This window comes from Falsirhodobacter sp. alg1 (genome assembly GCF_000739715.2).
Lineage (GTDB): Bacteria > Pseudomonadota > Alphaproteobacteria > Rhodobacterales > Rhodobacteraceae > Falsirhodobacter.
Genome location: NZ_BBJC02000006.1, coordinates 57,672 through 115,342, shown reverse-complemented (window position 1 = coordinate 115,342; position 57,671 = coordinate 57,672). Strand labels below are relative to the sequence as shown.

General features: G+C 61.1%; 48 protein-coding genes and 1 pseudogene (2 of these 49 cut by a window edge). 30 read left to right on the top strand and 19 right to left on the bottom strand.

Going from position 1 to position 57,671, the window contains the following annotated elements:
• A protein-coding gene (locus TR36_RS12325) for a helix-turn-helix domain-containing protein (RefSeq protein ID WP_045392973.1) crosses the window boundary here: on the top strand, nt 1-29 show its end. It extends 325 nt beyond the left edge of the window; only the last 29 of its 354 coding nucleotides appear in the window; its start codon lies off the left edge, out of view; it ends in the stop codon at nt 27-29.
• Between the two features lie 639 nt (nt 30-668).
• Here TR36_RS12325 and TR36_RS12320 read toward each other — a convergent pair.
• The 6 genes from TR36_RS12320 to TR36_RS12295 form a co-directional block, all read right to left on the bottom strand.
• Complete coding sequence (locus TR36_RS12320; RefSeq protein WP_045392975.1) at nt 669-1,694, bottom strand: extracellular solute-binding protein; 1,026 nt, start codon at nt 1,692-1,694, stop codon at nt 669-671.
• 33 nt (nt 1,695-1,727) lie between these two features.
• Nucleotides 1,728-2,537 carry an ABC transporter permease gene (locus TR36_RS12315; RefSeq protein ID WP_370553404.1) on the bottom strand — a complete coding sequence of 270 codons (810 nt, stop codon included), beginning with the start codon at nt 2,535-2,537 and terminating at the stop codon, nt 1,728-1,730.
• The gene (locus TR36_RS12310) at nt 2,534-3,430 is read right to left on the bottom strand and encodes an ABC transporter permease (protein ID WP_045392979.1); all 897 of its coding nucleotides are present in this window, start codon (nt 3,428-3,430) and stop codon (nt 2,534-2,536) included. Before TR36_RS12310 ends, TR36_RS12315 begins: the two co-directional genes overlap by 4 nt.
• On the bottom strand, nt 3,427-4,488 hold the full coding sequence (locus TR36_RS12305) for an ABC transporter ATP-binding protein (protein WP_370553403.1): 1,062 nt from the start codon (nt 4,486-4,488) through the stop codon (nt 3,427-3,429). The genes TR36_RS12310 and TR36_RS12305 overlap by 4 nt, the downstream gene beginning before the upstream one ends.
• Nucleotides 4,489-4,528: 40 nt before the next feature.
• Nucleotides 4,529-5,959 (bottom strand): amidase, encoded by a 1,431-nt coding sequence (locus TR36_RS12300; RefSeq protein ID WP_237763585.1) that lies wholly within the window; start codon nt 5,957-5,959, stop codon nt 4,529-4,531.
• A 241-nt stretch (nt 5,960-6,200) separates the two neighbouring features.
• Nucleotides 6,201-6,863: a GntR family transcriptional regulator gene (locus TR36_RS12295; protein WP_045392983.1), complete on the bottom strand. Its 663-nt coding sequence runs from the start codon at nt 6,861-6,863 to the stop codon at nt 6,201-6,203.
• Nucleotides 6,864-7,108: 245 nt separating this feature from the next.
• On the opposite strand from TR36_RS12295, the gene TR36_RS15520 reads away from it, so the two are divergent.
• From TR36_RS15520 to TR36_RS12275, 4 genes are all read left to right on the top strand, one after another.
• Nucleotides 7,109-8,311, top strand: coding sequence for a glutamine synthetase family protein (locus TR36_RS15520; RefSeq protein ID WP_237763584.1), 1,203 nt, complete (start codon nt 7,109-7,111; stop codon nt 8,309-8,311).
• A gap of 3 nt (nt 8,312-8,314) precedes the next feature.
• On the top strand, nt 8,315-9,622 hold the full coding sequence (locus tag TR36_RS15515) for an FAD-binding oxidoreductase (protein WP_045392986.1): 1,308 nt from the start codon (nt 8,315-8,317) through the stop codon (nt 9,620-9,622).
• A 486-nt stretch (nt 9,623-10,108) separates the two neighbouring features.
• Nucleotides 10,109-11,356, top strand: a complete 1,248-nt coding sequence (locus tag TR36_RS12280) for an efflux RND transporter periplasmic adaptor subunit (protein WP_192841354.1) — start codon at nt 10,109-10,111, stop codon at nt 11,354-11,356.
• A 4-nt stretch (nt 11,357-11,360) separates the two neighbouring features.
• Entirely contained in the window at nt 11,361-14,462 is a 3,102-nt protein-coding gene (locus TR36_RS12275; protein WP_062763371.1) for an efflux RND transporter permease subunit, read from the top strand.
• 90 nt (nt 14,463-14,552) lie between these two features.
• Here the strand turns inward: TR36_RS12275 and TR36_RS12270 are convergent, their stop codons facing one another.
• The gene (locus TR36_RS12270) at nt 14,553-15,902 is read right to left on the bottom strand and encodes a HipA domain-containing protein (RefSeq protein WP_052362667.1); all 1,350 of its coding nucleotides are present in this window, start codon (nt 15,900-15,902) and stop codon (nt 14,553-14,555) included.
• The gene (locus TR36_RS12265; RefSeq protein ID WP_052362668.1) at nt 15,899-16,186 is read right to left on the bottom strand and encodes a helix-turn-helix domain-containing protein; all 288 of its coding nucleotides are present in this window, start codon (nt 16,184-16,186) and stop codon (nt 15,899-15,901) included. The genes TR36_RS12270 and TR36_RS12265 overlap by 4 nt, the downstream gene beginning before the upstream one ends.
• Before the next feature lie 321 nt (nt 16,187-16,507).
• Between TR36_RS12265 and repA the strand changes: the two genes are divergently transcribed.
• The 4 genes from repA (at nt 16,508) to TR36_RS12245 (ending at nt 21,549) form a co-directional block, all read left to right on the top strand.
• Nucleotides 16,508-17,695, top strand: coding sequence for a plasmid partitioning protein RepA (repA, locus tag TR36_RS12260; protein WP_062763369.1), 1,188 nt, complete (start codon nt 16,508-16,510; stop codon nt 17,693-17,695).
• A 52-nt stretch (nt 17,696-17,747) separates the two neighbouring features.
• A complete protein-coding gene (gene repB, locus TR36_RS12255) occupies nt 17,748-18,599 on the top strand; it encodes a plasmid partitioning protein RepB (protein WP_237763583.1) in 852 nt (283 codons plus the stop codon).
• Nucleotides 18,600-18,770: 171 nt separating this feature from the next.
• Complete coding sequence (gene repC / locus TR36_RS14970; RefSeq protein ID WP_082714962.1) at nt 18,771-19,913, top strand: plasmid replication protein RepC; 1,143 nt, start codon at nt 18,771-18,773, stop codon at nt 19,911-19,913.
• Between the two features lie 304 nt (nt 19,914-20,217).
• Nucleotides 20,218-21,549 (top strand): FAD-binding oxidoreductase, encoded by a 1,332-nt coding sequence (locus TR36_RS12245; protein WP_062763366.1) that lies wholly within the window; start codon nt 20,218-20,220, stop codon nt 21,547-21,549.
• 72 nt (nt 21,550-21,621) lie between these two features.
• On the opposite strand, the gene TR36_RS12240 is transcribed toward TR36_RS12245, so the two are convergent.
• On the bottom strand, nt 21,622-23,226 hold the full coding sequence (locus TR36_RS12240; RefSeq protein ID WP_192841353.1) for a DUF4091 domain-containing protein: 1,605 nt from the start codon (nt 23,224-23,226) through the stop codon (nt 21,622-21,624).
• Nucleotides 23,227-23,822: 596 nt separating this feature from the next.
• Between TR36_RS12240 and TR36_RS12235 the strand changes: the two genes are divergently transcribed.
• From TR36_RS12235 to TR36_RS12180, 12 genes and pseudogenes are all read left to right on the top strand, one after another.
• Nucleotides 23,823-24,605 carry a copper homeostasis protein CutC gene (locus TR36_RS12235; protein WP_237763582.1) on the top strand — a complete coding sequence of 261 codons (783 nt, stop codon included), beginning with the start codon at nt 23,823-23,825 and terminating at the stop codon, nt 24,603-24,605.
• Entirely contained in the window at nt 24,602-25,795 is a 1,194-nt protein-coding gene (locus TR36_RS12230; protein ID WP_062763360.1) for a Gfo/Idh/MocA family protein, read from the top strand. The genes TR36_RS12235 and TR36_RS12230 overlap by 4 nt, the downstream gene beginning before the upstream one ends.
• A 6-nt stretch (nt 25,796-25,801) precedes the next feature.
• Complete coding sequence (locus TR36_RS12225) at nt 25,802-26,689, top strand: carbohydrate ABC transporter permease (RefSeq protein WP_045393007.1); 888 nt, start codon at nt 25,802-25,804, stop codon at nt 26,687-26,689.
• A complete protein-coding gene (locus TR36_RS12220; protein ID WP_045393010.1) occupies nt 26,689-27,531 on the top strand; it encodes a carbohydrate ABC transporter permease in 843 nt (280 codons plus the stop codon). Before TR36_RS12225 ends, TR36_RS12220 begins: the two co-directional genes overlap by 1 nt.
• A 63-nt stretch (nt 27,532-27,594) precedes the next feature.
• On the top strand, nt 27,595-28,809 hold the full coding sequence (locus tag TR36_RS12215) for an ABC transporter substrate-binding protein (protein WP_045393014.1): 1,215 nt from the start codon (nt 27,595-27,597) through the stop codon (nt 28,807-28,809).
• A 75-nt stretch (nt 28,810-28,884) separates the two neighbouring features.
• Complete coding sequence (locus tag TR36_RS12210) at nt 28,885-30,021, top strand: ABC transporter ATP-binding protein (RefSeq protein ID WP_045393017.1); 1,137 nt, start codon at nt 28,885-28,887, stop codon at nt 30,019-30,021.
• 93 nt (nt 30,022-30,114) lie between these two features.
• The gene (locus TR36_RS12205) at nt 30,115-32,019 is read left to right on the top strand and encodes a beta-N-acetylhexosaminidase (protein ID WP_045393020.1); all 1,905 of its coding nucleotides are present in this window, start codon (nt 30,115-30,117) and stop codon (nt 32,017-32,019) included.
• A 22-nt stretch (nt 32,020-32,041) separates the two neighbouring features.
• A pseudogene (locus tag TR36_RS12200) lies at nt 32,042-33,477 on the top strand (M81 family metallopeptidase).
• Between the two features lie 60 nt (nt 33,478-33,537).
• Entirely contained in the window at nt 33,538-34,632 is a 1,095-nt protein-coding gene (locus TR36_RS12195) for an SIS domain-containing protein (RefSeq protein ID WP_045393023.1), read from the top strand.
• A complete protein-coding gene (locus TR36_RS12190) occupies nt 34,629-35,570 on the top strand; it encodes an ROK family protein (protein WP_045393224.1) in 942 nt (313 codons plus the stop codon). The genes TR36_RS12195 and TR36_RS12190 overlap by 4 nt, the downstream gene beginning before the upstream one ends.
• Complete coding sequence (locus TR36_RS12185) at nt 35,570-36,829, top strand: class II D-tagatose-bisphosphate aldolase non-catalytic subunit (RefSeq protein WP_062763358.1); 1,260 nt, start codon at nt 35,570-35,572, stop codon at nt 36,827-36,829. Before TR36_RS12190 ends, TR36_RS12185 begins: the two co-directional genes overlap by 1 nt.
• Nucleotides 36,829-37,935 (top strand): N-acetylglucosamine-6-phosphate deacetylase, encoded by a 1,107-nt coding sequence (locus TR36_RS12180; RefSeq protein ID WP_045393029.1) that lies wholly within the window; start codon nt 36,829-36,831, stop codon nt 37,933-37,935. The genes TR36_RS12185 and TR36_RS12180 overlap by 1 nt, the downstream gene beginning before the upstream one ends.
• Before the next feature lie 10 nt (nt 37,936-37,945).
• Here TR36_RS12180 and TR36_RS12175 read toward each other — a convergent pair whose 3' ends face one another.
• The 9 genes from TR36_RS12175 to TR36_RS12135 all read right to left on the bottom strand — a co-directional run bounded on the left by TR36_RS12175 (nt 37,946) and on the right by TR36_RS12135 (nt 47,689).
• Nucleotides 37,946-38,797: a hypothetical protein gene (locus TR36_RS12175; protein WP_045393032.1), complete on the bottom strand. Its 852-nt coding sequence runs from the start codon at nt 38,795-38,797 to the stop codon at nt 37,946-37,948.
• Nucleotides 38,798-38,903: 106 nt separating this feature from the next.
• Nucleotides 38,904-39,647, bottom strand: coding sequence for a glucosamine-6-phosphate deaminase (gene nagB, locus TR36_RS12170; RefSeq protein ID WP_045393035.1), 744 nt, complete (start codon nt 39,645-39,647; stop codon nt 38,904-38,906).
• A 226-nt stretch (nt 39,648-39,873) separates the two neighbouring features.
• A complete protein-coding gene (locus TR36_RS12165) occupies nt 39,874-40,218 on the bottom strand; it encodes an EthD domain-containing protein (RefSeq protein ID WP_045393038.1) in 345 nt (114 codons plus the stop codon).
• Nucleotides 40,219-40,245: 27 nt separating this feature from the next.
• Nucleotides 40,246-41,061 (bottom strand): VOC family protein, encoded by an 816-nt coding sequence (locus TR36_RS12160; RefSeq protein ID WP_202814427.1) that lies wholly within the window; start codon nt 41,059-41,061, stop codon nt 40,246-40,248.
• A gap of 169 nt (nt 41,062-41,230) precedes the next feature.
• A complete protein-coding gene (locus tag TR36_RS12155) occupies nt 41,231-42,862 on the bottom strand; it encodes a GMC family oxidoreductase (protein ID WP_062763356.1) in 1,632 nt (543 codons plus the stop codon).
• A 76-nt stretch (nt 42,863-42,938) separates the two neighbouring features.
• A complete protein-coding gene (locus tag TR36_RS12150; RefSeq protein WP_062763351.1) occupies nt 42,939-44,336 on the bottom strand; it encodes a cytochrome c in 1,398 nt (465 codons plus the stop codon).
• 8 nt (nt 44,337-44,344) lie between these two features.
• Nucleotides 44,345-44,854 carry a sugar dehydrogenase complex small subunit gene (locus TR36_RS12145; protein WP_052362671.1) on the bottom strand — a complete coding sequence of 170 codons (510 nt, stop codon included), beginning with the start codon at nt 44,852-44,854 and terminating at the stop codon, nt 44,345-44,347.
• A 343-nt stretch (nt 44,855-45,197) separates the two neighbouring features.
• The gene (fucP, locus tag TR36_RS12140; RefSeq protein WP_045393046.1) at nt 45,198-46,484 is read right to left on the bottom strand and encodes an L-fucose:H+ symporter permease; all 1,287 of its coding nucleotides are present in this window, start codon (nt 46,482-46,484) and stop codon (nt 45,198-45,200) included.
• Nucleotides 46,485-46,516: 32 nt separating this feature from the next.
• Entirely contained in the window at nt 46,517-47,689 is a 1,173-nt protein-coding gene (locus TR36_RS12135; protein ID WP_062763349.1) for an ROK family transcriptional regulator, read from the bottom strand.
• 401 nt (nt 47,690-48,090) lie between these two features.
• On the opposite strand from TR36_RS12135, the gene TR36_RS12130 reads away from it, so the two are divergent.
• The 5 genes from TR36_RS12130 to TR36_RS12110 all read left to right on the top strand — a co-directional run bounded on the left by TR36_RS12130 (nt 48,091) and on the right by TR36_RS12110 (nt 53,445).
• A complete protein-coding gene (locus TR36_RS12130) occupies nt 48,091-49,239 on the top strand; it encodes an ROK family transcriptional regulator (protein WP_062763400.1) in 1,149 nt (382 codons plus the stop codon).
• A gap of 30 nt (nt 49,240-49,269) precedes the next feature.
• Nucleotides 49,270-50,064, top strand: a complete 795-nt coding sequence (locus TR36_RS12125; protein ID WP_082714957.1) for an ABC transporter permease — start codon at nt 49,270-49,272, stop codon at nt 50,062-50,064.
• A gap of 4 nt (nt 50,065-50,068) precedes the next feature.
• Entirely contained in the window at nt 50,069-50,848 is a 780-nt protein-coding gene (locus tag TR36_RS12120; protein ID WP_045393050.1) for an ABC transporter ATP-binding protein, read from the top strand.
• 23 nt (nt 50,849-50,871) lie between these two features.
• On the top strand, nt 50,872-51,843 hold the full coding sequence (locus tag TR36_RS12115) for an aliphatic sulfonate ABC transporter substrate-binding protein (protein WP_045393052.1): 972 nt from the start codon (nt 50,872-50,874) through the stop codon (nt 51,841-51,843).
• 66 nt (nt 51,844-51,909) lie between these two features.
• Nucleotides 51,910-53,445 carry a sulfatase gene (locus TR36_RS12110; RefSeq protein WP_192841352.1) on the top strand — a complete coding sequence of 512 codons (1,536 nt, stop codon included), beginning with the start codon at nt 51,910-51,912 and terminating at the stop codon, nt 53,443-53,445.
• A 226-nt stretch (nt 53,446-53,671) separates the two neighbouring features.
• Here the strand turns inward: TR36_RS12110 and TR36_RS12105 are convergent, their stop codons facing one another.
• On the bottom strand, nt 53,672-54,265 hold the full coding sequence (locus TR36_RS12105; protein ID WP_045393054.1) for an exopolysaccharide biosynthesis protein: 594 nt from the start codon (nt 54,263-54,265) through the stop codon (nt 53,672-53,674).
• 226 nt (nt 54,266-54,491) lie between these two features.
• Here TR36_RS12105 and TR36_RS12100 point away from each other — a divergent pair, with 226 nt between their 5' ends.
• The 4 genes in view from TR36_RS12100 to TR36_RS12085 are tightly spaced (at most 22 nt apart) and all read left to right on the top strand, a layout consistent with a single transcriptional unit that may run on beyond the window.
• Nucleotides 54,492-55,628 (top strand): ABC transporter ATP-binding protein, encoded by a 1,137-nt coding sequence (locus TR36_RS12100; protein ID WP_062763344.1) that lies wholly within the window; start codon nt 54,492-54,494, stop codon nt 55,626-55,628.
• Nucleotides 55,625-56,515: a carbohydrate ABC transporter permease gene (locus tag TR36_RS12095; RefSeq protein WP_045393058.1), complete on the top strand. Its 891-nt coding sequence runs from the start codon at nt 55,625-55,627 to the stop codon at nt 56,513-56,515. Before TR36_RS12100 ends, TR36_RS12095 begins: the two co-directional genes overlap by 4 nt.
• Complete coding sequence (locus TR36_RS12090) at nt 56,515-57,327, top strand: carbohydrate ABC transporter permease (RefSeq protein ID WP_045393060.1); 813 nt, start codon at nt 56,515-56,517, stop codon at nt 57,325-57,327. The genes TR36_RS12095 and TR36_RS12090 overlap by 1 nt, the downstream gene beginning before the upstream one ends.
• A 22-nt stretch (nt 57,328-57,349) precedes the next feature.
• On the top strand, nt 57,350-57,671 hold the start of the coding sequence (locus TR36_RS12085) for an ABC transporter substrate-binding protein (RefSeq protein WP_045393062.1). Its footprint extends 962 nt past the window's final position; the window shows 322 of its 1,284 coding nt (coding positions 1-322); the start codon lies at nt 57,350-57,352; the stop codon falls past the right edge of the window.

Below are 57,671 nucleotides of genomic sequence, written 5' to 3'. Positions count from 1 at the left end.
TGTGGGGACAGAAACACCGGCGGGGATAGGCCCCGAAAGCGGCGGCCAAATTCCGGATCGACGTTAGCTGCGAAATCATAACCGGCCACCTTCGTCACCGATACCGCAACACCGCCAGCGTGTCATCGCCTGCCCCGCATCATCGGGAATTACCAGAGAGATGGATAGCGGTTTGCCGACCGCTGTGACTGTGCCGCCGGCTATCCGCGTTATCAACATATCCGCACAAACGATGAAATCTGCTACGAATAGTGAGGCTGGTCAGTCACGACTTCGGCTGGCTTACCCATCTGTTCCAGCATACCGCCATTCATCACGATAATCCGGTCGTTTTGCGTCGTGGCCCTCCGTTTTATAGAGGATTCGGCACTGGTGTTTGCCAAAGGGGCGATCCTGCTTCGCCTCTAGGCACGCCATCGCGGCTTAGCGTGATGGCACGCCTTGCACCGCAGCCGGCAATGATAAAGCGGCGGCAAACGCGCTGCGCGTGGACGGCAGCCTGTTCGTCCACGCTGGTTTTGTTCGGACGGTCGACATGCTGCTTGCCAAGGGATACGTCGTCTCGAAGCTGCAAACCATCAGGATCGCGCTGATTGATGCCGGCCTTTCGTGCGCGGCGCTTCGGTGGTTCGATCCCAGGCTCAAAGACGCGTTCTTCCCTATCGCCCCTACTTCACCAGATCGGTCCAGATGGCCGTATAAAGGTCCGTGGCGGATTGCGGACAGGTCGGAAGGAAGCGACCGGCCGAAGCGAATTCTTCGGGCACGACGATCTCGGGGGCGGTCTTCATGTCTTCGGGCATGAATTCCTCGGACCCCGTAATCCCGTTGGCATAACGCGCAAAGCTGGACATCATCGCCGCATTCTCAGGGACCATGATGAAATCCAGAAACGCATAGGCTTCGTCCACATTGCGCGCATCTGCCAGCAGACCGACGGAGTCCATGAACAGCGGATACCCTTCGCGCGGGTAGCCATAGGCCACATCCGGGTTGTTGATCCGCGCCCGCAGGGTGGATCCGTTCCAGTTGACCGAGGCGGCATAATCGCCCGAGGAAAGCTTGTCCGTCGTGCCGTAGTCCATCGACAGCCATGACGGTTTTGCGGCCTTCAGACGGTCACGGACCTTTTTGAGGATGGTCAGATCCTCGGTGCAGGCCTCACCGCCGACATTGTAGATCGTCAGGGAGATGATGTCAGACATTTCCGGGGTGATGTTGATCTTGCCCACCAGTTCTGGCGGTGGATCAAGGAAGATTTCCGAGGTATTGATATCCCCGCTGTATACCGAGGTGTTGACCGCCATGCCGGTCGATCCCCAGAGCCACGGCACGGTATAGGCCCGCCCCTTGTCCCACGGCACATCCACCCATTCGGGGGCGATGTTTCCGATGTTCGACAGACGCGAATGGTCCAGTTCGGCCAGAAGCCCCTTTTGTACGAATATCGGTACATAGTTGGCCGAGGGTACGACCAGATCGAACCCCGAACCGCCCGCCTCCACCTTGGCCAGCGCGGTCGTGTTGCTGTCATAATCGGTGATGGTGACGTTGATGCCCGTTTCCGCCGTGAATTTCTCGATCATCTCGGGGCTGGTGTAATTGCCCCAGTTGTACAGGTTCAACTGGCCCTCGGCATGGGCGGCAATCGTGCTGCCAAGCAGGATCGAGGCGGTTATCGCATATGTTTTCATCGGAAATCTTCCTTGAGTGTTGCACATACGGGGTCAGCCCCGCTTTCGGGTGATCAGGAAAAACACGGTCAGAACGGCGACGCTGACGGCCAGCAGGACAGTCGAGATCGCGTTCACCTCAGGGGTCAGGGCGCGGCGGAGCTGGCCCAGCATGTAAGTGGGCAGGGTATCCTGGCCTGCCGATTTTACGAATTCGGTGATGATCACGTCATCCAGCGAGATGATGAATGCCAGCATTGCCCCGGCCCCGATCCCCGGCATCAGCAACGGCAGGGTGACATGGCGAAAGGTTTGCAGCGGGCTGGCATAAAGATCGGCCGCAGCCGTTTCCATGGCGGTATCCATTCCGTCCAGCCGCGCCTTGATCGGAAGATAGGCGAACGGTACGCAAAAGGCCGAATGCGCAAGGATGAGGTACCCCAAGCCCGCATATCCCGTGGCGATCTTTATCCAGGAAAAGAACAGCAGAAGCGCCACGGCCGTGACAATTTCCGGCACCATCAGTGGCTGGTTTATGACAATGTAGATAAAGGTCTGCCCCTTGAACTTTGCCCGCCTGCTGGTTCCGAGTGCCGCCATCGTTGCCACGGTGGTGGCGATGATCGATGCCCATATGGCAATGACGAAGGACCGGATCGCCGCGCTTTGCACGGCTTCGTTCTGGGCGGCGATCGCATACCATTTCAGCGAAAGACCGCCCCATTGATTGACCGAGTTTCCGCCGTTGAACGAATAGATCACAAGCGTGATGATCGGTGCATAAAGCAGGACGAACGACAGAACCGCGATCAGCGTGAATCCGGGCAGCCTGGTGATGTCGAAATTGCGCGATCTTGCCATCATCCGGCCCTCCGCGAGGATATGCGCGTATACAGCACGAGCGAACCGAGCACGATCACCAGAAGCACCGTCGACAGCGCCGCCCCCAATGGCCAGTTCTGCCCCTGCCCGAACTGAAGTTCGATGAAATTGCCGATCATCATGTTCTTGCCGCCGCCCAGGATCCGCGGCGTGACATAGGCCCCGAGGCTGGGAATGAAGGTCAGGATGCAGCCCGCCACGATGCCCGGTTTGATGATGGGCAGGATGACATGGCGCAGGATGTTCATCCGCGAGGCATAAAGATCATAGCCCGCCTCGATCAGCTTGAAATCGAACCGGTCGATCGCGGCGAACAGCGGCAGTACCATCAACGGCAGATAGACATAGGCCATTCCGATCAGCACCGCCGTATCCGTATAAAGGATCTGCAGCGGCGTATCGATCAGGCCGTAATGGATCAGAAATGTATTCAGCAGGCCCTGATTGCGAAGAACCTCCATGATGGCGAAGGTACGGATCAGCAGGTTCGTCCAGAACGGGATCGTGATCAGGAACAGCCAGAAGGCGCGGCTTGCGGGGGATCTGGTCGCGATGAACCACGCCGTCGGCAGACCGAGGACAAAGGTGATGACGGTGGTCATGAACGACAGCTTTATCGACCGCCAGATGATCGACAGGTTGGCATCGGCAAGGCTGACCGTGCCGTCAAAGATATCCCGCTCGAACAGGATACGGAACCATGCCTCGCCCGAGAAGATCCAGCGCACGCCGGAATAATCACCCTTTTCCAGAAAGGAATAGAGCACCACGATCACAAGCGGGCCGGTGGCGGCGACAAACAGCACCAGCAGCGCCGGGGTGGAAAGGAGCCAGCCGTTTCTGGCATTGCGGGATGCCTTGTCGTTGCGCTTCATGCTTCCAGCACCCTGATCGCATTCGGGTCTATCATCAGCCCGACCTGATCCCCCACCTCCAACGAGGCGGTCGTATTGCTCTGGATGCGAGCTGTCAGGCGGCTGTCATCCTGCAGTGCAACGGTGTAATGCGTGTCGGTTCCCAGATAGGTCGCCTCGACCACCTTGGCGGGCAGCCCCGTACCGGCGGGACCGAGGCTGACCTGCTCGGGCCTAATCGCCAGCGTTATGGTGCCCTGCCGCCCGTTCAGCGGCACCGCGAATTCATGGCCGGCCCCGATCCGCACGACATTGTTCCGGACTTCGGCCGTCAGGAAATTGGTCTCGCCGATGAAATCCGCAACGAACCGGTTGACGGGATTATTGTAGATCTCGCGCGGGGGGCCGACCTGCAGCAGATCACCAGCCGACATGATGCCGATGCGGTCGGACATCGTCAGGGCCTCTTCCTGATCGTGGGTGACAAAAATGAAGGTGATGCCCGTTTCGATCTGCAGCCGCTTCAGCTCCCCTTGCATTTCCTTGCGCAGCTTCAAGTCCAGCGCCGAAAGCGGTTCATCCAGCAGCAGCACCTCGGGTGCGGGGGCAAGCGCGCGGGCCAGGGCAACACGCTGCTGCTGCCCCCCCGACATCTGCTGGGGCAGCCGGTCGGCAAATGCCTCCAGCTTGACCAGCGCCAGTACACGGGCGGTGGCGCTGGCAATCTCGGCCTTCGGTTTCCCCTGCATCTTCAGTCCGAACCCGACATTCTGGGCGACGGTCAGGTGCGGAAACAACGCATATGACTGGAAGACCGTATTGATCGGGCGGCTGTTCGGCGGATCATAGGTGATGTCACGCCCCGACAGCAGGATCGCACCCGAGGTTGGCGTTTCGAACCCCGCGATACAGCGCAGCAGGCTGGTCTTGCCGCAGCCCGAAGGCCCGAGGAGGGTAAAGAATTCCCCCTTCCTGATCTCGAGCGACACATTGCCCAAGGCGGTGACCGCAGATTTCCCCTCGCCATAGGTCTTACCGACATTCCTTGCAACAACTGCAAATCCGTTCGTCACGCTCATACCCCTTGTGGAACTCTGTTGGCGGATGGTCATCCGCGCGTCAGGATTGTGTCATCGGTGGCCATCTGTGCGCCCATGGCTGGGCCTGTTCACATTCGGCGCAAAGGGCGATCAGCGTAGCGTCATGCCCGAACGGTGCCGCGAAATGAACACCGACGGGCAAGCCCTCAGCCGTCCAGTGCATCGGCACAGTTGCCGCGGGTTGCCCGCTGGCATTGAACGTCGCGCAAAAGGGCGAATATTCGAAAACGCCCCCCTCGCCGATGCGATAGGCCTCGTAGTCATCACGGTCATGGGTGAACCTGCCCACCTTTGCGGGGGGTTCGGCCAATGTGGCGGACAGGATGATGTCATATCCGTCAAAGGCCGCGGCCATCTCGCGGCCATAGGCGTGGATCGTTTCCACCGCCTGCAGGTAATCCGCGCCGCTGATCCCCTCGGCATAGCGGATCGCGGCATGCGACAGGCGCTGCAGATCGCCATCCTGCAACCCGCGCCCCCGCCGCGCCAGTGCGCCCCGCACCGAAAGCGCGGTACCGCAGGCCACGATGCGGGTCCATGCCCGCATCATTCCGTGGTGATCGGCCTTCGGACAGAAGGGCGTGACGCTATGGCCCAGCCCCTCCAGCAGGCGGGCAGTGGTTTCGACCGCCGTCCGGCATTCGGGATGGATCGGAGCGCCGGTGAATGTCGTGTCGCATACCCCGATCCGCAGGCGGCGCGGCGGGCGGGCAATGGCCCCGGCATAGGTCATCTCCATGGCGGGGGCCGCATAGGGCGCGCCCGCATCGGCACCGGCGCAGGCATCCATCATCACGGCATTGTCGCGCACGGATCGTGACAGGAACCCCTCGATCGCCATGCCGGCCCAGCCTTCGCCCGCTGCGGGGCCGTCGGGAAACCGGGCCCGCGTGGCCTTGAACCCGAACAATCCGCAGCTTGAGGCCGGGATGCGGATCGATCCACCGCCATCCGACCCGTGGGCGATGGGCACGATACCCGCCGCCACCGCCGCAGCCGCGCCGCCCGATGATCCGCCAGAGGTGCGCGACAGGTCCCACGGGTTGCGCGTTGGCCCGCCATAAACCGCGGCCTCTGTCACCGGGCCGATCCCGCCTTCGGGCGACGTGGTACGCCCGAAGGTCACGGCCCCTGTCGCACGCATGCGGAGAAACAGTTCGCTATCGTATGTATAGCGCGTATCGCGCAGCAGGGCAGAACCGTTGTGGCCGGGAAAATCGACGGCTTCGGCCCCCAGATCCTTGAGCAGGAAGGGCACCCCCCGGAACGGGCCATCCGGCAGACCGGCCCTGATCGCCCGGCGTGCGGCCCCCTCCTGCACTGATACGACGGCGTTCAGATCCGGGTTCAGCTTTGCCACACGCGCCAGCGCGTGATCCAGCAGTTCATCAGCAGAAATTTCACCCTTTGCGACCATCGCGGACAGGGATGTTGCATCTGCTGTTTGCATCGCTTCCATCAGAACAGATCTCTCCCGTTTGGCTAGGGAAAGGCTGTCGTCCGGCAAAAGAGCATGTCAAATTTTAACGGGGTATCGGCCTGACGGATTTCCGGATGCGCGAAATCAAGGCTGTATTTCAGAGGCAAAGACCGCATTCAGAGCAGCAGCAGATCGTCATAGCCCTGTTTTTCGGCATTTTTCCGGCTTGTCGCAAAAATTAGGCAGAAATACAGCGTATCCGGCGCGCGGTTCAGAAGGTCGAGATCGCGTTTTCGGCCCGCCGGATATAGTCCATCCCCTGGGCGATATCGTTCTTCAATGACGCCACGAAGGCCTCACAATCCTGCACTGCCAAAGCGTCGGTCATCTCTTTGTGGAAATCGGGCGCAGCCTCGTTCGAGCGGTATTGACCGGCGATGAACCGCATCGACGGGCCTGATTGCAGCCACAGGATTTCGACCAGCCGCAACAGCGCCGGGGCATCCGCCTTGCGGTAGATATGGAAATGGAACGCGAAGTTTGCCGTCATGTAGGCATCCAGATCCTCTTGCCGGATGGCCGCGTTGACACGCATGTCATGCCCGATCAGGTCCGCAAGGTCGTCATGCGACAGGTTGGCAAAGGCCCGGCATCCGATTTCGGGTTCCAGTTGTATCCGGGCGAACAGGACGTCGCGATGGTTCCGCAGGCTCAGCTTCGGCACTTCTATCGTGCGGCTGTCCACGAAACACAGCGCCCCCTCGGCCACCAGACGGCGCACGGCGTCGCGCACGGGGATGACGCTGATCTGTTCCTCCAGCGCGATGGCCCGGATCGAGACACGGTCCCCGGGCAGATAGCGGCCTTCCCATATCTTCTGCCGGATCTTTGCATGCAGCACATCTGCGACCGTATCGGGTTTGAAATCGCTCATTTCTTCATCGGTCCAATAATCCGGGCAATCCGCAGGCTATCCGGCTTGCGTGATATAACACCTTGGCATTTCCTGTGACACAGCCCCACCCGACGGATTTCCGAATGAACGTGCCTGCGCCTGACATCCTTCGCCGCCAAACAACGCCCTATGTGCTTGCTGCGCATTGCGATCTCAATGGCATATTTCGGGGAAAGCGCGTTCCGGCCAGCCGCTGCGACAAATTGCTGTCCGAAGGGATGCGCATGCCCATGTCGTCAATGGCCGTGGATGTCTGGGGGACCGACATCATCGGCGGGGCGCTGTTCGAGGCGGGGGATCTGGACGGCATCGTGGAGCCGACCGGACGCGGCCCGATCCCGCTGCCGTGGAACACGGGTGGCAGCAGCTTTGTCCCGATGTGGATGCGACGCGAGAATGGAAGCCCGTTTTTCGGCGATCCGCGACGTGTGCTGGCAGAGGTTCTGGCCCGTTATGCCAAGCGTGGCCTGACGCCCGTCGTGGCGCTGGAGCTGGAGTTCCATCTGATCCGCCCGTTCGACGGCATATCGCCCCAGCCCGTTTCACCGCTGCCCGCGGGGCATGCCGGGGGGCGCGATACGATCTACAGCCTTGATGAACTGGGCAGCGCGGAGCCGTTTCTGAACACCGTCCACGCCGATGCCGAGGCCTGCGGCATATCGCTGGAGGCCGTGACAGCCGAAAGCGGGCCGGGCCAGTACGAGGTGGTTCTGTCCCACCTTCCCGATGCCCTGAAGGCGGCGGATGATGCCGTATTCCTGAAGCAGATCATCCGGAACGCGGCACAGCGCCACGGTGTTCAGGCAAGCTTCATGGCCAAACCCTATATGGCCCATGCCGGTAACGGCCTGCATATGCACGTAAGCCTGCTGGATGCAGCGGGGCGGAACATCTTTGATGATGGCGGCCCTGACGGGCAGCCCGTGATGCGGCACGCCGTTGCGGGTCTGCTGGGGGCGCTGCATGATACCGCGCTTATCTTTGCGCCGCATTGCAATTCGGCCCGCAGGCTGCGGCCCGGTACGCTTGCCCCCGTCAACGCATCATGGGGGTATGAAAACCGCACGGCGGCTGTCCGCATTCCGGGCGGGCCCGCATCGGCACGGCGCATCGAACATCGCGTTGCCGGGGTGGATGCCAACCCCTATCTGGTGATGGCGGCCGTTCTGGCCTCTGCCCTTTACGGTATCGAACAGGGGCAGGAGCCTGCCCCCCGGATCGACAACAACATAGGCCCCGGGGCCGATGCCCCCATTCCGCCCGACTGGCGCCAGATGATCGAGGCGTTCGAGCAAAGCACCCTCTGCCGTACTTTGTTTCCCGCCGAATTCATCGCCTTGTTTTCCGCCTGCAAACGACAGGAACTGGGGGTATTCGAGGCAGAGATCTCGCCCCTGGAATACATGACCTATCTGGGGATGATCTGACCGATGCCCCGGAACCACACGACATCCTATTATGCGGCCACGGCGCGGCCCTATACGCCATTTGATCGGCTGGAGGGGGATATCGACACCGATGTGGCGGTAATCGGGGGCGGATTCACCGGCTTGAACACCGCCATCGAACTGGCGCAGCGCGGAATGCGGGTGGTTCTGCTGGAGGCGAACCGGATCGGCTGGGGGGCCACGGGCCGGAACGGGGGCCAGATTACCGGATCCCTTTCGGGCGATACGGCCATGTCGCGGGAATTCAGGCGCAGCCTCGGCACGGAAACCGAGGATTACATCTGGAACCTGCGGTGGCGCGGCCACAGGATAATCCGCGAACGTGTGGCAAGGTTCGGCATTGCCTGCGATCTGAAGCACGGCCATCTGCAGGCCGCGATGGGCGCGAAACACGAACACTCCTTGCGCGCTCTGGCAGATGTGGCCGCCGAACGCGGGATGGGTGACGAGATACGCTATGTCGATCAGGTCGGGGTCCGCGACCTGGTGGACATTCCGCTTTATACCGGTGGTGTGCTGAACATGCGCAACATGCATGTCCATTCCCTGAATCTGGCCATCGGCGAGGCGCAGGCCGCAGCATCGCTGGGTGTCCGCCTGTTCGAGGACAGCCGCGTGACGCGGATCGACCACGGCGCACGCCCCGTTCTGCGGACGGCGCAGGGCCGTGTGACCTGCGACACCGTCATGCTGGCGGGGAATGCCTATCACAATCTGGCCGAAGGGCGGATGCGCGGGGCGCTGTTTCCCGCAGCCCTCGGGATCATTGCGACAGAGCCGTTGCCCGAGGATCTGGCCCGTCAGATAAACCCGAAGGATCTGGCCATCTATGATGACCGCTTTGTGCTGGACTACCACCGGCTTAGCGCAGACGGGCGGGTGATCTTCGGCGGCGGCACGAATTATTCCGGCCGCGCAACCCGTGATATCGCCGCCGAACTGCGACCGGCGCTGGAACGGACCTATCCCCGTCTGAAGGGGGTCGGGATCGATTACCAGTGGTCGGGCCAGGCGGGCATCATTCCGAACCGCATTCCGCATCTGGGCCGCGTCAGGCCCAACGTATTCTTTGCCGAAGGGTATTCCGGCCATGGCATCGCCACCACGCATATCGTGGCAGGCATCATGGCGGATGCGATCACCGGAACGATGGCGGAATTCGACGTATTCGATGCCGTCAGGCGCGTACGCCTGCCCGCGGGCAAATGGGTTGCCCATCAGGCATTGGCACTGGGCATGTGGTACTACACGCTGCGGGAGAGAATGGACACCGGCCGCTCGGCGCGATAACCGCGGCGCGAGAGGTCGATTTGCAGCCGGCAGGAATTCGGTGGCGCCGGATGCGGCTTGAACCCGCCGCTGCGGGCATTTGTCGCATCCGGTACCGCTCTATGGGGTCCCGTTAATATCCTGACCGGTTCGCACCACGAGGCCGGCTGCCCATGCCCCTTGCAGATACCGCGCCCGCCCCATGCGCCCCGGGGGGCTATGCCCCTGCATGACAAGGCCGCGCAGCAGCACCCGTTGGCAGCATTGATCCGCCCAAAGCCGGACCGACCCCTATCGAGCGGTGCCGCTGATCTCATCCGGCAAGGTGTTTTGGCTACGATGAAATTGCCTGTTGCACGTTTCTGACAACTAAGTGATGCGATTTTAGTTAGCATGCGAACTCGTTTTGTGTAGACAGCCTGAAACGCAATCCATTTGATGATTACCCATGCACAGCCCCGCCTGTGCGAAAACCGCAGCCGCTCTCCGATAAAGGATTACGGATATATGATAGCCCTCCCCGACCGAAACGTAATCACTGCGCCTTCGCGTTCCGCCCGCCGGAGCTGGCCCATGGTGCTGCAATCCATTCTGACAATGATGGTGCTTTCGATCCTGGGCACACCTGTTCTGGCACAGGCCCCCCCCGGTGGCCCGCCCGGCGGTGGTGCGGCGCAGCCGATCGAGGTCGGCGTCGTGACGATGGAGCGGCAGGACGTTCCGCGCAGCTATACCATTCCCGGACGGGCGGTTGCGCATGAACAGGCCGATATCCGGCCGCGGGTGGACGGTGTTGTCCAAAGCGTCGAATATGATCCGAACGTGCTGATCAAGGTGGGTGATCCCCTGTTCGTGCTGGATGATGCAAGCTATGCGGCGGCTGTGGCATCGGATGAGGCGGATCTGTCAACGGCACAGGCCGCATTGCCGGTGGCGCAGGCGGCCTATGACCGTGCCGCGAAGCTGGAAGGCTCCGGTGTGACGCAGGCCGATGTGGAAGAAGCGCAATCCACCCTTGCCACCGCCAAGGCAACACTGGAGGCGGCGCAGGCGGCCCTTGATTATTCGAAGGTGCAATTGTCCTGGACGACGATTACCAGCCCTCTGGAGGGCTATGCCGCCACCCCCGAGGTGTCGGTGGGCGATCTTGTCACCAGCGGCCAGACGGATGCGCTGACCACGATCACCAGCCTTGACCCGATCGATGTCGATATTCTGGAAACCAGCGCGCGCATCCTGAAGGTCCGCCGCCAGGCCGAGGCCGGAATCCTGCAGATGAGCGAGAGCATTCCGGCCTCGCTGATCCTCGAGAACGGCGAGACCTACATGACGACCGGATCGCTTGTTGCCCCGGCCCACACGGTATCGACCACGACGGGCACCGTTTCCATCCGCTTCCAGTTCAACAACCCCGATGGTGTGATCCTTCCGGGCATGTTCGTCCGCGGCAAGGTGGAGCTGGGAACCATCAACGCCTATCTTGTGCCGCAGCGCGCCGCCACGCGCGAGATCGACGGCACGCTTTCGGCGCTTGTTGCCGGAGAGGATGGCACGGCCCAGACGATCCGCTTCAACGACGAGGGAAGCTGGAACAACAGCTGGATCGTGACAGACGGTATCGAGCCGGATACGCGCATCATCGTGGATGGTCTGAAATTCGTAAAGGCAGGCAGCAAGATCTCGCCCGTAGAGGCGACGCTGGACGAGAACGGGCTGGTTCAGGACATTTCCGACGCGACTGACGCGGAGGAATAACCGGATGGCCAATTTCTTCATCAACCGACCCGTCTTCGCATGGGTTCTGGCGATCGTGACCATGCTTGCGGGCGTGTTCGGGATCACCTCGCTTCCCATTTCCCAATACCCGGACATCGCACCGACGACGGTGCGTATCTCGGCCAGCTATACGGGTGCCTCGGCGCAGATCGTCGAGAACTCGGTCACGACCATCATCGAGCAGGGCATGACGGGTCTGGACGGTCTGACCTATATGACCTCCAGCACCTCCGAAGGGTCATCCAGCATCTCGCTGGTGTTCGATGATAGCGTGGACCCCGATATCGCGCAGGTGCAGGTGCAGAACAAGCTGCAGCTTGTTGAATCGCAGCTGCCCGACACCGTGACCAACAACGGCATCAGCGTGACCCGTTCCACCACCTCCATCCTGCTGGTGGGGGCGCTGGTTTCCGACGACGGCAGCCGAAGTTCCGTCGAGCTGGGCGATATCGTGGGGCGGCTGATCGAGGACCCGGTACAGCGTCTGGAAGGCGTCGGCTCCATCAACAGCCTCGGCTCGGAATACGCGATGCGCATCTGGCTGGATCCGGAGCGGATGTACCAGTACCAGATCTCGGCCGATGACGTGACGACCGCGGTTGCCGAACAGAATACCAACGTCTCCGTGGGATCTCTGGGCGATCAGCCGGCCATCAAAGGGCAGCAGTTCACCGTATCGCTGAGCGCGCAATCGCAGCTTTCGACCGTCGAGGATTTCGAGGGCATCCTGCTCAAGACCAACGAGGATGGCTCCACCGTCTATCTGGCGGATGTCGCCACGGTAGAGCTCGGTGAGGAGGACAGCACCCTTTCCAGCCGCTTTGACGGCAAACCCGCAGCCGGGTTCGGGGTGAACCTTGCCACAGGGGCGAACGCCGTCGATACCGCCGCGCGTGTGCGCGAGCTGCTGGACAGCATCGGTGAACAGCTTCCGTCGGGGATCAGCGTCGAATACCCCTATGACACCTCGCCCTTTGTCGAGGAATCCATCAACCAGGTCTATCACACCCTGGCCGAGGCCATCGGCCTTGTGCTTCTGATCATCCTGCTGTTCCTGCAGAACTGGCGTTCGACACTGATCCCGATCATCGCCGTGCCTATCGTTCTGCTGGGCACCTTCGGGATGCTTGCCTTTCTGGGCATGACCATCAACACGCTGACGATGTTCGCGCTGGTTCTTGCCATCGGCCTGCTGGTGGATGACGCGATCGTCGTGGTGGAAAACGTTGAACGGGTGATGGAGGAGGAGGGACTTTCCCCTCTGGAAGCCACGCAGAAAAGCATGCACGAGATTTCGAGCGCGCTGGTCGGGATCGTGACGGTGCTTTCGGTCGTGTTTCTGCCCATGGCGTTTCTGGGTGGTTCGACCGGCGTCATCTTCAAGCAGTTCTCCATCACGATCATCACGGCGATGGTGCTGTCGCTGTTCGTGGCCCTGATTCTGACGCCCGTGATGTGCGTGCAGTTCCTGAAGCCTGTTCATGAAAAGCGCGTGCCTGCACCGCTGCGGATGTTCAACACGGGCGTGGACCGGCTGACGGGCGGCTACATCAACGTGGTCCGGCGCCTGATTACCCGTCCTATCCGCATCCTGATCGTGGTTGCGGTTGTTGCCGGGGCCTGCTGGTGGACCTATGACAACCTGCGCACGGGCTTTCTGCCGACCGAGGATCAGGGCGTTCTGATGACGATGGTCACCCTGCCCGATACGGCCACCAAGGCCCAAACCGAAGACGCGGTGAAGGCGGTCGAGGACTACATGCTGAACGACGAATCCGACGTCGTTGAAAACGTGTTCGCGGCATTGGGCTTCAGCTTCGACGGAAACGGCCAGAATGCCGCGATGCTGTTCATCAAGCTGAAGGACTTCGATGACCGGACCGGCACAGCGGGCGAACTGGCAGACCGTGCGAACAGGAAATTCGCCAACAGCCGCCTGGGGCAGGTCCTGTTCCTGCAGCCCCCTGCAATTCAGGGATTGGGCAGCGTATCCGGCTTTACCATGTACCTTGTGGACCGGACGGGGAACGGCACGGATGCGCTGAACGAGGCGGCGGACCAGCTTGTGGCCGACGCGCAGGAGGATGGTCGTGTCACCAGTATCCGCGGCAATGACAACAAGGACACCCCGTCCTTGCGGATGAACATCGACCAGCAGAAAGCCAAGGCATTCGGCATGACGCTGTCGGACATCAACTCGGCGCTGACCACGATCTTCGCCAGCAACTACGTGAACGATTTCACCCTGAACGGCGAATTGCGCGAGGTGATCGTGCAGGGCGATGCCAAGTGGCGGATGCAGCCGGACGACATCGATTCATGGTACACCACCAATGACGACGGAGAGATGGTGCCATTCGCGGCCTTCATGACCAAGGAATGGGTGCAGATCCCGCCCAAGCTGCAACATTACGGCGGCACGCGGGCGCTGGAACTGTCGGGGGCTGCTGCCACCGGCGTCAGCTCGGGCGATGCCATGAACGCCATGGCGGAAATGGTGTCCGATCTGGATGGCGGCTACACGTCGGCCTGGACGGGGCTTTCCTATCAGGAACGTCTGTCGGGCAGCCAGGAACCGCTTCTGTACAGCCTGTCGGTGCTGGTCGTATTCCTGTGCCTTGCCGTTCTTTATGAAAGCTGGACCGTGCCCTTTGCGGTGCTGCTGGCGGTGCCGATCGGCATTCTTGGGACATTCCTCATGACAATGACCTTCGGTCAGTCGAATGACATCTATTTCAAGGTGGGCCTGCTGACGACCATCGGCCTTGCGGCGCGGAACGCGATCCTGATCATCGAGTTCGCGGAAACCCTGCGCAAATCCGGCAAGGACGTTTTCGATTCCATCCTGCTTGCATCGCGCCAACGGCTTCGCCCGATCCTGATGACAACGCTGGCATTCGGCTTCGGCATCCTGCCGCTTGCAACGGCCAGCGGTGCCGGTGCCGCGGCACAGAAATCGATCGGAACGGGAATGCTGGGCGGCATCATCTTTTCCGCCACGTTCGGGATTATCCTGGTGCCGGTGCTGTATATCGCGGTATTGAAAATCGTGGGCAAACTGCCCCGCGAGACTGCAGCGGCCTGACGGGTCGAAACATGCGGGGCCTCTGTCATGGGGGCCCCGCGTTCTACGGGACAGGACGTATGATATCCCTGTTTCGCTTCTGCACCCGGATCACATTGCCGGTTTACGCAGGCGCCCGGCGATGCGCAGGGCATTCGCCTCGATCATATCGGCGGCCTCGGTGACATATCCTGCCGATACTCCCGCAAGCGCCGACACCTCTGTGATGACCGCGATCTTTTGCGCGACGATCGCATCGGCCAGTTCCTGAACACGGCGCCTGATATCGGCCGGCCTGTACCCCTGTGCCAACGCAATCGCATTCCAGTGCCGCGCGGCAATATCGCCGGGCCTGCGCTTTTTCCCGGCGATATTCTGTGCGTGGAACTGGTTCACATGCGGCCAGGGCAGAACGCTTGATACATCGTACAGCGGGGCAAGCCGCGGGGACGGTATCAGGGGAAACAGGATCGAATAATTCTTGGCATGGGCATCCGTATTGGCCACCAGCATATTGAAGATGACCTGATCGATCAGCGCCAGCGCATCGGTTGGCGGCAGGATACGTGCGGTATCGAGAATGCCGCCCAGAGACAAGCCGGGGATCGTGCCGCGTTCATATTTTCGACCGGGGGGGAGGCCGTTCGCCTGGGCAAAATCCTCCTGATGTACGCGGATGATGCCGCGACCCCGTGTCATGCGGCGATCATACCGCAGGCTGCAAAGCGCGCTGCGCGACCCTGCCGTGATGACCGTTGTCTCTGCCGCCCGAATGCCGATGGCGGCCGCCAGCCTCAGGCAGAACACCTCGTTCTCCACGATCCCCGGCAGGTTCGGATTGTCCGGCTTCAGAATGACCGTCGAGGGGGCGCCGTTGCGTGGAATGGCAAGCTGGTCCCCTGCCCCCGGCATCCGGTAAACCGGCAGACCCTGCGCATCAAGCACGGCCAGGGCCGTCTTCTTCTGCCCGCCTGCCAGTGATTGCCGCACGCCATCCTCCCCCGCCAGAAACGGGCGACGGCTCAGATCGTCGATATGCAGGGCCAATGCCGCATCCGGGTCATCGACCCCGTAGAAGTCGGTCAACCGGATATGGCCCGGGGTCCGGTCCGGCTCCAGCGGGCCGAATGAGAGCGCCCCGGCGGTATCGCCGCCGATTTCCTGCAGCACCGCCAGGCTGTCGGATTGATCCAGCCCGAGAGAGCGCGTCAGGATCCGCAGCTGATCCTCTTCCGGCAGAAGGTTCGCGATCCACGGAGAGATGACATCCGTGCCATAGACATCGGTGCTTTTCGGCATCGTGCAGGACAGGGGAAATGCCCCTTCGGTTGCCAGCCATGTATCATCATAGCGAAAGAAGAGCGCCCCGTCAGGTGCGACCCCGATCCTGCCCACCGGAAAGGAATAGAACCAGACCGGCACCTCTGCTGGCGATGATGCGGTTGCAGGTCCATCCGTCATTCAAGAAAATCCGTCAGATCGTGCCCCCTGCCGGTAGAGGGGGCGTTCGCCGTTGTGCCGTCATGCGCCACAAATGATGCAAGGGGCACACGTAGTGCGGTGGCAATCCGGTGCAGGGTTGTCAGTCGCGGATCCCGCTTGCCCGTCTCGATCAGCGAGAGGGCGGCTTGGCTGATCCCGGTCAGACGCGCCAGCTGTGCCAGGTTGAGCTGGGCCGCCGTGCGGGCCGCCCGTACCCGATCGCCGGTTGCCTTCAGAATGGCAGGAGTATCGTGATGATCCATGCGCCCTCTTATCGTTTGCGATAATATATGCCCGTTTGTGCAGGACGCAATCCGATTTTATCTTTTAGGATAATATCGGTCCGGATTACCCGAAGGGTTGCACTATTTATCGAAAACGATAACGAATGCCCTGCCTATCATTCGCGCCATGAATCTCGGAATGATCCTCAAGGTCGCTGTACGGTCTGCGCAAGCGGAGGGAAAACAGGCCGCTGTGTAAAAATTTGCTTGCCCGAATCCGGAATCTCGTCCAATCACTTACGGTAAGAAGCAAATAACACGAGCTGAAGCGTAACACACGGCTCGGACATGAGGGCAGAAATGGCGCGACAGGAACGGATCGACGTTCTGGTGGGCGAACATGCGCAGCGGCTTTCCGAGCGTCTGCAGGCGCATCGTGAGCAGCTTTTCCCACCGGATGCCAGCAAGGAATTGCGCAAATTCACCAGTGGTGAAGTTGCCGATCTGCTTGGCGTCAAGGATGCCTACCTGCGCAAGCTCCATCTTGACGGGCGCGGCCCCTCTCCCGAAACACGGGCCGGTGGGCGGCGCTATTATAGCCTTCAGGATGTGCAGGATCTACGACAACTCCTTGAAAAAGGAACGAAAACGCCGGGTACCTACCTGCCCGGCCGTCGTGAGGGAGACCATCTTCAGGTCATCACCGTCATCAATTTCAAGGGCGGCTCCGGCAAGACGACCACTGCCGCCCATCTGGCGCAGAAGCTTGCATTGGACGGATATCGGGTACTGGCCGTGGATCTGGATCCGCAGGCCAGCTTTTCCGCATTGCACGGATTCCAGCCCGAGTTCGATCTGATTGACGGCGGCACGCTGTATGACGCCATCCGCTACGACGACCCCGTTCCGATCAGGGACGTGATTCGCAAAAGCTACTTTCCAAATCTCGACATCATTCCGGGCAATCTGGACCTGATGGAGTTCGAGCATGATACGCCCCGTGCGCTGGCCGAACGCTCCGCTCAGTTTTTCTTTACCCGCGTCGGTGACAAGCTGGCCGAGGTGCGGGATGATTATGATGTGGTTGTCATGGATTGCCCGCCCCAGCTGGGGTTCCTGACGATGTCCGCACTTTCCGCCGCAACGGCCGTTCTGGTGACGGTGCATCCGCAGATGCTGGACGTCATGTCGATGTGCCAGTTCCTGCTGATGACATCCAACCTGTTGGGTGTCGTGGCCGAGGCCGGCGGCAACATGAGCCATGACTGGCTGCGTTATGTCGTGACACGCTACGAACCCGGCGACGGGCCCCAGAACCAGATGGTCAGCTTCATGCGGTCCATGTTCGGGGATCATGTGCTGAACCATCCGGTCCTGAAATCCACCGCGATTTCGGATGCGGGAATTACCAAACAGACGCTTTACGAGGTGGAACGCGGTCAATTCACGCGCTCCACCTATGAACGTGCCATGGAAAGCCTCAACGCTGTGAACGGCGAAATTGAGGGCCTGATCCAGGCGGCATGGGGCAGAAAGGGAGCAAGCTGATGGCACGCAAGGATTTACTCAAGGGTTTGCTGTCCCCTCCCCCGCGCCGACGATGCAATCTTCGCCGCGGGTCACCAAAGGGGCCATCGGCGCGGTCAGCCAATCCATCGCCGATCTGCGCAATCGCTCGGTGATCGAAGTCCCGATCGAGATGATCGACCACGCAGGCCTTCGCGACCGTCTGGACGACGATCCCGAGGGCATAGCGCTATTGGCAGACTCCATGCGGGAATACGGGCAACAGGTGCCTGTTCTGCTGCGGCATTCTTCTACAGCCGAAGGCCGGTTCGAAATCGTCTATGGCCGCCGCCGTGTAGCCGCGATGAAGCTGCTTGGCCAACCCGTCAAGGCAATGGTCCGCGACCTGAATGATCGTGATCTGGTCATCGCCCAGGGTCAGGAGAATACGGCGCGCAAGGATCTTTCCTTCATTGAAAAGGCCAGCTTTGCCCGCCAGATGCGCGATAACGGATTTGACCGCAAGGTGATCTGTGATGCGCTACAGATCGACAAGACATTGATTTCACGTATGCTTTCGATTGCGGATGCTGTCCCCCCTTCCCTGCTGTCAGCCATAGGGGCAGCGCCGGGTATCGGCCGTGATCGCTGGAAAACGCTGATCGAACGTATGCGTGACATCCAGCCCAAGCAGCTGATCGATGCGGCACAAGGCGCCACATCGGATGCAAGGTTCGAGGCCGTGTTGGCGCATGTGACGAACCGCCCCAAAGCAGCGACGAAGCCCACCCTTGCGGGGGCGAACGGCCCGATCGGGGCAGTCACGCAAACGGCCAGAAATACAACCCTTACATTGTCTCGCACAAAATCTGCCGGATTTGACGACTGGCTGATTGCGAACATGGACAGCATTCACCGTGACTGGCTTCGCCAGCGCGAGGAATGAACCCGAAACAACAAGGAGGCACACCCAGGACAGCAAACAAAAAGCCCCCCAGGACATGACATCCCGAGAGGCCGTTTCGTCGATCTAAGCACTCGTACCTAACGGCAAAAGTTGACAGCTGTCAACACCCGTCATTCCGACGGCTTGGAATTTGCATCCTCGTGAACGCAAATGAAGCATATTGCAACGACGTCCTTTGGGCGGCGCCCGGTTTCTGATGGCCACTTGGCACATCGGAAGTTGGCAGATGCCCCCTGCCCTGACATTACCCTGGATAAATGGGCAATTCTGCGTGACGTATCTGTAGCGCGGAAAACACTGGGCGTTACTGATCGTGATCTGACGGTCCTGCAGGCCTTGGTATCATTCTATCCTGGCCAAACTCTTAACACCGTCCAGCCGACGATCGTATTCCCTTCGAATGCGAAGCTGTCCGAACGCCTGCACGGGATGCCGGAAAGTACCCTGCGCCGGCATATTGCCGCTCTGGTTACTGCGGGCCTGATCCTTCGCCATGACAGCCCGAACGGAAAACGCTTTGCCCGCCAAGATGGCCACGGCACGATAACACGAGCCTTCGGGTTCGACCTGCGGCCCCTGCTGGTTCGCTGCCAAGAATTTCAAAACGCCGCCGAAAACACACGCCGAGAAGAGCAGATCGTCAAAGAGCTTCGCGAAAAGGTTGTGTTACATTTGCGCGATCTGAGCCGATTGGTGCCAAGCAATGACGGTATGGTCTGGGCTTCCATTGTGGAGATCCAACGATCTATCCGCCGTAAGTTGTCCCTAGATGCATTGAAGCATATTGCAGTAAAAGTCGGCAATATGCTGTCTGGAGCAAGTTCCTATATGCCAGACGACGCAGAAGAAATGAGCAGCAATGACAGTCAAAATGAGCGGCACATACAGAATTCAAACAAACTAATATCTGAATCTAAAGCACATCCGAATGTTGAAAAGAGTAATCATTCAGTCACTGCAGCAGAGGTGGTTTCAGTATGCACTGAAGCAAGAAGCTATGCAGAGAATGAGCTGAGAACATGGCCGCAGATAATCAAAGCCGCAGAAAACATCTATCCCATGACGGGAATTGACAGATCAACCTGGATAGAGGCTGTAGAACGAATGGGGCTTGCATCCGCTGCGACAGCTGTACTGTGCATATTGCAGCGTTTCTCAAAAATCACGAGGCCTGGGGCTTATCTTCGTACCATTTCGAGAAAAGCAACTGGCGGGAATTTTGATGTATCGCCTATGGTGCGGGCACTGGTGGGAACGCCAACTGCGAAAGTTGACAGCTGTCAACTTTGTTAGACAGGGTAGTTGCTATGGAACAAGATCAGGACTTTGTACAAAGTAGGAAATTCAGATCCCCAAACATAGCAATTCGCGTGGTGCCCTTTGGGAAAACACAGTGGAGACTATAGTCAGGACGTAAAGTACAGGGGAACGACCACGGGAAGGAAATTTCCTTGCTTGTCGACCAAATCTGAATCACTATTTTCGTACCACCCAGTAGTTCTTTCGAACACTCACCGTCCAAGAATTCTCATCCATTATCTGTTCTTAGCAAAATTATGCATTGCTAAACGTAGCCAACTCAAGGAGCGCCTTTGGTATGCCCGGCCCATATGTAGTTCCAGTTCATGGCAATGCCGATCTTCCCGAAAAGGTAGATGTTGTTGTCATCGGGGGCGGTATTATCGGCGCCTCTACCGCGTTGGAGCTGGCAGAGCAGGGGGTGAAGGTCGCGCTTTGTGAAAAGGGCGGGATCGGCCATGAGCAATCCGGTCGCAATTGGGGGTGGGTGCGTATTACCCGGCGCGATCCGCGCGAGGTGCCGCTGATGGCCGAGGCGCTGCGCATATGGCCCACATTGGCCGAACGGACCGGTCGTGATCTTGGGTACAAACGCGCGGGCATTGCCTTTGCCTGTGCCACCGACAAGGAGTTTGAAGAGCATCAACGCTGGCTGCTGCACCTGAGGGATTACGATCTTGGCAGCCGCATGTTGTCGCCGGCGGAATTTGCGGCGATGTCACCCTCATCGACCATGACCCTGAAGGGCGCACTGTTTACCCTTGGTGATGCGCGGGCCGAACCGCAAAAGGCAGCTCCGGCCATTGCCGAGGCTGCTCGTGATCGTGGCGCCCATATCCTGACGGAATGTGCCGTTCGTGGCATTGAGACAAAGGCGGGCCAGGTCTGCGGCGTCGTTACCGAGCGGGGTGAGATTGCCTGTGACCAGGTGGTGCTGGCCGGTGGGGCATGGTGCAGCCTGTTCGCCCGGAACAGCGGTTTGCGCCTGCCTCAGTTGAAGGTGATAAACTCGGTCATTCGCACCACGCCGCTGCAGGGCGGGCCGGAGCATTCAATCTGGGCACAGGGCTTTTCCATCCGCAAACGACAGGACGGCGGCTATACGGTGGCAAACGGTTTCCGGAATGTGGTCAATATTGTCCCCGACAGTTTTCGCTACATGCGCGATTTTCTTCCGGCGCTCGGGTCGCAGTGGTCAGCATTGATGCTGCGGTTCGGTGGGCAATTCTACGATGAGGCCCGCATTCCCAACAAGTGGTCGCTGGATGAGGCGAGCCCCTTTGAGTATAACCGTGTGCTGGACCCGAAACCCGCGTTGCACCTGCAAGACCGCTCTTTGGAAAACCTGCGCAAAGCATTTCCCGTGTTCGATAAGGCCAAGATCGCACAGCGGTGGGCGGGGGCGATCGATGTCACACCGGATGCCGTTCCGGTCATCTCTGCGGTTGATACGATCCCCGGGTTCTATATTGCGACGGGGTTTTCTGGCCACGGGTTCGGGATAGGACCTGCTGCGGGGCGGTTGGCGGCGGATCTGGTAACGGGAAGCACCCCGCTGGTCGATCCTGCGCCATTCCGGTTCAGCCGCTTCTCAGATGGGTCCAAAATAGAGATCATCAGCGGTTTTTAAGGTGCCGCAGCCCACGCCGGGGCAGGGCGCAGGTATCCGCCGCATATGAGGCGCCGGATACCCGATCCGCAGTTATTGCGTCCGAACCTCTGCAATCGCCTCCACCAGCCTTGCACGCTGGCGGTGGAAATGATTGGGGTCCTGCGGGTAGTGGATCAGCGTTAGGGTCCGATCCGGATCAACGATTGACAGCACGGCGTCACGCCCGGCCAGTGACTCCAGGGTTTCCATCAGCTGCAAATCGACCATTGCTTCTGCCGCAACGCGCCCACGGATGGAATGCCATATGGTATTCTCTGGCCCGGGATAGATGATGAAGGGATCGCCGGCGGGAAAGGCCCCCCCGGCATCGGTTTCGCGAAAGGGGTCAACGGGGCGGGTGGAATGGGCGGTGTTCCAGAAGTTCAGCCCCCAATGCAGGAAGCCGCGCGCCCCTGTCAGCCACAGCTGGCTGCCCAGCACCCGGTTGCGGGCAGGTGGCGTTGCAAAAAAGCGGTTCGCAACCTCACGATGCTGCGCCACGCAATAATAAAGCCAGATGGGGGCAATATCGCGTGCCAGAAAATCACCGGCGTGGTCGATGGAAACCACGGGCAGGGTGACCAGCCCTTTGTCATAAAGCTCGATATCGCTCATGGCATCGATGATCGTGCAGCCTTCCAGCAGTGGCTCGACCACTGCCCGTGCGGCACCAAAACCGGGGGCCATATGCGCCTCGGGTTCATCCGAGATGTGGAACAGGCAGCGGTCCAACCCCCATTCCCGATCCAGAACAGCACGCAATGCCGGGATGAACTGCGACAGGAACAGCCGATATGACGGGTCCGTTGCCGCAACATCCCAGCCAAAGCGCCGTTCCACCGTGCCATCGTGATCCACGTAGATCGCGGGCGTCGCATTCGCGCCCCATTGGGTAAAGAAATGCGGCATCTCGGCGTGTGTGAAGCCAAGGCGCCGCATCCGCGCCAGCCAGTCGATCAGCCGATCAAAATCGAACCTGTATTCACCCGCCGCTGTTTCCGTAATGCCAACCAGTTGCGTGGGCAAACGCTCGGCGCCGATTGCCGTGTCCAGCGGTGGCGTCCAAGCCGGAACGAGGATGGAATTGCATCCGAGGTCACGCGCCGCTTGCATGCAGCTTTCCGCCAGCGCCATGAAGGCCGGGCTGAACGGCTCCGACCTGCTTTGATGGGCGATACCGTCGCAATGCATCCAGATGGTGTTGACGATGCCCAGCTTGTCTGGCCGGATGTCGAATACGGTAATCGGTACCCGGTGCCGGGCAATCTCGGTGCCATCCGTCAACTGCACCACCAGTTCGATGGTTTTCTGACCCGCTGCGGCATCGGGTGCGATATCCAAGTCTACCCAGATCGATTGCCATTGCCCCGGGTACAGCTTCACAGCCTCGCCGATGGGCAGGGGCCGCAACGGGTCGGGCCAAAGCCCCGCATCCGTGCGAAGATAATTCCGATCCTGCTGTTCGAACGCCAGAAACCGCGCGGGAACGAGATCCACGGCAAAGCTGCTGACCGTCACAGAATCCACAGGTGGGGAGGTCACCGTGATAAAGGGGACTACGCCTTCGGGCGGGGCAGGCACAACACGGCCGGCAGTGACCGAGGGAGCAAGCAGCGCAACCTGTACCGACACCCTTCCGCCGGGCCATGTGTTCAACGCGATGTCCATTGAAACAGGCCGGGGCGCGGTATCGGGAAATATCTTTTCAAGCGAGTCACAAAGGACACTGGTCCAACGGGTCCGGGCGGGAAGCGGGGCAGGGGATGGGCGCATGGTCAAATACCTCATTGTTAGTTTTGTTTTCTTATTTATTAGCGTAGCAATCAACAGTATTTTGTCATGCTCTGCGTGCAATGCGTATAAGATGGGCGCGGGCGTTCATCGATCAGTGGCCTTACTCGGAAAACGAACAGCCCGCTGAATACGGTCATGTCTTGATGTCTGCGCGGCATCACGCCAAAGAACATTTACCATTTTAAACAATAGGATGAGTATATCATACATTCTGCTGCGTGCATTTCCATGCTTACTGCGGTGCCTGCATATACCCCCCACATTACAACCCTCGGCACGCTTCTTGCGCAGTCAAGCAAGCCCTGTATGAATATGGCCCTCCATGGTTTGCTATCAGATTTCGATCATTCCCGCCTATAAATGATGCATATCGAACGCATCTATTATTAACGGCGTCAAAAATATGTTGCAAAACAAACATTGATAGGTCAGCTTGCTTACAAACGTGGAGCTGTCATTTGTCTGCCATCCATCGCTTATCCTCCGTGTCGCCATCGCAGGCCCATCCGCAGGTCTTGCTCGAAGTGTGTGTGGATCGTCTGTCGGACGCCCATGTCGCGATCGAGGGCGGATGTGACCGGTTAGAGCTCTGTTCGGCACTGGCGTTGGGCGGGCTTACGCCTTCTGCCGCGATGATGCAGCAGGCGGCAAAGCTTTCGGTGCCCGTCATTGCCCTGATCCGTCCCTGCGTGGGCGGTTTCATGATGACCGGGGCAGAACTGGACGTGATGTGCCAGGATGTTGCCTATGCACGCCAGCTCGGGCTGGCCGGTGTTGGCGTCGGGGTTCTGGACAAAAACAACCGTCTGGACCCAACGGCGACGGCACGGCTGCGCGATGCAGCGGGCGATATGGAATTCGTCCTGATCCGCGCGTTCGATATGACGCAGGATCTGGTGCAGGCGGTCGAGGATGCGGTGGCGCTCGGCTTCGATCGTATCCTTACCTCAGGCAGTGCCCCGACTGCGGCAGAGGGCGCCGACATGCTGGCGCGTCTGGTGCAGATCGCGGCGGCCCGTATCGAGATCCTGCCCGGTTCGGGGATCACCGCCGAAAATGCGCCGGACATCCTGACGCGGACGGGCGCGCACAGCCTGCACGCCTCTTGTACCACGGCGCATCCCGCCACCGCGCGCGAGGTGAGCATGGGCTTCGCGCCGGCAGGTGGCCTGCGCCGCACGGATGCCGCAAAGGTCCGCGCGCTCAGACAAGCCATTCTGGCAGGAAGGAACGACATATGAAGGTCGGTATCGTCGGGCTGGGTGCCCGCATCTCGCATGTTGCGACGCTGTTCGCCCAGACCAAGGCGGATTACGAATTCACCGCATTCGCGGATCCGACCCCCGCAGGCCGCGATTATCTGGAGGGAGAGATCGGGCGCGAACTGACCGCATATGACACGCTGGAACAGATGCTGGCGTCCGAGACACTGGACATGCTGATGGTCGGTTCTCCGAACCATATGCATCTGGATCATCTGCGCGCGGCCATCGAGGCGGATATTCCCTACATCTTTGCAGAAAAGCCCGTGGTGATCAGCGAGGAGGAAACCTTCGAGCTGTTGGAACTGATGCGCGATCATGGCGGCCACCAGCGTGTGATGATCGGCCTGGTGCTGCGCTACTCGCCGCTCTACGTGATGTTGCAGCAGGCCAAGGCCAGCGGCCAGTTGGGGGATATCGCCTCGATCGAGGCATCTGAACATATCGCCGGGTATCACGGCTCGTTCTTCATGCGGGACTGGCGGCGCCATTCGAAATATTCCGGCGGCTTCATGCTGGAAAAGTGCTGCCATGACATCGACCTGTATCAGGGGCTGGTCGGATGCAGGCCACGCTACGTATCCTCTTTCGGCGGACGCAAAAGCTTTGTTCCGGCCAACCGCCCGGAACGGATGCCGGACTATGAAATGCTGGGCGCCGATCGTCTGCCCGCCGGATCACGGCGGATGAACAGCTATGTACCCCGTTGGGGTGGGTCCGAAGCTGTCTTCGAAAGCGATGGGGACATCGTGGATTACCAGACAGCACTTGTGGAATATGAAAACGGCACCGCGCTGACCTTCCATACCAATCTGAACGTCCCTGATGAATTCCGCCGTTTTGCCGTCATGGGCACCCGTGGCATGGCCGAGGGCGACTTCATCCGCAACACGTTCAAACTGACGGATGCGTTCACCGAAAGGACGATCAGCGAGAACGACCACGTCGGCCCCACACGGCACAACCATTACGGGGCCGATGATGCCATGGCCCGCGATATTGCCGCATGGATCGATGAGGGCATTCCGCTGAAGGTCACCGTGCTCGATGCGCTGGAGGCCGGGCTGACGGCACTGGCCATGGACCGTGCCCGCGTGACCCGCAGCGTGGTCGATATGGCCGAGACATGGCGAAAATTCGACAGCTACGGCCTGCACAAAAAGGAATGATCCAGAATGTCCCAGCCCAGCAAACCGATCGACTGGTTTCCCTATCTGCTGCTTGTGCCCGCGGTCGTGATTACCCTGGTCATCGTGGCATGGCCACTCGCGGAAACGCTGCGGCTGTCCTTTACCGACGCATCGATGAATCCCGAAACCCATTATGTCGGGCTTGAAAATTATCAGAAGATGTTTGCCCGCAACTTCCCCGAGGTGGTGGGCCGCACCTTTGCCTGGATGGTGATCGGCGTCACGCTGAAGATGGTGGTCGGTCTGCTGGCGGCGGTTCTCCTGAATGCGGCCGTGCCGGGGCGCACGCTGATGCGCATCCTGATCATGCCGCCGTGGATCGTTCCGATCGCGATCGGCGTGTTCATATGGGGATGGATGTACAACGGCCAGTTCGGCATGATTTCGGGTCTGGGCCAACGCATCGGGCTTCTGTCCGGCCCGTTCGAGTTTCTGGCCTTCAAGAATTCCGCCTTCATGGCGACGATCGTCACCGATGTCTGGATCGGCACGCCGCTGGTCGCCGTATATCTGCTGGCCGCCATGCAAAGCGTGCCGCGCGATCTGTATGAGGCGGCATGGACCGACGGCGCATCGCGGTTCTACCGGTTCCGCCGCATCACGATGCCGATGATCATGCCGGCCATGGCCACGATGTCGCTGCTTTCCGCGATCTGGACGTTCAATTCCTTCGACATCATCTGGATCCTGACCGAGGGCGGCCCGCGCAACGCCACCACGACGATGATCATCGATACCTACAAGACCGCCATTTCCCGCTTCCGCTATGGGGAGGGGTCTGCCCGCGCGGTGATGATCGTGATCTTCCTGACCATTTTCTCGCTTCTGTATTTCGCCATGATCCGCAAGCTTTCGAAGAAAGGGGCCATGTGATGATCGACCGTTATCGCTGGTGGGAATATGTCCTCATCTATCTTGGTCTGGGGCTGCTGCTGGTCTTCGTACTGGCTCCCTTCGTCGAGGCGTTCCTTGTCTCGCTCCGGCCATTGGACGGGTTGTTCTCCATCCCCTACCGCTTCGTTACCGAAGGCATGTCGTTCGACGCCTATTTCACCATGTGGAAATCGGTGCCGCTGCTGTGGCGCTACATGCTGAACTCGTTCTTCATCGCGGCGGCTGTCACCGTGCTGGGGCTGATGGCGATCATACCGGCGTCCTACGCCTTTTCACGGTTCGAATTCAAAGGCCGCAACGTGATGATGGGCTGCTTTCTGGCCGTCAACATGGTCTCCGGCGCCGTGCTGATCATTCCGCTGTACAAGGTGATGCAGAACCTCGGGTTGCTGAACACCTATTTCGCCATGATCGCGCCGGGGGTGGCCTTTGTCATTCCCACGGGGATCTGGCTGCTGCGCTCCTATCTGATGAAGATCCCGCCCGAGCTGGAGGAGGCTGCGCTGGTTGACGGGGCAGGGCGCCTTTACACGCTGGTCCGGGTCATCATTCCGGTGGCGATGCCGGGGATCATGGTCGTCGCCATCACCACCTTCATCGCGGCCTATGCGCAGCAGTTCCTTTATGCGCTGACTTTCAATTCGGTCAACGAACTGAATCCGCTGCCCGTCGGCCTCTACCAGTTCTTCGGCCGCCAGCATGTGGTCTGGAACGAGCTGATGGCAGCCAGCCTCGTAGGCATCCTGCCCGTCCTGCTGCTGTACGTCTTTTTGCAGAAATACATCGTTGCCGGTCTGACGGCGGGTGCGGTGAAATCCTGAGTTGGGCCGCCCCGGCCCGACTTTCTAAAATAATAAAATTAGATCAACAGGAAGTTTGAAGACATGAAAAAACTCACATCAATTCTGGGCGCCGCTGTCGTGGCCGGCACATCGGCCACCGGTGCCTTTGCCGCCGAGCCGCTGCATATGATCATGTGCGGCGATGACACGACCCCCGGCATTCCGGTGCAGCAGGGCTTCATCGATGAATGGGTGGAACAGAACCCCGACTTCACGGTCAACGTCGAATATGTTCCGTGGGGGCAATGCCAGGAAAAATCCATGACGCTGGCATCCGCAGGCAATCCGCCGGCGCTGGCCTACATGGGGTCCCGTACGCTGAAGCAGCTGGCCACGAACGGGCTGATCGTTCCGGTCGATCTGACGGATGAGGAAAAGGCAAGCTACGCCGCCCCGATCCTCGGCACCGTATCCTTTGATGGCAAGGCCTGGGGCCTGCCGCGCGCGTTTTCGACCAAGGCGCTGTTCTACAACAAGGCCCTGTTCCGCGAGGCCGGCCTCGACCCCGAAAGCCCCCCCACCACCTTTGACGAACTGCTTGCCGCCGCAAAGGCCGTCACGGAAAACACCGGGGCCGCAGGCTACGGCATGGCAGCCGCCTCGTTCGACAACACGATGCACCAGTTCCTGAACCTGATGTATTCGAACGGTGGTCAGGTGGTTGATGAGGACGGGAATTTCGCCTTCGACAGCGAGAACAACATCCAGACCATGACGCTGGTCCAGAACCTGGCCCCTTATTCCGAGCCGGGCCCCGTGGCCTACAACCGCGGCAAGCTGGAAACCCTGTTCGCGGAACAGAAGATTTCCATGATGATCGACGGCCACTGGCTGCTTGACCGGATTCCCGATGATGTCGAATGGGGCATCACGCCGGTACCTGCCGGTCCGATGGGATCGTCCTCGTCGCTGCTCATCACCGACAGCCTGGCCGTGTTCAAGAATTCGGGCGTCGAGGAGGCGGCCCTGTCGCTGGCGAAATACCTGACCGATCCCGATCACCAGATGGCCTTCGACATTGCCGAAGGGTACACGCCCATCCGCGAGGGCAAGGCCGTGGATGATCTGCTGGCAGGGGATGCAAGCTGGTCCACCTTCATCGACATCGTCTCCAAGGGCGGCCCCGAACCGCTGGTGAACGATTATGTCGCCATGCAGGATGCGATCGTCGAGGCCATCCAGGGCGTCGTATTGGGCGAGGTGGAGCCTGACGAAGCCGTCGAGGTTGCGCAGGAAGAACTGGAATACGTCCAGTAACACGCGGATATGCGGCGCAGGCCCAGCCCTGCGCCGCATCGACCAGAATTTTGGACCGATGACGAAGGAACACCCATGGGCCAGCTGAACATGCGTGCGGTGCACAAGACCTACGGTACGATGGAGGTCATCAAGGGGATCGACCTTGATATCGCCCATGGGGAATTCGTGGTCTTCGTCGGGCCTTCGGGTTGCGGCAAATCCACCCTGCTGCGGATGATCGCCGGGCTGGAGGAGATTACGTCCGGAGAGGTGCAGATCGACGGCAAACGCGTAAACGATCTGCCGCCGGTAAAGCGTGGCATTTCCATGGTTTTCCAGAGCTATGCGCTTTATCCGCATATGTCGGTCTATGAGAATATCGCCTTTCCCCTGCGGGTGGAAAAGATGAAGAAGGCCGAACTGGACGCCCGCGTCCGCCGCGCCTCTGCCATTCTGAAGCTGGATGAACGTCTGGGCCACAAACCGGGGCAACTGTCCGGCGGGCAAAGGCAGCGGGTGGCGATCGGCCGCGCGATCGTGCGTGAACCGTCGGTGTTCCTGTTCGATGAACCGCTGTCGAACCTGGATGCGGCGTTGCGTGCGGATATGCGGGTGGAACTGTCAAAGCTGCATTCCGAACTGGATGCCACGATGATCTATGTCACCCATGATCAGGTCGAGGCGATGACCATGGCGGACCGTATCGTGGTGCTGGACGGGGGCCTGATCTCGCAGGTGGGCAGCCCGCTGGAACTGTACCACAAGCCCGCCAACCTGTTCGTGGCCGGTTTCATCGGCAATCCCAAGATGAACTTCCTGCCCGTTGTCTGCGAAAGCAGCGGTCTGGACGGGGTGACCGTGCGGCTGGAGGATGGCGGCAAGCTGCGCCTGTCGGTGGCCGGTCGTCCGGGAATGGAGGGGCAGAAGCTGACCTTGGGCATCCGTCCCGAGCATCTGACAACCGGCGGTGGCGATCTGCAACTGACGTTGCTGCCCCGCGTGATCGAACGGTTGGGGATGCAGACGGTGGCCTACGCCTCCTATGGCAAGGATGAAACCCCCTTTACCGCCGTGCTGGCCGGTTCGGCACCTGCCGCAGTGAACCAGCCGCTGCATCTGGGGATCGCCGGATCGGATTGCCATCTGTTCGACCGCGACGGCGTCGCCTTCGAACGGGATGTTGCGCTGACCGATCTGGACCCGACGCAGTTGCTGCAGGCCGCGTCCTGATCCGGGAATAGCGTTCCGACCACGGCATCCATGGTTCGCCCCTGCTTCTTTGGTGCAGGGGCGGGTGCCTTCCGTATTTGCAAAGGACAGTCCATGCCCGATTACCGACTGGATACATACGTCAACAAGGTCACCGCGCTGGAGGACTGTCGCTTTGACATGACGCTGCACAACCTTTCGGACGGGCCGCTGGCGGGGGCGGTGATCGGGCTGACCTCCATCACGCGGATGGCCGATGATGCGCAAGTCCATGGGGCGGATTTCAGGCGCCGTTTCGCGAATTACCACGAATTCGGCATGCCCGACGGTCTGGTCGTTCCGCCGGGGGGCACGTGGACATTCGGCTTCACCGGCATCACGGGGCGCCAACCGGCGCAGCGCAATGACGGCCCGAAATCTGCCGTGCTGATTGCCGGTGGCGTAAACCACCCCGTCAGCGTGGGCGATCTGGTCCGCCTGCCGGTGGATCAGTCGCAGGGGCCGCTGCGGTCCGTTCCGGTGGAGATGCTGGAGATGCCGCTGTTCCAGATCCCGTGGCCGGCTGGCGTCGATATCGACGCGTGGCGCGAAGGGATGCACGTCTCGCTGGGGGATGGCGGTATCGAGGACCGGCGCGCCCTGATGGCAGTGGCCGATCTGCACAGCCGCCTGCATTCCGATGCAGCAGCCCCCCTGACCCTTGGCAATGACGGGATCGCCCTGCACATGCGGCAGGCCACACTGGGGGCCGAGGCATTCACCCTGTCGTTCACCGGGGGCGGTATCACACTGGAATATGGCGATGCGGCAGGCCGCCACTACGGACTCGTCTCTGTCGCGCAGATGGTGCATGCCGCGCTTGCCGAACCGGACCGTTTTCGCATTCCGTCAAAGGGCCGCATCACGGATGCCCCCCGCTTTGGCTGGCGCGGATCGCATCTGGACGTTTCGCGCCACTTCTGGTCCGCGGCGCAGGTCTGCCGGTTCATCGATACGATGGCCTGGGCCAAGATGAACCGTTTCCAATGGCATCTGACCGATGACGAAGGCTGGCGGTTCGAGGTGGACGCCTTTCCCGAACTGGTGGAAATCGGGTCCAGGCGGGGTCCGGACTGCCGGTTGCCGGGGCAATATGCCCACGCCCACCGGCAATACGATGGCCATTATACCAAGGACCAGATCCGGCACGTTGTTGGTCATGCGGCGTCACTGTTCATCGATACCATTCCCGAAATCGATATTCCGGGCCATTGTACCGCGGTTCTGGCCGCCCTTCCGCATCTGGTCGATCCTGATGAACCTGCCGACAGCTACCGTTCGGTACAGGGCTATCCGAACAACGCCCTGAACCCGGCCCTGCCGCAGACGTGGGATTTTCTGGAAAAGGTTCTGGCCGAGGTGGCCGAACTGTTTCCCGCAAAATGGGTGCATGTCGGCGCGGACGAGGTAGCGGACGGCTCCTGGCTCACCTCTCCGCGCATTCAGGTTCTGGCGCAATCCGAAGGGTTGCAGGGCACGGCCGCGATCCAGTCATGGTTCCTGCGGCGGGTGCAGAAAATCCTGCGGGGCCACGGCAAGGATCTCGCAGGCTGGGATGAGGTCAGCCATGGCGCGGGGGTTGATACCATGGGCACATTGCTGGTGGCATGGCAGCGGCCCGAACTGGTACCGGCCCTGACTGCGCAGGGGTACCGCGTTGTGGCCAGTCCGGGGCAGGCCTATTACCTCGACATGACACAGGCCGATGGTTGGAACGAACCCGGCACCAATTGGGCCGGTACCGTCACCCCCGAGGCCTGCTATGCCTATGATCCCGAGGGGGATCTGGATGAGGGCAGCCGTGGCGCGCTGGCGGGTGTGCAGGCCTGTATCTGGTGTGAACACATCCATACCCCCGAAATCTTCAATCACATGGTCTATCCACGTTTGCACGCCGTGGCCGAGGCGGGCTGGACACCGCAATCCCGCCGCGATTGGGGGCGGTTCGCAACGCTGTCCGCCCTGATGCCCAAACTGTAACATCTGCCCCGAGGAGCCCGCCATGATCCGCATTGCCGTCGGTGGCATCCATACCGAATGTTCCACAATGAACCCGCGGGTTCAGGGACGGGATGATTTTATCGTGGCCGAAGGGGCGGAAGTAACGGCATCCTTCGATAAAAGCCTCTGCAACGGGATAGAATTCCTGCCCCTGATCCACGCCCGCTCGTTGCCGGGCGGGCCGGTGGCATCCGGTGTCTATGCCGGGTTCAAGGCCGATTTTCTGGCGCGACTTGTGGCCGCGATGCCTGTGCAGGGGGTGCTTCTGCTGATGCACGGCGCGATGCACGTCCAAGGGCTGGAGGATGCCGAGGGGGACTGGATCACGTCCGTGCGGGATCTGGTGGGGCCGGATATCCCGATCGCCGTCAGCTATGATCTGCACGGCAATGTCACCCAACGGATCGTCGATGCGATCGACATCTTTGCGGCCTATCGCACCGCCCCGCATGAGGATGTGGCGGGGACGCATGATCGTGCCCTGCGGATGCTGAAGACCTGTCTGCAGACGGGCACGCGCCCCCTTGTCGGCTGGACGCCGGTGCCGGTGCTGCTGTCGGGGGAGTGCACCTCCACCCGCGTGGCGCCCGCATCGCATATCTACGCGCAACTGGCCCCGGAGGATGGCGCGGAGGGTGTTCTGGATACCAACATGATGGTGGGCTACGTCTGGGCCGACACCCCGCGTGCCACGGCGGCGGCGGTTGTCACCGGTACCGATGCGGGTGCGATGCAGGCGGCATCGAACCGGATCGCCAACGCATGGTGGAATGCGCGCAGGGATTTCAGCTTCGATGTCACCTCGGATGACCTCGGGACATGCTTGCGGTTGGCCCGCCAATCCCCCGCACATCCGGTGGTGCTGGCAGACAGCGGTGACAACCCGACCGGGGGCGGCGTGGGGGACCGCGCCGATGTGCTGGAGGCGCTGATCGCGCAGGGGATGGCCGGCGCCGTTGTGGCGGGAATCGCGGATCCCGCAGCCACGCTTGCCGCCTGTGCGGCGGGGAGGGGGCGGATGTCATGCTGCATCTGGGCAACGCCTTCGGTTCGGATGGGGCGGAGGTGCGGGTAAAGGCGCGGGTTCTGCAAATCCTTCTGCCAACCGCCAGTACCGCCCATGAGGCGCTGGTGGAGGTGGCCGGCAACCGCGTGATCCTGACCGAGCGCCGCCGCCCGTTCCACAATCTTGCCGATTTCCACCGTTTCGGCATCGAGCCTGCGACCGAGACGATGCTGGTTGTGAAATCCGGCTATCTTTCACCCGAACTGGCGGTGGTTGCGAAAACCCCGCTCATGGCGCTGACAGAGGGGGCCGTGAACCAGGCGCTCCCCTCCTTGCCCAACCATCATCGCCCTGTTCCAAGCTGGCCGTTCCAGCGCGATTTCGATTGGGTACCGCAGTTCCACCTCTCGGGCCGCGCCGCGATAAGGTGAAAGATTGACTAACTTTATAGGTTAGCATAACTAACAAATAAGACGTAGAAGGAAGAAGTGATGAGCTATTCGGCAGATTGCGCCACCTGGCGCGAAATCCAGATGCAACCTGCCGTCTGGCGTGAATGGGCAGACCAGCTTCAGACGCGGTCGCGACAGATCCAGGACTGGATTGCAGCAAGGGGCATCCGTGAGGTGTGGTTCTGCGGTGCCGGCAGCTCGGCCTATATCGGGGATGTAATCTGCGCCCGTCCGCATCCGCATCTGACCTTGCGCGGTGTGGCCACGACCGACATCGTTGCCTGCCCGCAGGATTATTTCCCGATCCCGGATGATGTGCTGGTTGTCCAGTTCGGCCGGTCCGGCAACAGTTCGGAAACGGTCGGGCTGCTGGACCTGCTGGATCGCTCTGCGCCGCATGTGGCCCGCCTGCACATCACCTGCAATTCGGAGAGCGCCCTTGCCACCCGGCAAAGCGCCGGATCGGGGGAAACGCAGGTTCTGCTGCTGCCGGATGACACGCATGATGCGGGCTTTGCCATGACCGCCAGCTTTACCACCATGCTGCTGAGCGCGCTGGCCGTGCTTGATCATGGGGTGGATCTGCCATCGCGTCTGGAATTGCTGGCAGATAGGGCCGAAGGAATACTGGCCGGGCTGACGGCCAATGGCATGATCCAGCGGCCCGAACGGGCGATCTTCCTTGGCTCCGGCCCGCTGAAGGGCATTGCCCGTGAATCCGCGCTGAAGGTGCTGGAGCTGACGTCGGGGCAGACCCTGACGCAGTGGGACAGCACGCTGGGGTATCGGCATGGCCCCAAGGCGGCGGCGGCCCCTGCGGCGCGGTTTGCCGTGATGGTGCATCCTGACGCTCATACCGCGCGGTATGATCTGGATGTGGCGCGCGAAATCGCGCAGCAATACCCCGAGGCAGAGGTTGTGACCTTTGGCGCAAGGGGGTGTGATGTGACGGTTGAAGGTTGTGGGGATGCCGCGTGGGACGGCGTGCTGTTCGTGCTGGTGGCGCATGTCTGGTCGGTGATGTGGTCCGATGCCCTAGGGCTGCAGATCGATAACCCGTTTGCGGGGCATGGCACCCTGTCGCGCGTGGTCAGCGGGGTCACGCTCTATCCATGGGATGCGGCGCAGGCATGACGGTTTCCGCCACAAGTGGGGCCATCGATCTGGGGGGCACCAAGATCGAGGCCCGTCTGTTCGATGCAGGCCTGAACAGCCTGCAGACCCGACGGATCGATACGCCGACCACCAGCTATGCGGCCATGATGGAGGCGCTTTGCGCCCAGATCGATTGGCTGCTGGAACAGTCGGGTCAGGCGGATCTGCCTGTCGGGATCTGTGTGCCGGGGGTCATCGATCCCGAAAGCGGCATCGCCTTTGCCGCGAATGTGCCGATCACGGGGGAAAACCCGGGGCAGACACTGGCGCATCGATACGGGCGCGAATTTCCGCTGGAAAACGATTGCATGGCGCTGGCCCTGTCCGAGGCGAATGGCGGCGCCGGTGAGGGGTATTCCTCGGTTGTGGGGTTGATCATGGGCACGGGCGTCGGGGCAGGTTTTGCCCTGTCCGGCAGCATCCCGATGCGCCACGGGGGTATCGCCGTGGAAATCGGGCATATCGGCATGCCCGCCGACATTCTGGCACGGCATGGACTGCCGGTATCCCCCTGTGGTTGTGGCCGCAAGGGATGCATGGAGCGATATGTGGCCGGTTCGGGCCTTGGCCGCCTGTCGGAATGGCTGACGGGCACCGCGGTGGCCGGGCCAGAGGTCGTCTCCCGCGCCGCGGCGGGGGATGCCCGCATGGCCATGGTGCTGGATGTCTGGACCGAGCTGGCGGTGGAATGCCTGCTGACCCTGCAACTGACGTTGGCCCCGCAGTGCATCGTCATCGGGGGCGGTGTTTCACGAATGCCCGGATTGGTCGAACGGTTGCAGGCCGCGCTGGCCGTTACCGATTTCGGGGCGCTGCGGCTGCCGCAGCTGCGGATCGCCGAACATGGCGACAGTTCCGGCGCGCGCGGCATGGCGCTATTGGCCGTGGCCCGCAGGAAAATGCAAAAGGATATCTGATGCTTGATTTCGCAAAGGGCGTTGCACGGACGCGCGCAGGAACCGGCGAGGCCTGGGTTTCGGTCTGTTCGGCCCACCCCGATGTTCTGGAGGCCAGCCTGCGTCTGGCGCGTGACCGCAATGCGGGTCTGATCATCGAGGCGACCTCCAATCAGGTGAACCAGTTCGGCGGCTATACCGGCATGACACCTGCCGATTTCATTGCGGATGTCCGGCGGATTGCGGATCGGGTGGGCTGTGATCCTGCCCTGATCGCCTTTGGCGGTGACCATCTTGGCCCGCAGGCGTGGCGGAACGAACCGGCCGAAAGCGCCATGGCCAAGGCCGAGGACATGATCCGCGCCTATGTCCGCGCAGGGTTCACCAAGATCCATCTGGATTGTTCGGAGGGATGCGCCGGAGAGCCGGGGCAGGTCGGTGATGATCTGGCCGCTGACCGTGCGGCGCAGCTTGCGGCAGTTGCCGAAGCCGAAGGGGACGGTACCATCTCCTATGTCATCGGAACCGAGGTTCCGCCCCCCGGAGGTGCGCGTAATGACGAGGAGGGGATCATCCCCACCAGTCCCGCCGCTGCCGCCACAACGCTGGATATTACCCGCAGGGCGTTCGAGGCGCGCGGGTTGCACGCGGCCTGGTCGCGTGTGCGCTGGCTTGTCGTGCAGCCGGGGGTGGAATTCGCGCCTGCCCATGTCCATGCGTTCGATCCGGGCCAGCCCGATGTCCTGTCGCAGGCCCTGCAGGGCGTAGACGGCATCGCGTTCGAGGCGCATTCGACCGATTATCAGCAGCCCGAAGTTTTCGGGGCCTTGGCGTTGCGCAATTTTGCGGTGCTGAAGGTTGGCCCCGCGCTGACGTTTGCCGTCCGAGAGGCGCTATACGCCCTGTCGCATATCGATGGCTGGATGACGGGCGCGCCGCATCTGGCCGATCTGATGGAAAACCTGATGACGACCGCGCCGGGCTATTGGCAGGGCCATTATCACGGCACCCCGGCCGAGCAGCGTCTGTTGCGGCATTTCGGATATGCCGACCGCATCCGCTACTACTGGACCCGCCCCGAGGCGAAAGAGGCCGTGGCGGCCCTATGCGCGCGGATCGATGGCACCCTGGCGGTGGAAACGCTGATGGCGCAATATATCCGCCCCGCAGCGCAGGGGCGTGTATCCGCACTGATGGCCACGGGCCTGCCGCTTTCAAAGGCGGTCATTGCGGCCTATATCGAGGCGGCCCTGCTGCCCTATCTGGAGCTGAGGACGTGATGGTAATCTATCCCGACGCAATCTGGCTTGGGGGGCGGTTGTGCCCCGATATGGCTGTCGAACATGACGGTGCCACCATCACCCGCATCCGCCCCTGCACCGCATCCGAGCGGCCTGCCAGCGGAAACCCCGCCGTGCTGATCCCGGCCTGTACGGACCTGCAGGTCAACGGCTCGGGTGGGGTGATGCTGAACAGCGCCCCTACGGTTGAGGGGATTGCCGCAATTGTTGCCGCGCAGCGTGCGGTCGGGACGGGCCGTGTGATGCCGACATTGATCACCACCGATCTGGAAACGATGCGTCAGGCCACGCAGGCAGCGCTTCGGGCATGGTCCGGCCCTTCGCGGGTAGAGGGGTTTGCAGGCCTGCATCTGGAAGGGCCGTACCTGAACCCCCGGCGCAAGGGCACGCATGATCCGGCCTACATGCGACCGTTCGATGCGGAATTGCCCGATATGCTGGCACCTTTGCGGGCCGCCGGCATGCCGGTCAAGGTGACACTGGCCCCCGAGATGACCGGGCCGGACCCCATCCGGCAACTTGCCGCGATGGGCGTCATCGTATCTGCCGGCCATACGGCTGCCACCGCGGATGAGGCAAAGGATGCGATTGCTGCGGGCCTGTCCTGCTTTACCCACCTTTATAACGCGATGCCGCAGATGCAGTCCCGCGATCCGGGGGTCATTGCGGCGGCGATCAATTCGGATTGCCATGCGGGCATCATCGCCGATGGATATCACGTCTATTGGGACATGATCGCGATTGCCTGCAATGCCCGCCCGGACCCGCGCCGCATGTTTGCCGTATCGGACGCCATGGCCACGATCAACGGCCCCGATCATTTCACGCTTTATGGTGAACGCATCGACGTGCGCGACGGCATGCTGGTCAATGCCTCCGGCTCTTTGGCGGGGGCGCATATCACCCTTCTGGAATGCCTGCGCAATCTGGTCGTGCATGTGGGCCTGCCCGCTGCACGGGCAATCGACATGTGCACCGACATTCCGAACGGGGTCATCGGACTGGAACCCTTGGCGCTGATGCCGGGAACACCGCTGGATCTGTGCGTGGCGCTGGATGACCAATGGGTGCGCAGGGCAATATGATCTGCGGGCGTCAGATCAATTGCAGATTGGCGCCCGCATCCCGCAGTTCCTGAACGATTTGCGCATCGGCCGACAGATCCGTCACGATCAGGCTGACGGCCGAGATATCGCAAATGCGGTGCAACGAGGGTTTGGTGAATTTCGTGCCATCCGCCAGCACGATGATGCGCCGTGCGGCGTTCATCATGATGCGGGTGTTCTCGGCCTCATCCTCCATGAACGTGGTGATCCCGCGCTCGATGGAAATGCTGTCGGCCCCCATGATGAAGGTATCGAACTGCATGCCGCGCAGCGCCTCGCGGACCATCCAGCCGGTCATGCACATGGAGGCGCCGCGCACGGTGCCGCCCGTCACGATGACATTGTGTTTCTCATGCAGCAGGGCCGCCTGGGCAACGGTGATCCCGCTGGTCATCACCGTCAGCGGGGGCAATGCGCCCAGTTCCCGCGCAAAGCTCTCGGCGGTTGATCCGTTGTCCAGCAGGATGGCATTGTCATCCCGAACCAGCTCTATCGCGGCCTTGGCGATGGCGGTCTTGCGGCTCGTGTTCATCTTGCGGCGATCGGAGGCGCGCGGCTCGATGGCTGTGGGGGCCTCGTCGCCATTCTGTGCCATCAGGGACAGGGCCAGATCGATGCGGAATTCCGACAGGCCGGAACGCCCGTATTTCTTGCAGAACCGGATCAATGTCGGCTCGGACGTTTCAAGAACCGCGCAGAGATCCTTGCTGGTCCGCCGGATGAAATCCTGCGGCTGTTCAAGGGCATAGGTCGCGATCGCTTTCATCTTGGGTGAAAGCGCAGGTAAACTGGCGCGAACGATGTAGAATATGTTATTCGAGGCCCGCGCGTCGTCTGCCATAACCTGTACCTCCGGTTTCGGTTTACTTAAGCGAATGACAGTTGCTGTTCAACGTGTTCTCTGCGCAGGGGGCTGACAGCATGTCGTAGCGTTACCCCTGCTATATTCATGCCCCGACCTTGGGTGACAGCAGGGCCGCTGCCGCCGCATCCAGCACGATGGTGGTATCGGGATGGGTTTGCAGCGCGCTGGCCGGACAGGCAGTGGTAACGGGGCCCTCGATCATGGCTGCGGCCGCCGCCGCCTTGTCGTTGCCCGTCGCCAGCAGCACGATCCGGCGGGCGTCGCATATCGTGCCGATGCCCATGGTGATGGCCGACCGGGGCTGCGTTTCTCCGGCGCCAAAGAAGCGGCTGTTCGCCTCGATGGTAGAGGCGGCAAGGGATGTGACCCTGCTGCGGGATTCCAGCGGGCTGCCCGGTTCGTTGAACCCGATATGCCCGTTCTGCCCCAGCCCCAAAAGCTGCAGATCGATCGGGGCACGTTGCGCGATCAGCGCCTCATAGGCCTTGGCCGCAGCATCGGGGTCGGAATGGTCGCCCTGCGGCAGGTGGTTTGCGGCGGCCGGAAAATCGACATGCCGGAAAAAACGGTCTGCCATGTAATGATGATAGGATTGCGGGTGATCCGGACCCAACCCGACGTATTCATCCAGATTGAAGCTGGACGCCTGACGAAACGTGACAGCACCGGATTCATATGCCGCGATCAACCCGCGATACACGCCCTCCATCGTTCCGCCGGTCGCAAGCCCCAACACCGCATCAGGCTGCCGCGCGATCCGGTCGGTCAATAGGTCAACGGTTGCAGCGACGGCCTGATGCTTGTTCGGCAGGATCTTTACGCGCATTCTCGCTCCGCGGGGCTATATGTGTGCTTTGTGTACGGTATATTGCATAAAGTAACAAATAACGATAGTAAAACACACAAATAATCATCCCCGGGTGCGACAGGCGAAATTGCCGCCGGATTGGCGGCAAACGGGATGGTTAATTCTGCGCGGGGTGGCCTGCAGCCTTGGCAGTCCTGAATGCCGATGGGGCGGGTGCGGGCCCGCACTGCCATCGGCACCCGGATCAGGCGATGATTTCCACCTGATCCCCAAGCAGGATCAGTGTGTTCTCATGATCGAGAAAGGTCTCCTCGTCGGGAAACACATCCTTGCGGTAGGTGTCCGAGGTCAGAACGGCCTGCATCCCCTCGGGGCTGTCAAACCAGATTTCGGCGGTGCCATCAAAGTCGGCAAGGGTGATCGTGCCTTCGGGCGGTGTCACCGGATGGGTCTGGGTATAGCGCAGAACATGGGTCTCCGCCTCGGGAATAGAGCGGAAAAGGGGGCCGTGCCGATGGATATGATGGGCGACGAACTCCTCCCGGCTTAGCCCCGGCAGGCGTTTGAGGAACATTGTCATCTTGAGCATGGATCTCTCCTGTTAAATGGCAGGCTGTCAGGGATGGGGGGTCCATCGGGGCAACGGCGGGTTTGCGGTATTGCCCGAGGGATAGGTCAGAAGTTCGATCAGCAGGCCCCATGGTGTCGTGCCGTAGATGCCTGCATTGCCCTTGCCATCCTCCACGCCCGACAGCGGGTGCGGCCCCTCCATCAGCGTGCCCCCGGCGCGGGCAAAGCGGGCGGATGCGGTGTCGATATCGTCCACATATATTCCGATATGCGTCAGCCCCTGATCCTGCAGGCGCAGGGGCGCGCGGCTTTGGCCGTCGGTAATGCAGAACATCTCGATACACGGGCCGTTGCCGAGGCGCATCAGCCGCATATGGGTGATCTTGGTGCCGCTGGTCAGGCCCAACTGCGCCTCGGGATCCTTGCCTGCCATGGGCGGTGCATCCGGGGGCTGCACGTCATACAGGGTGACGGCACCGAAGGCATCGGCAAAGAACCGGGTGGCGGATTCCATATCCGGTACGGTCAGGCCGATGTGATCAGTGCCGCGGATATCGGGACGGGCGGCATCCTCCCTGGCGAAATACGAAAGCTCGGTTACCTCGGATTTGCCGTTTTCCACGGTCTGCGCAAGGGCCGCATTGAACGCCTTGGTATGGGGCTGCGCCAGATGCGTGTCAAAGGCGGCATCGTCACGATATTCCTCGATCATCACGACGGCCCCGTTTTCGTCCTGCGTCGCCTCGAACCGCAGATTTCCCGCCTCGGTGCGCACATCGCGCGCAAGGTCATGGACAAGGGATTTCAGGCGCGCTTCCTGCCCCTTCAGCGGGACGGCGCGGGCGGTCATCAAGCGTGTCATGGGTGATCCTCCTTCGATTGAGGTGGTGCGCTGTGTCAGCTTATGTTCCAACCATGCGAAGCCCGGAATGTTCCAAAAAATATAATAATTACAATGATATGAAGGATACGCATACGCGGGTGGCCGCCGGGTGGCCTCGACGATCCGTCCCGTGCCGATGACAGGGCAATCAGCCTGTCCGCAGATCCTCACGGATCGCATGGGCCGCCCGCAGCGACAGGGCCGCCATGGTCAGCGTGGCATTTACCGTACCTGCCGCGGCCATCGCGCCACCTGTCGCCAGAAAAAGGTTCTGGTGATCGTGGCTGCGGCACCAGCTGTCGACGACGCTGTCATCAGGGTCATGCCCCATGATCGTGCCGCCGCAGATGTGGTTGTTGGGGGTAAAGTGGTCCGACATCTCGATCTCGGTCGCGCCAAAGGCTTCGGCAATCCTGTGCAGATGCTGCCGGGAGGTGACAGCCGCGCGGCGTACGTAATCCCCCACATCGTAATGGACATCGGGCATCGGCAGGCCAAGGCTATCCCTGCGGTCCTTTGACAACGTCAGGCGGTTCTCCGGATCGGCCAGCGTTTCGTGGTTCACATAGATGTCCACCCCGCAGGCGGCACGGCGGCGGATTTCCTCGTCAAGCGCGCGGCCCACCTTGCCGGTGGCCAGTGCCTTCATTCCCGCCTTGGAGGTCTGCGCGGTATTGTTGTATCCGATCTGGATGGCAGAATGCTCGCCGCGCCAATCTCCGTCGCGAAAGTTGGTGATCGACGACATCTGGACCGATCCCTGACCTGCCCAGACCGGTTCGGCCGCCACAAAGGACATTGAGATGCCGGGGTGGTCCATCATGTTGCGGCCCACCTGATCTGAGGAATTGGCGATGCCGTTCGGGTTCCGGTCGTTTGCCGCCAGCAGCAGCAGCTTTGGCGTCTCGATCCCGTTCGCGGCAATCACGAACCGCCTGGCGGTGATCCGGGTGCTGTTCTTGTCAGGATCATAGAAATGAAAGGCGGTGATGTTGTTCTGCGCGTCGGTATCGATGCGGTAGACGACAGAATTGGGGATGACCTTCGCGCCAAGCGCCTCGGCCTTTTCGACGGACTGGATGCCGTTGTACATCGCCCCGATCGGGCAGATGGGCATGCAGTTGTTGTTGCCGCAGCATTGCGGGCGTCCGTCATAGGGCCGGGAATTGCGGCCCTGCGGTACGGGGGTGTTGTCATAGCCCAAGGGGGCCACAACCTCGGTAAAGCGCCGGTCTCCGTAGCCATAGGGCATAGACGTCATGGGCCATGGCTGCGCGCGCGGGGCCGAAGGGGTAATCGTCTGCCCGTTGGGGCCCATGATCCCCATCTCTACCTCGGCCTGATAGTAATAGGGTTCGATGTCGTCATACCCGAGCGCGAAATCGCGGCCCACGCCATAGCGGCGCCGAAGTTCGAAATCGGATGGCAGATAGCGCCACGACGATGCCGCCCAGTGCCAAGTCGTGCCGCCCACGCCCTTGATGATGCCCTGCTTGTAGGCTGCAGCATCCGGGCCGGTGGTTTTGAGGTATCCGTTATCGGGAAAGAAGTTGGTATGCGGTGCCCATGGCACACTCGGGTAGGGGGTGGCGTAATCGAACCCCGCCTTATTGGCGGGCGGCATGTACCGCCAGTTCTGCACGATCTGGTCACGGTCATAGCGCGGGCCGGCGTCCAGCACGATGACAGAAAGGCCCGCGCGGGTCAGATCCAGCGCAAGAAGGCCGCCGCAGATACCGGCCCCTGCAATTACGACGTCGGCGCTGAGGGTGTCAGACATGGGGTTTCCTTTCGGCGTTGCGCCACCTGGCAGGCAGCGCGGAATTCGGGGCGAGGCGAAAAGCCCGCCGCATGGATCAGCGGGCCCGGCGGCGGATCAGCCAGAGGGCCAAAAGGGCCAGCACCAGCAGCACTGCAAGCGCGGCGGCAATCATGATGTGCGGGGCCGCCAGCCGGACAAGCGGGGCGACGGGACCACCGGTGCGGGCGGTTTCAACATCTTCGGCGGTGATGGACCCATCGGCCTTGCCAAAGGCCTGCCCGGTATAATTCGCAAGCGCGGCAATCTGGGTATCGTCCAGCTTCTGCACCTGGCTGTCCGGTCCGAAGCCCGGCATCAGGGTGTGCTTTCCATCCACCTCGCGGGTCACGCCATGCAGAATGGTCGAGAGCAGGTTGGCGCCTTGGCCGTTATCCAGCGTCAGGTTGCCCTGCAGGGCCGGATAGGTACCGTCGGCAGAACCCTCACCCGTCAAGCCGTGGCAGGACGCACAGGCGGATTCGTAGAGTTCGGCCCCGCCGGCATCGGCAGGCAGCCTGTGGTTCGCGCGATCATCCGCACGGGCCCATGGCGCAAAGACTGTATCCGCGGCGGTGGCTGCGGGCGCCGCGGGCGTGTCGCTGTCGCGGGCGGGCAGGCTGCGCAGATAGGTGACGATGGCATCAATGTCATCATCCACAAGGTGTTGCAGGCTGTATTCCACCGCTTCGGCCATTGGCCCGGAGGCGCGGGCGTGGCTGGCAACGCCTGTCCCGAGGTAGCTTTTCAGATCGGCGTCGGACCAATTCCGCAGCCCGCCCCGCCCCGGCGTCAGATTGGGGGCATACCATGCCCCCACCATTCCGCCCGCCATCAGATCGGATGTTTTCGATCCCATCAGAAAATTGCGCGGCGTGTGGCAGGTGCCGCAATGGGCCGGCCCGTTCGCCAGATAGCGCCCGCGGTTCCATTCCGCCGATTGCGCGGGGTCAGGCTCCAGGGGATCACCGCCCGCAAACAGGGCATTCCAGCCGATCATGGCCCACCGTTGGGAAAACGGAAAGGGGAGGGAGGTTTCAGGGGCCGCCGCCTCTACCGGGGCCACATCATGCATGAAATAGTCATAAAGCGCGGCGATGTCATCATCGCCCATATTGGCATAGGCGGGATAGGGCATTGCCGGATAAAGATGCGCCCCGTCGCTGCGGATTCCCTTGCGCAAGGCATCCGAGAACTCTGCAAGCGTGTAGTTCCCGATCCCGAAATCCTTGGAGGGCGTGATATTGGAGGACGTGATGACCCCCATGGGCGAGTTGATGGCATAGCCTCCCGCAAAAGGCGCCCCCCCTTTGGCGGTGTGGCAAGCGGCGCAATCGGCTGCGGTGGCAATATAGGCCCCGCTGCCCGTATCGGGGGTTTCTGCGGCCAGCGGCATTGCCAGCGCGCCAAAGGCTGACAGGGCGGATACCATGCGGAGGATCGGTGGGTGGGTCATGGGGGCCTTCAGAGCGCGGGCATGTCGGACAGGGCAGGCGGCGCAACCGTCCACCAGTTCGGGCCGTTCAGCGCATAAGTGGGAATGGGCACGGCATCACGCGCGGGCTGATACATCAGCGCCCTGTCAAAGGTATGGACAATGGCATCGCTTCCCGTCGCCGTAACGCCCGAATACCACGCCGCAACAATGGCCAGCAGCGTGTCATGCAGCGCATCCCCTTGCAGCGCATCCGCAAGTGCCTCCACATCGGCAAGGCGATCGCTGGCGATACGGTTTGCCAATGCCCCTGCCTGTTGCGCGAAGTTGGGGTGTGCAGTGCAAAGCCCGTTCCACAGCCCTTGGCCGGTGCGGGGGGCCAGCGCCTGATGGCCGGTCACAAAGGATGAAAGTGTCATGAACCCGGCCAACTGCCCTGCATCTTCGGCGCGCATCTGTCGTGGAAGCGCGGCAAGGAACATCCCGATGGCCGAGGTGCCCAGAAAGCTGCGGCGTGTCAAAGAGAGTGTGGCTGGCATTATGCGATCCTGACTCTGTCTATCTCGGGTCCTGTCAGCGCGGGACCATGCGGTTCGGTGGTCGCGCTGATCCCTAGCGTGCGGGGCGGTAATTGAAGTGCTGGCGGGGTTCGAAATGGGCGTGTTAATAAAGTGTTTGGATAAAATAATAACCTAGATCATGTTTCATGGGATTCAAATGCCAATTTTTGGCGGTGGATGATCGAGGCAAGAAGCTACGGACATGCAAACACATGCTGCATGCCGGATTTTCATAAAGTATAATGACAAAAGCACCCGGAGTTGGACCGGGCGCTTTGTGGATGTTATGACTGGCGATGCTGCAGGGCGGCAACCGTCCGGATCAATGGCCGTGGTGCCGCCGACGCTCGGACGAGAGGTCGAATATCCCGTAGGCAACAACAACGCCGAAGCAGGCAGCGGGTACAAGGAACGAAAGCGCGGCCCCGAACTGGTCCAGTACCGCCCCCTGAACCATGGGCATGACAGCGCCGCCCGCGATGGCCATGACCAGTCCGGCTGCCCCGAATTTGGTGTCATCGCCCAATCCCTGCAGCGCGATGCCATAGATTGTGGGGAACATCAGCGACAGGCAGGCCGATAGCGCCAGAACCGCCCAGATCCCCGCAAGGGTGGGCACGCTGGCGGCGAACAGGCAAAGCGCCACGCCAAGCGCCGCCATCGCACACAGCAGCCGCGACGGACGGATCAATGTCATCAGGCCGACCATTACAAACCGTGCCACCAGAAACAGGATGAGGCTGGCCTGCAAGTACCAGCCCGCCTGCGCCTCGGTGCCGCCGATCGCGCCGATCACATATTGGATGGTGAACGTCCAGGTGCAGGTCTGTGCTGCGACATTGAAGAACTGGGCAATGACGCCGAACGCATAGTGCCGGTTGCGGACAAGCCTCCCGAGCGCATCGCCAAAGCCGCGACCGACCGTATCCTGATGCCGTTCGGCCTGCCTTGGCATGCGTTTGAAGGCGATGACCACCCAGATCGCCAGCAGCACGAACGCCAGCCCCACATAGGGGCCCATGACGGCGGAAAGCTCCGATTGCCGGATCGCCTCCAGCTGGGCCGTGGGCATGGCGGCCCGTTCGGCATCGGTTGCGGGATTGAGGTTCGGGAGTATCCATGTGGCCGAAAGCAGCACGCCGATATTGGTGCCCACTGGGTTGAAGGCCTGTGCGAGGTTCAGCCGGCGGGTGGCCGTGGCTTCGGGGCCCATGGAGATGACGAAGGGGTTCGCCGAGGTTTCAAGGATCGACAATCCGCCCGCAAGACAGAACAGCGCAGCCAGGAAAAAGCCGTAGGTCATTACCTGACTGGCCGGATAGAACAGGAACGCGCCGAATATTGCCAGCCCCAGACCGGTCAGCAGCCCGGTCTTGTAGCTGTAGTGGCGGTTGATGAATGCGGCAGGTAACGCCAGCAGGAAATAGGCACCGTAATAGGCAAATTGCACCAGCGAGGCCTGAAAGGTGCTCATGGAAAAGATGCGTGAGAAGACCTGCACCAGCGGGTCGGTCATATTTGCGGCAATGCCCCAGGCGGTAAAGCAGGCGACCAGAAGTATGAAGGGAAGCCGCATGCCCCGCGCTACAAATGTGGGCCGTTCGTTCATGGATACACTCATATTCTTGGGTTCTGACACGCTTATTGCAGGAAATAGCGATCAAATACGGGGCCATAGGCGGCCCCCAGCGTACGCGCATTGGCGCCGACGCGGGCTGTCTGCGGGGGCGGCGGGATCAGTCCGCGGGTATCGAGCTGGGCCAGCGCTGCCGTGGTGCGGGCCACGATGCGGGCCCGGATGTCTTCGGGCATGGCCCCGCCGATCAGCACGGCCTCGAAATCCATTACCGCACCGATGGACCGGATGGCATGGGCCAGCGCGCGGGCCGTGGTTTCGATCCACGGACCCAGCTGCACCTCGAAGGCGCTCCAGTCCTGCGGGCGGGTCCATAGCGCCGAGGCATCCAGACCGTCCCGTATTATGGCGTTTTCCAGCAGGTACAAAGAGGCCGCATCCAGAAGCTGCACCTCGGCCCCGTCAGGCCCCGGCACGCGCAAGGAACCGAAGGCGCCCGCGTTTCCCTTACCCCCCATGACCACCTTTGACGCCAGTGCGACACCGCCGCCGACGAAAGAGCCAATGAAGAAATAGGCGTAATCCGAGAACTCTCGCCCGCGTCCGAACAGATGTTCGGCACGACAGGCGGCGGTGCCATCGTTCTGGATCGTCAGCGGCAGATCGGTAATACGTGCCACTTCGGTCTGAATGTCCGTCTCGCGCCAGATCGAAAAGCTGGCGGGGGCGTCCAGCGCCTCGGTCCAGCTCCAGATTTCGGCGGGGGCAGCAATGCCGATGCCGCAGATCCGGGATTTCTGCAGATCGCTCAGCCCGCGCGACAGGCGTTCCATTCCTGCGCCGAGATAGCGAAACAGCGCGTCCGGCATCGGATAGCGGTAGGTGGTCTGCTCTTCGGCCAGCACCTCGCCGCGCATGTTCATCACCATCAGATCCGCCGACCGGCGCCCGATCTTCAGCCCGAACGACAGTGCACCATCCGGGTTTATGGCCATCGGCACCGAGGGTTTGCCGATGCGCCCACGGTTCGGTTCTCCGCGCAGAAGAAGGCCGTCATTCTCCAGCTTCTTCAGGATGTTGGATACTGTTTGCGCGGTCAGTCTGGTCAGCCTGGCAATTTCCATTCCCGGCAATTCGCCGTGGCGCTGGATCGTTGACAGGATCAGCCGTTCGTTATGCGCCCTTGCACCCACGTGATTGACGCCCCCCCCAAGGGTGCGAATTTCGCTTCCGTCCATATGATCTTCCTCCACTGGCGGCCAAGCTAAAGGCAAAAATAAATAAATCAATTGGAATTATTTATTGGCGGAGGGCAGGCGCGGGAGGGCAGAAACCGGATTGCATCTGGGGCGCGTCGCGATGCTCGCACCTGTCTGCGATGCACTTTGCTGCCACCTCTGCCGGGAGGCAATGCCATTCTTGTTTGCCGTGAGGCGAAGGGGAAATCACGCAAACGATCACGCTGCGGTCAGGCTCCGGTTTCGGCGCTGTCAGCCGAGGAAGAGATCGCACGGGTGTTTGCATTCCGCCCGGTTTTGCCGCCGAGCTGCGCCGATACAGGGCGCAATTTACGCAAAAACTAAAGTGTTGACGCATATTTCCACTTAGTTAACTTGGTAAGGAAAGTAAGGTGGATTCCATGCGAAGCGGCACTGGTGAGATCTTGATGCAGTTGCGGGACGGCGGGGCAATGTCCCGCGCCGATCTGGCACGCATCACGGGGTTATCCTCGGCGAGTGTCACGAAACTGACGGCACGCATGGTGCAATCGGGCCTGATCGAGGATCTGAGCGGGCCCCACAGCCAGACCATGGGCCGCCCCCCGGTCCGGGTGGCATTGCGCAATGATGCCTGCGCGGCGGTTGCGGTTCACATGGGCGCGGGAAAAGTCAATCTGGCGCTGTCCGATCTTGGCCTCGGGCTAACGGAAATGCAGAGCTTCGAATTCGATCTGGATACACCCGTGGATGATGTCATTCAGCGCACGATCGGGTTGGTCCGGCGGGCGGTGCTGGCAAGCGGGCTGCCGATGTCGAAACTGGTGGGCGTGGGCATCGGCCTGCCGGGCGGGGTCGATGGCGCAAAGAGGGGGAGTACAAGTTCGGTCATTTCCGGCTGGAACGATATCGCCTTTGCCGATGCCTTCGAGGAAGCGCTTGGCCTGCCGGCAACGGTCGAACACAACGCAACCGCCATGGCCATGGCCGAGGCGATCTATACCAGAACCGGACCGACCGACAGCATCCTGTATGTGCTGGTGGACAAGGGAACAGGCGGTGGCTTTGCCCAGCCCGGTTCTGGCGGACGCCGCGGCCCCGTGGAGCTGGGCCACCTTGCGGTGGAACCGGGCGGCCCGCGATGCATCTGCGGTGGCGAGGGCTGTCTGGAGGTTTTCTTCTCCGAACGCGGGTTGAAGGCGCTGGCCCCCGCCGGGGCCACAACGCCTGCGGATATGTTCGCGGCGGCGATGGCCTCTGCGGAATGGCCGAAAATCTACGAATACATCCTGCAGGCATTTTCCACGTCGATAACACTGCTGGCCCCCCAGCGGATCATTCTGGGCGGGCTGCTGACCGAGGCACCCGATGCCTTTGTGGCGGCGCTCGAAGCCGATCTGCCGCACAGGGTGATGCCGCACCTGCGCCGGAACCTGCAGATCGGCAAACCCGGCCTGTCCGAACCCGTGGGGGTGAAGGGTGCGGCCAGTATCGCATTCGAGAAATTCTTTTACGAACAGGGGCCGGTGGCAGCCCTCGCCAAGCCCGCCCGCAACAAGCGCCGGGCGTGAAAATACCAGACCAGACAGGGAAGCGATCCGATGACGGCAGTCAGTGGCACCACAGCAACCACCTGGAAACGCAAGCTCGGAAAATCGAGCCCGCTGATCTATGGCACGATCTCTTTCATTCTGGGCATAGGGCTGTGGTGGTGGGCCACAAAATCCGGAATGTCCGAATTGCCCAGCCCCTTCGCCGTGCTGCAAAGGTTCGCGGAACTGGCCCTGAGCGGGCAACTCTTTGCAGATATGTATGCGTCCCTGCGGCGCGTGCTGATCGGCTTTGCTCTCGGGTCCATTCTTGCGGTTCCTGTCGGGTTCCTGATGGGCTGGTACCCGATTGCCCGCGGGTTCATCGATCCGTGGATCCAGTTCTTCAGGGTCATTCCGCCGCTTGCGATCATCCCGCTGGCCATTGTCACCCTCGGAATCGATGAAAAGCCGAAGATCTTCGTGATCTTCCTTGCGGCATTCCTGTCATCGGTCGTCTCGACCTATCAGGGGGTGGTCAGCGTCGATAAAACCTACATCAATGCCGCGCGGGTGCTGGGGGCAAAGGACGGCGTCATATTCACGCGGGTGGTGATCCCTGCCTCTACGCCGTTCATCCTTGTCGGCTTCCGCATCGGTCTTGGCTCTGCCTGGGCCACGGTGGTGGCCGCGGAACTGATCGCGGCCCAATCCGGGCTCGGGTTCCGGATGCAGCAGGCACAGCTTTATTACGAACTGCCGACGATCTTTGTCAGCCTGATCGCCATCGGCATTCTGGGGCTGGTGATGGACCGCATCGTCGTCTGGGCCGAGGATCGGTTGACACACTGGCAGGAAAGGGTCTGAGGCTATGACATCTGCACCGAAAATCGAATTCCGCAACCTTCGGAAAACCTTTGGCGAAGGGGCCAGCCTGTTCACCGCCATCGACAACCTTGACCTGCAGATCCGCGACGGGGAAATCGTGACGGTTGTCGGCCCGTCCGGCTGTGGCAAATCCACCGCGATGAACATCGTCGCGGGGCTGACGGATGTCAGCTCGGGTGAGTGTCGGGTGGATGGAAAGCTGGTGAATGGTCCGGGGCCGGAACGGGGTGTCATCTTTCAGCAGTACGCCCTGTTTCCGTGGCTGACCGTCCGCGAGAATGTCGAATTCGGGCTCAGGATCCAGGGGGTCGGCAAGAAGGACCGCGAAACGCGCGCGCTCCATTATCTTGATCTGGTGGGGCTGAAGGCATTTGCCGATGCCTATCCGAAAACCCTGTCGGGGGGGATGAAGCAAAGATGCGCCATTGCCCGGGCCTATGCAGTGAACCCGAGCGTGCTGCTGATGGACGAACCCTTCGGGGCACTTGATGCGCTGACACGGGTGAAATTGCAGAACCAGCTGCTGGATACATGGTCCAGGGACAAACGCACGGTGATGTTCATTACCCATGATGTCGACGAGGCGGTCTATATCGCGCATCGCGTGATCGTTCTGGCCGCCAATCCGGGGCGTTTGCAGGAAATCATCGAGGTTGATCTGCCGTTCCCGCGAAACGACGAGGTCCGGTTGTCACCGGAATTCATCACACTGCGAAACAAGGTCTGGCGCGCGGTCTATCACCGTGACGATCAGGCTGCATAACGTCCAACAAAGGGGAAATGACAATGAAATTCACGAAACGAACCGTTCTCGCCTTGGCTGCTGGTGCCCTTGCCACTTCGGCATTCTGCAGCGCGTCCCATGCCGCCGATCTGGACCAGATCCGCATGGGGTATATCGCGGATTATTACGGTGCCAGCCTTGCGGCAATCGCCACCGAACAGGACCTGTGGGCAAAACACGGGCTGGAGGCGAAGCTGAGCGTATTTACCAACGGCCCGATCCAGGTTCAGGCCCTTCGCGCAGGCTCGCTCGATTTTGCCTATATCGGTTCCGGTGCGCTCTGGCTGCCTGCAAGCGGTCAGGCCAAGGTGATCGCCGTCAACGCCCTCGGCTATAGCGACCGGGTGATTGCCCAGCCCGGAATTGACAGTATTGCCGATCTTAAGGGCAAGAAGGTCGGCATTCCCGAAGGTACATCGGGTGACATGCTGACCCGCCTTGCCCTTGAGGCCGCAGGGATGACGCTTGACGATGTCGAGGTGGTGTACATGGATCCGGCCACGATCGTGACGGCATTCTCCTCGGGCCAGATTGATGCGGCGGGCCTGTGGTACCCCTTCGTGGACATTATCAAGAAACGTGTACCCGATCTGAACGAGTTGAAGAAGAACGAGGATTTCCTTCCTGAAATCGCCTTTCCTTCCAGCTTTATCGTCAGCGATGACATGGCCGAAAATATGGAGGTGATCCGCAAGGTGAACGCCGTCCTGAAAGAGGCGGGCGATTTCCGCCGCGAGAATACCGAGGAGGCCGTCGGCATCACGGCGTCTTTCCTCAATGTTCCCAAAGGCCCGCTGCTGACGGAATCCGCATTGGCGATGCAACCCTCCAGCGAAGAACTGGTGGAAATGACCAAGGAAGGTCACGTGGACCAGTGGTTCGATACGCTGGCCGGTCTTTATGCGGACTTTGGCAAGATCGAGAATCCGTTGCCCGCGTCCGAATTCTATCTCGGTGCGCTTTACGCCGAGTGAAAATCGAAATGGGCCGTGCTGCCGCATTCCGGCGCGGCCCCCGTTCCGCCTTTTAGTGAGAATATGATGAGCCGCCCCAACATTATCTTTATCATGTCCGATGATCACGCAGCATCGGCGATCTCGGCCTATGGCTCCGGCCTGAACAAGACACCGAACATCGATCGTCTGGCGCAGGAAGGAATGCGGCTGGATCATTGTTACGTGACGAATTCGATCTGCACCCCGTCTCGTGCGGCCATCCTGACGGGCACCCATAACCATGTGAACATGGTCACGACCCTTCACACCCATCTGGACAACCGCCTGCCGAACGTGGCGAAGGCGCTGCGCAGTTCGGGGTATCAAACCGCGATCTTCGGCAAGTGGCATCTGGGCGAGGGGGCCGCACATCAGCCGACGGGGTTTGACGAATGGTCGGTCGTGCCGGGTCAGGGCGAATATTTCGATCCGGTGATGATCGGGCCAGAGGGGGAAACCGTGGAGAAGGGGTATGCCACGGATATCATCACCGACAAATGCATCGGGTTTCTGGAAAACCGCGATACGTCCCGGCCGTTTTTCATGATGTGCCACCACAAGGCGCCGCACCGTCCGTTTGTCCCGCATCCGCGCTACAATGATCTGTATACGGATGATCTGCCCGTTCCCGAAACCTATGATGACGATTATTCCAACCGCGCGGCAGCGGCGGGGGCAGCCAGGATGCGCGTGCGTCAGGATCTGAGCTACCTTGATCTGGGGCTCGTCATGCCCGAAGGCGGTGGCGAACTGGGCGAACCCGACGGCCCCGGATCAACCATGCGCAAGGTCCCCGACAGTCATGAAGGTCTGGAGCTGATGGACCGGGCAACGGGGGAGAAGTTCACCTTCGACACCAAACGCGATCTCGACCTGTTCAAGTACCAACGCTACATCAAGCGGTATCTGCGCACGATTGCGGGAATTGATGACAATGTCGGACGGCTTCTGGCCTATCTCGACAGCAACGGGCTGACCGACGACACGATCGTGATCTACACATCCGACCAGGGGTTTTTCCTTGGGGAACATGGGTGGTTCGACAAGCGGTTCATGTACGAAGAAAGCATGCAGATGCCGTTTCTTGTACGCTACCCCCGGGCCATCAAGGCAGGCAGCATCGGCACAGGCGTGGCGTGCAACGTGGATTTTGCCCCGACGTTTCTGGATTTTGCGGGTGTCACGATCCCGAGCTACATGCAGGGTGTCAGCCTTGCCCCCCTTTGGAAGGGCGAGGCCGGTGCGGATTGGCAGGACATCGCATATCACCGCTACTGGATGCACAAGGACGAACATCACAATGCCTTTGCGCATTACGGCATCCGCGGAGCGCGCTACAAGCTGATCTACTGGTATAACGCGTCGCTTGGCCAGATCGGGGCGAATGACGGGCCAGAACCGCCCGAATGGGAATTGTTCGACTGCCAGACCGATCCTAACGAGCTTTGCAATCTGGCGGATGACCCGGCCTATGATGCGGTGTTCCGCGATATGCTGGCCCGGCTGGACGCGAAGATGGCCGAAATCGGCGATATTCCCGAACATGACAGCGATACGGTTCTGGCGGCCCGGAACCGCTGAGGCATAGCAACGATAGGGCGCTATCCATGACAAACTGGCGCGGGCCGGACGAACGGCCCGCAGCGGGTTTTGCCATGGGCTTCAGCCCGAGGATGCCACGGAATATGGCCACTCCTACTTTCCGCCGGATCACCGGAAAGGCAAGCGCGTCCGCGATCGCCCCATTCCTCAGTTCGATCTGCGGGATACCACCGTGCGGCGAGATCGAGGCCGCGCCATCACCCCTTCAGACCCCGCCGAAGCCGATCTGCCATATCAATACCGGAATGGCCGACATCAGCGCCATGGACAGGATGATCAGCAACCCGTCACGCATCAGCAGCCCCGCCGCGAACAGCGCGATCACCGCCGAGGCGATGGAGCCGGAGGCCGGCACAAGTTCCATCGCGGGCATGAACAGGGCCAGACACAGGATAAGCGTCAGCGGCACAAGAAACAGCGGCCGGTGCAGCAGGAATGTCAGACGGCGCCGCAGGATGTGCTGCACCCAGCCCACGGGTTTGCGCAGCCACGCCACGGCGGTATGCAGCTTTGCGGCATCGAACTGGCGTTTCATCAGGAAACCGGGCAGCCAGACCGTCTTCTTGCCGATGATCATCTGCAGGACCAGTGTAGCCACGATGATGCCGATCAGCGCGGTCAGGCCGGGAATGGCGCTGGCGGGCGATGTGGAGATCAGGGTGAATATCAGCATCAACGAAGCGAACGAGCTGGAGCCCAGTTTCTCCACGATCTGCTGGACGGAAACCTTGTCCTGATCCGTCAGCTCGTCCAGCCGGTCCAGCACCTGCGTCAGGCTGTGTTTGTCCTCATCCCGCATACATACCCCACCTTGGAAACATGAAGGGGCAGATAGATCGGCAGCGCAGAATGTCGATCCTCCGTCGCAACGGGGCCGGTGCCTGCGGCCATGGCGATGCGTCCAGCTGGGGCGGGAACATGGCGGGCAGAACCTGCTGCGGTGCCACCTGCCGTCTTAAAAGGTTCGCACAGATGTTATGTTATTGAAATATAATACTGACACACGCTTCGGAAAAGGAGCGTGTATGACGCGTAAATCTATCGATCTCTCGGGTATCCGGAAAAGCTTCGGCCAGACGCAGGTGTTGGCGGATATCGATCTGCAGGTCCGCGAAGGGGAATTCCTTTCACTGGTCGGAATGTCCGGATGCGGTAAATCCACGTTGCTCCGGATCATCGCCGGCTTGGAAATGCCGGATGGGGGGCAGGTGGCCATCGGCGGGAATGATGTGACCGCGCTTGATCCGTCAGACCGGAACCTTGCCATGGTGTTCCAGTCCTACGCCCTTTACCCGCATATGACCGTGCGGCAGAACATCGCGACGCCCCTGCGGATGCGGACCCTGTCGCTGCCGGCGCGCCTGCCGCTTGTCGGGCGCCTGCTGGCCCCGCGAGAGGCGCGGAACCGGATTGCCGAGGCGGTGAATGACGCGGCCGAGATGCTGCAGATCGTGCATCTTCTGGATCGCAAGCCCGCGCAGCTTTCGGGCGGGCAGCGGCAGCGCGTGGCCCTGGCGCGCGCCCTGGTACGCCAGCCCGCCGCCTTTCTGATGGATGAACCGCTGTCGAACCTGGATGCCAAACTGCGGGCGCATATGCGCGACGAACTGGCCGCATTGCATCGCCGTCTTGGGGCCACCTTCATCTATGTGACCCACGATCAGGTAGAGGCGATGACCATGTCCGACCGGATCGCCCTGATGATAGAGGGCCGGATAGAGCAGCTTGGCACGCCGGACGAATTGTACCGCACGCCCGCCACATTGGCCGTGGCGCGGTTCATCGGCTCTCCGACGATCAACCTTCTACCGGCAGAGGTGTCCCCCGAGGGCCGGTTGCAGGTGGCGGGGATCGAGACGGGTCTGGTAACCGAACCGGGGCCGGCCACTCTGGGCATCCGGGCCGAGGATATCCATCTTGCCCCCGAGGGGATTCCCGCCCGCCTGATCCGGACCGAAACGCATGGTGCCGACCGCTATCTGACCTGCCAGCTGGCAACGGGTGACGGGCAGACCATCGTGCTGCGGCAGGGGGCCTCCGACCCGCGCCCTGCCCATCCGCAGGATAAGGTGCATCTGCGCTTTGCCGAGGGCAGCGCGCATGTTTTCGGTCCCGACGGGCGCAGGCGCAACCACAGCCATCACCGGATGGTGGCCGCATGACCATCGCCATCGGACATACGGCACGGTCACGGATCGTTACGCGCGGGCTGTTGTTTGCCCTGCCGGCGATCCTGCTGATGGCGGTCATCTACATCATTCCCGTCATCGTTCTGATGGGGTTCTCGCTGACGGATTACAGCCTTGGCGCGCTCAACTGGCGCTTTGTGGGGCTGCAGAATTTCGTGGCTGCCTTCAAGGATCCGGTTTTCCTGCGATCCCTGACGAATACCGCGCTTTATGCGGCCATCGTGATCCCTGCGGGCGTGTTCCTGGGCCTCGGGGTCGCGCTTCTGGTGCATGGCCGCAAGGCATCCCGGGGGTTCTGGGAAACTGCCTATTTCCTGCCGGTAACGGCCACGCTGGTGGCCATGGCAACCGTATGGCAATTCCTGCTGCACCCCTCGCTTGGCCCGGTGAATGCGGCGATCAAATGGTTCGGCTTCGATCCGGTGTCCTTTCTGGGCAATCCGGCCCTGCTGATCCCGACGATGGCGCTGATCGGCGTGTGGCAGATCCTCGGGTTCAACATGGTCCTGTTTCTGGCTGGGCTGACGGCCATTCCGCAGGATCTGCACGAGGCCGCCCGGATGGACGGCGCCCGAAATCCCATTGACCGTTTCCTGACGGTGACATGGCCGATGTTGGGGCCGACGACGCTGTTCGTCGTGGTCACCACCTCCATCTCGGCATTCAAGGTGTTCGAGACGGTGGCCGTGCTGACCAAGGGGCGATCGGGGTCCGAGACGCTGCTGTATGCCCTGTATCTGGAGGGGTTCGAATATTCCAATACGGGGTATGCCGCGGCCCTGACGCTGATTTTCCTGGCCATCGTTTTGATCCTGTCGATCGGGCAGACGGTGCGCATGGACCGGAAGGTGCATTACTGATGCGGCGCTTCATTCCCCATATCCTGCTGGCCGCAGGGGCTGCTGTCATGCTGCTGCCGTTCTACTGGATGATCCTGACATCGATCCGCACCCCGGCCGAGATTTTCGATATTTCGCTGTGGCCGGTTCCGGACCGGTTCAACGGCGTCGAGAACTACGGGCAGGCGGCCACCTCCGTGCCCATCGCCCGCTTCATGCTCAACGGCGTGATCGTGTGTTCCGGCATCCTGTTCGTTCAGGTTCTGACCGCGGTGCCCGCAGCCTATGCCCTTGCCAAGCTGCGCTTTCCCGGACGCCGGATATTGATGGCGCTGGTGATTGCGGCGCTTTGCGTGCCGATGCAGGCCCTGGCGTTGCCGCTGTTCGTAGGGTTGGCACAGGCAAATCTGCTGAACACCTATTTCGCACAGATGGCGCCGTTTTTCCTGTCGGTTTTCGCCATCTTCCTGTTTCGCCAATCGTTCCGCTCCTACCCTGACGAGATCATCGAGGCGGCCCGCATGGACGGGTTTTCCGAAATGGAGATCTGCTGGGGTCTGGTTCTGCGCGGCTCCCTGCCATCGCTGGCGGCCTTTGCGATCTTCTCGGTCGTTGCGCATTGGAATGATCTGTACTGGCCGATGATCGTGGTGTCGGACACCGCGCTTGCCCCGCCGCCACTGGGTATGCTGCTTTTTTCGGATGCGGAAACGGGCGCGAATTACGGTGCGCTGATGGCGGGGGCCACAATGATCACCGCCCCGATGATCGTCTGCTTTGTTCTGGCACGACGGCATTTCATCGCAGGCATCACCATGACCGGGGTCAAATAGGCCCCGCTAACCGGAGACAGTTATGAACCTGACCAGACGCCTTGCCATAGGCACGATCCTTGTTGGCCTGTCATTGCCCGGGCTGGCCGCGGCGCAAGAGGTGACGTTGAACGTCCTCTACAACCTGCCCGGCTTCACGAAATTCCACCAGCCCCTGGCGGATGAGTTCATGAAGAACAATCCGGACGTTAAGATCAATTTCCTGGCGCCCGCAGCCGGGTACAACGAGGGCCAGCAGCAGGTATTGCGCGCCGCCGTCACCAACAACCTGCCCGATGTCTATTTCTCGGGGTACAACCTGACCGCCGAACTGGTGCATACGCTGGCGCCGCGCAACCAGATCA

Coding starts and splice junctions, on each gene's coding strand:
- TR36_RS12300 (WP_237763585.1), bottom strand. CDS start 5,959: ATGCAAACAGCAGATGCAACATCCCTGTCCGCGATGGTCGCAAAGGGT.
- TR36_RS12305 (WP_370553403.1), bottom strand. CDS start 4,488: ATGAGCGTGACGAACGGATTTGCAGTTGTTGCAAGGAATGTCGGTAAG.
- repA (WP_062763369.1), top strand. CDS start 16,508: ATGGCGCGACAGGAACGGATCGACGTTCTGGTGGGCGAACATGCGCAG.
- TR36_RS12120 (WP_045393050.1), top strand. CDS start 50,069: ATGACATCTGCACCGAAAATCGAATTCCGCAACCTTCGGAAAACCTTT.
- TR36_RS12125 (WP_082714957.1), top strand. CDS start 49,270: ATGACGGCAGTCAGTGGCACCACAGCAACCACCTGGAAACGCAAGCTC.
- TR36_RS12185 (WP_062763358.1), top strand. CDS start 35,570: ATGCTTGATTTCGCAAAGGGCGTTGCACGGACGCGCGCAGGAACCGGC.
- TR36_RS15520 (WP_237763584.1), top strand. CDS start 7,109: ATGCCCATGTCGTCAATGGCCGTGGATGTCTGGGGGACCGACATCATC.
- TR36_RS12315 (WP_370553404.1), bottom strand. CDS start 2,537: ATGATGGCAAGATCGCGCAATTTCGACATCACCAGGCTGCCCGGATTC.
- TR36_RS12115 (WP_045393052.1), top strand. CDS start 50,872: ATGAAATTCACGAAACGAACCGTTCTCGCCTTGGCTGCTGGTGCCCTT.
- TR36_RS12275 (WP_062763371.1), top strand. CDS start 11,361: ATGGCCAATTTCTTCATCAACCGACCCGTCTTCGCATGGGTTCTGGCG.
- TR36_RS12180 (WP_045393029.1), top strand. CDS start 36,829: ATGGTAATCTATCCCGACGCAATCTGGCTTGGGGGGCGGTTGTGCCCC.
- TR36_RS12165 (WP_045393038.1), bottom strand. CDS start 40,218: ATGCTCAAGATGACAATGTTCCTCAAACGCCTGCCGGGGCTAAGCCGG.
- TR36_RS12110 (WP_192841352.1), top strand. CDS start 51,910: ATGAGCCGCCCCAACATTATCTTTATCATGTCCGATGATCACGCAGCA.
- TR36_RS12320 (WP_045392975.1), bottom strand. CDS start 1,694: ATGAAAACATATGCGATAACCGCCTCGATCCTGCTTGGCAGCACGATT.
- TR36_RS12095 (WP_045393058.1), top strand. CDS start 55,625: ATGACCATCGCCATCGGACATACGGCACGGTCACGGATCGTTACGCGC.
- TR36_RS12245 (WP_062763366.1), top strand. CDS start 20,218: ATGCCCGGCCCATATGTAGTTCCAGTTCATGGCAATGCCGATCTTCCC.
- TR36_RS12155 (WP_062763356.1), bottom strand. CDS start 42,862: ATGTCTGACACCCTCAGCGCCGACGTCGTAATTGCAGGGGCCGGTATC.
- TR36_RS12225 (WP_045393007.1), top strand. CDS start 25,802: ATGTCCCAGCCCAGCAAACCGATCGACTGGTTTCCCTATCTGCTGCTT.
- TR36_RS12270 (WP_052362667.1), bottom strand. CDS start 15,902: ATGACGGATGGACCTGCAACCGCATCATCGCCAGCAGAGGTGCCGGTC.
- TR36_RS12150 (WP_062763351.1), bottom strand. CDS start 44,336: ATGACCCACCCACCGATCCTCCGCATGGTATCCGCCCTGTCAGCCTTT.
- TR36_RS12280 (WP_192841354.1), top strand. CDS start 10,109: ATGATAGCCCTCCCCGACCGAAACGTAATCACTGCGCCTTCGCGTTCC.
- TR36_RS12090 (WP_045393060.1), top strand. CDS start 56,515: ATGCGGCGCTTCATTCCCCATATCCTGCTGGCCGCAGGGGCTGCTGTC.
- repC (WP_082714962.1), top strand. CDS start 18,771: ATGAAGCATATTGCAACGACGTCCTTTGGGCGGCGCCCGGTTTCTGAT.
- TR36_RS12210 (WP_045393017.1), top strand. CDS start 28,885: ATGGGCCAGCTGAACATGCGTGCGGTGCACAAGACCTACGGTACGATG.
- repB (WP_237763583.1), top strand. CDS start 17,748: ATGCAATCTTCGCCGCGGGTCACCAAAGGGGCCATCGGCGCGGTCAGC.
- TR36_RS12215 (WP_045393014.1), top strand. CDS start 27,595: ATGAAAAAACTCACATCAATTCTGGGCGCCGCTGTCGTGGCCGGCACA.
- TR36_RS12160 (WP_202814427.1), bottom strand. CDS start 41,061: ATGACACGCTTGATGACCGCCCGCGCCGTCCCGCTGAAGGGGCAGGAA.
- TR36_RS12105 (WP_045393054.1), bottom strand. CDS start 54,265: ATGCGGGATGAGGACAAACACAGCCTGACGCAGGTGCTGGACCGGCTG.
- TR36_RS12135 (WP_062763349.1), bottom strand. CDS start 47,689: ATGGACGGAAGCGAAATTCGCACCCTTGGGGGGGGCGTCAATCACGTG.
- TR36_RS12130 (WP_062763400.1), top strand. CDS start 48,091: ATGCGAAGCGGCACTGGTGAGATCTTGATGCAGTTGCGGGACGGCGGG.
- TR36_RS12295 (WP_045392983.1), bottom strand. CDS start 6,863: ATGAGCGATTTCAAACCCGATACGGTCGCAGATGTGCTGCATGCAAAG.
- TR36_RS12100 (WP_062763344.1), top strand. CDS start 54,492: ATGACGCGTAAATCTATCGATCTCTCGGGTATCCGGAAAAGCTTCGGC.
- TR36_RS15515 (WP_045392986.1), top strand. CDS start 8,315: ATGCCCCGGAACCACACGACATCCTATTATGCGGCCACGGCGCGGCCC.
- fucP (WP_045393046.1), bottom strand. CDS start 46,484: ATGAACGAACGGCCCACATTTGTAGCGCGGGGCATGCGGCTTCCCTTC.
- TR36_RS12195 (WP_045393023.1), top strand. CDS start 33,538: ATGAGCTATTCGGCAGATTGCGCCACCTGGCGCGAAATCCAGATGCAA.
- TR36_RS12310 (WP_045392979.1), bottom strand. CDS start 3,430: ATGAAGCGCAACGACAAGGCATCCCGCAATGCCAGAAACGGCTGGCTC.
- TR36_RS12220 (WP_045393010.1), top strand. CDS start 26,689: ATGATCGACCGTTATCGCTGGTGGGAATATGTCCTCATCTATCTTGGT.
- TR36_RS12265 (WP_052362668.1), bottom strand. CDS start 16,186: ATGGATCATCACGATACTCCTGCCATTCTGAAGGCAACCGGCGATCGG.
- TR36_RS12175 (WP_045393032.1), bottom strand. CDS start 38,797: ATGGCAGACGACGCGCGGGCCTCGAATAACATATTCTACATCGTTCGC.
- nagB (WP_045393035.1), bottom strand. CDS start 39,647: ATGCGCGTAAAGATCCTGCCGAACAAGCATCAGGCCGTCGCTGCAACC.
- TR36_RS12205 (WP_045393020.1), top strand. CDS start 30,115: ATGCCCGATTACCGACTGGATACATACGTCAACAAGGTCACCGCGCTG.
- TR36_RS12145 (WP_052362671.1), bottom strand. CDS start 44,854: ATGCCAGCCACACTCTCTTTGACACGCCGCAGCTTTCTGGGCACCTCG.
- TR36_RS12190 (WP_045393224.1), top strand. CDS start 34,629: ATGACGGTTTCCGCCACAAGTGGGGCCATCGATCTGGGGGGCACCAAG.
- TR36_RS12230 (WP_062763360.1), top strand. CDS start 24,602: ATGAAGGTCGGTATCGTCGGGCTGGGTGCCCGCATCTCGCATGTTGCG.